Origin of the sequence: Garicola koreensis, assembly GCF_014195445.1 — a bacterium.
Lineage (GTDB): Bacteria > Actinomycetota > Actinomycetes > Actinomycetales > Micrococcaceae > Nesterenkonia > Nesterenkonia koreensis.
Window position 1 is genome coordinate 1 of record NZ_JACIBT010000006.1, and the last position, 56,060, is coordinate 56,060.

Annotated in this window: 56 protein-coding genes (1 of these 56 running past the window's edge); 38 read left to right on the forward strand and 18 right to left on the reverse strand. The window is 66.4% G+C overall.

The window, feature by feature from the left end; translation table 11 throughout:
- From FHX47_RS08035 to FHX47_RS08045, 3 genes are all read left to right on the forward strand, one after another.
- Positions 1-381: hypothetical protein (locus FHX47_RS08035; RefSeq protein WP_183358483.1), on the forward strand; the 381-nt coding region annotated here is incomplete at its 5' end.
- Between the two features lie 60 nt (positions 382-441).
- Positions 442-1,101 (forward strand): FMN-binding negative transcriptional regulator, encoded by a 660-nt coding sequence (locus FHX47_RS08040; protein ID WP_183358414.1) that lies wholly within the window; start codon positions 442-444, stop codon positions 1,099-1,101.
- Positions 1,102-1,106: 5 nt separating this feature from the next.
- Complete coding sequence (locus FHX47_RS08045) at positions 1,107-2,555, forward strand: amidohydrolase (RefSeq protein WP_343064344.1); 1,449 nt, start codon at positions 1,107-1,109, stop codon at positions 2,553-2,555.
- On the opposite strand, the gene FHX47_RS08050 is transcribed toward FHX47_RS08045, so the two are convergent.
- From FHX47_RS08050 to FHX47_RS08070, 5 genes are all read right to left on the reverse strand, one after another.
- Positions 2,536-5,379, reverse strand: a complete 2,844-nt coding sequence (locus FHX47_RS08050) for a penicillin acylase family protein (protein WP_183358416.1) — start codon at positions 5,377-5,379, stop codon at positions 2,536-2,538. The genes FHX47_RS08045 and FHX47_RS08050 overlap by 20 nt on opposite strands.
- A gap of 119 nt (positions 5,380-5,498) precedes the next feature.
- Positions 5,499-6,821, reverse strand: coding sequence for a Na+/H+ antiporter family protein (locus FHX47_RS08055; protein WP_183358417.1), 1,323 nt, complete (start codon positions 6,819-6,821; stop codon positions 5,499-5,501).
- A 7-nt stretch (positions 6,822-6,828) separates the two neighbouring features.
- Complete coding sequence (hutH, locus tag FHX47_RS08060; protein ID WP_183358418.1) at positions 6,829-8,412, reverse strand: histidine ammonia-lyase; 1,584 nt, start codon at positions 8,410-8,412, stop codon at positions 6,829-6,831.
- A 72-nt stretch (positions 8,413-8,484) separates the two neighbouring features.
- On the reverse strand, positions 8,485-9,675 hold the full coding sequence (gene hutI, locus FHX47_RS08065; protein ID WP_183358420.1) for an imidazolonepropionase: 1,191 nt from the start codon (positions 9,673-9,675) through the stop codon (positions 8,485-8,487).
- Positions 9,676-9,716: 41 nt separating this feature from the next.
- Positions 9,717-11,408 carry a urocanate hydratase gene (locus tag FHX47_RS08070; RefSeq protein WP_183358422.1) on the reverse strand — a complete coding sequence of 564 codons (1,692 nt, stop codon included), beginning with the start codon at positions 11,406-11,408 and terminating at the stop codon, positions 9,717-9,719.
- Positions 11,409-11,605: 197 nt separating this feature from the next.
- Here FHX47_RS08070 and hutG point away from each other — a divergent pair, with 197 nt between their 5' ends.
- The 3 genes from hutG to FHX47_RS08085 all read left to right on the forward strand — a co-directional run bounded on the left by hutG (position 11,606) and on the right by FHX47_RS08085 (position 14,463).
- Complete coding sequence (gene hutG, locus FHX47_RS08075) at positions 11,606-12,655, forward strand: formimidoylglutamase (protein ID WP_183358424.1); 1,050 nt, start codon at positions 11,606-11,608, stop codon at positions 12,653-12,655.
- 12 nt (positions 12,656-12,667) lie between these two features.
- On the forward strand, positions 12,668-13,321 hold the full coding sequence (locus FHX47_RS08080; protein WP_183358426.1) for an IclR family transcriptional regulator: 654 nt from the start codon (positions 12,668-12,670) through the stop codon (positions 13,319-13,321).
- Between the two features lie 110 nt (positions 13,322-13,431).
- Positions 13,432-14,463 carry a siderophore-interacting protein gene (locus FHX47_RS08085; protein ID WP_183358428.1) on the forward strand — a complete coding sequence of 344 codons (1,032 nt, stop codon included), beginning with the start codon at positions 13,432-13,434 and terminating at the stop codon, positions 14,461-14,463.
- Positions 14,464-14,544: 81 nt separating this feature from the next.
- On the opposite strand, the gene FHX47_RS08090 is transcribed toward FHX47_RS08085, so the two are convergent.
- Together FHX47_RS08090 and FHX47_RS08095 are read right to left on the reverse strand one after the other, a co-directional pair.
- Entirely contained in the window at positions 14,545-14,952 is a 408-nt protein-coding gene (locus FHX47_RS08090; protein WP_183358430.1) for a type II toxin-antitoxin system VapC family toxin, read from the reverse strand.
- A gap of 3 nt (positions 14,953-14,955) precedes the next feature.
- Positions 14,956-15,234: a type II toxin-antitoxin system Phd/YefM family antitoxin gene (locus FHX47_RS08095; RefSeq protein ID WP_183358432.1), complete on the reverse strand. Its 279-nt coding sequence runs from the start codon at positions 15,232-15,234 to the stop codon at positions 14,956-14,958.
- Between the two features lie 114 nt (positions 15,235-15,348).
- On the opposite strand from FHX47_RS08095, the gene rlmN reads away from it, so the two are divergent.
- Together rlmN and FHX47_RS08105 are read left to right on the forward strand one after the other, a co-directional pair.
- Entirely contained in the window at positions 15,349-16,758 is a 1,410-nt protein-coding gene (gene rlmN / locus FHX47_RS08100) for a 23S rRNA (adenine(2503)-C(2))-methyltransferase RlmN (RefSeq protein ID WP_183358434.1), read from the forward strand.
- Positions 16,759-16,980: 222 nt separating this feature from the next.
- The gene (locus tag FHX47_RS08105) at positions 16,981-18,153 is read left to right on the forward strand and encodes a pyridoxal phosphate-dependent aminotransferase (RefSeq protein ID WP_183358436.1); all 1,173 of its coding nucleotides are present in this window, start codon (positions 16,981-16,983) and stop codon (positions 18,151-18,153) included.
- Between the two features lie 37 nt (positions 18,154-18,190).
- Here the strand turns inward: FHX47_RS08105 and FHX47_RS08110 are convergent, their stop codons facing one another.
- Both FHX47_RS08110 and FHX47_RS08115 read right to left on the reverse strand, forming a co-directional pair.
- The gene (locus FHX47_RS08110; RefSeq protein ID WP_183358438.1) at positions 18,191-18,736 is read right to left on the reverse strand and encodes a hypothetical protein; all 546 of its coding nucleotides are present in this window, start codon (positions 18,734-18,736) and stop codon (positions 18,191-18,193) included.
- A gap of 82 nt (positions 18,737-18,818) precedes the next feature.
- On the reverse strand, positions 18,819-19,046 hold the full coding sequence (locus tag FHX47_RS08115; RefSeq protein ID WP_183358440.1) for a helix-turn-helix transcriptional regulator: 228 nt from the start codon (positions 19,044-19,046) through the stop codon (positions 18,819-18,821).
- A gap of 164 nt (positions 19,047-19,210) precedes the next feature.
- On the opposite strand from FHX47_RS08115, the gene FHX47_RS08120 reads away from it, so the two are divergent.
- From FHX47_RS08120 to FHX47_RS08130, 3 genes are all read left to right on the forward strand, one after another.
- A complete protein-coding gene (locus tag FHX47_RS08120) occupies positions 19,211-20,011 on the forward strand; it encodes a SurA N-terminal domain-containing protein (protein ID WP_183358441.1) in 801 nt (266 codons plus the stop codon).
- 64 nt (positions 20,012-20,075) lie between these two features.
- The gene (locus tag FHX47_RS08125; RefSeq protein ID WP_183358442.1) at positions 20,076-20,540 is read left to right on the forward strand and encodes an SRPBCC family protein; all 465 of its coding nucleotides are present in this window, start codon (positions 20,076-20,078) and stop codon (positions 20,538-20,540) included.
- 10 nt (positions 20,541-20,550) lie between these two features.
- On the forward strand, positions 20,551-21,270 hold the full coding sequence (locus FHX47_RS08130; protein ID WP_183358443.1) for a Pr6Pr family membrane protein: 720 nt from the start codon (positions 20,551-20,553) through the stop codon (positions 21,268-21,270).
- Here the strand turns inward: FHX47_RS08130 and purB are convergent.
- A complete protein-coding gene (purB, locus tag FHX47_RS08135) occupies positions 21,260-22,690 on the reverse strand; it encodes an adenylosuccinate lyase (protein ID WP_246328116.1) in 1,431 nt (476 codons plus the stop codon). The two genes, FHX47_RS08130 and purB, sit on opposite strands and share 11 nt — an antisense overlap.
- A 171-nt stretch (positions 22,691-22,861) precedes the next feature.
- Between purB and FHX47_RS08140 the strand changes: the two genes are divergently transcribed.
- Positions 22,862-23,341: a hypothetical protein gene (locus tag FHX47_RS08140; protein ID WP_183358445.1), complete on the forward strand. Its 480-nt coding sequence runs from the start codon at positions 22,862-22,864 to the stop codon at positions 23,339-23,341.
- An 18-nt stretch (positions 23,342-23,359) separates the two neighbouring features.
- On the forward strand, positions 23,360-24,853 hold the full coding sequence (locus FHX47_RS08145) for a hypothetical protein (protein ID WP_183358446.1): 1,494 nt from the start codon (positions 23,360-23,362) through the stop codon (positions 24,851-24,853).
- A gap of 5 nt (positions 24,854-24,858) precedes the next feature.
- Here the strand turns inward: FHX47_RS08145 and FHX47_RS08150 are convergent, their stop codons facing one another.
- Entirely contained in the window at positions 24,859-25,251 is a 393-nt protein-coding gene (locus tag FHX47_RS08150) for a phage holin family protein (RefSeq protein WP_343064345.1), read from the reverse strand.
- A gap of 48 nt (positions 25,252-25,299) precedes the next feature.
- Here FHX47_RS08150 and FHX47_RS08155 point away from each other — a divergent pair, with 48 nt between their 5' ends.
- The 4 genes from FHX47_RS08155 to FHX47_RS08170 are packed head-to-tail and all read left to right on the forward strand — an operon-like array spanning position 25,300 to position 30,085.
- Positions 25,300-26,400: a histidinol-phosphate transaminase gene (locus FHX47_RS08155; protein ID WP_183358448.1), complete on the forward strand. Its 1,101-nt coding sequence runs from the start codon at positions 25,300-25,302 to the stop codon at positions 26,398-26,400.
- Positions 26,401-26,423: 23 nt separating this feature from the next.
- Positions 26,424-27,533, forward strand: a complete 1,110-nt coding sequence (locus tag FHX47_RS08160; RefSeq protein ID WP_183358449.1) for a thiamine pyrophosphate-dependent enzyme — start codon at positions 26,424-26,426, stop codon at positions 27,531-27,533.
- A gap of 44 nt (positions 27,534-27,577) precedes the next feature.
- Positions 27,578-28,558, forward strand: coding sequence for an alpha-ketoacid dehydrogenase subunit beta (locus FHX47_RS08165; RefSeq protein ID WP_183358480.1), 981 nt, complete (start codon positions 27,578-27,580; stop codon positions 28,556-28,558).
- 12 nt (positions 28,559-28,570) lie between these two features.
- Positions 28,571-30,085, forward strand: coding sequence for a dihydrolipoamide acetyltransferase family protein (locus FHX47_RS08170; protein ID WP_183358450.1), 1,515 nt, complete (start codon positions 28,571-28,573; stop codon positions 30,083-30,085).
- 32 nt (positions 30,086-30,117) lie between these two features.
- On the opposite strand, the gene FHX47_RS08175 is transcribed toward FHX47_RS08170, so the two are convergent.
- A complete protein-coding gene (locus FHX47_RS08175; RefSeq protein ID WP_183358451.1) occupies positions 30,118-30,840 on the reverse strand; it encodes a hypothetical protein in 723 nt (240 codons plus the stop codon).
- Positions 30,841-31,273: 433 nt separating this feature from the next.
- Between FHX47_RS08175 and FHX47_RS08180 the strand changes: the two genes are divergently transcribed.
- From FHX47_RS08180 to FHX47_RS10975, 4 genes are all read left to right on the forward strand, one after another.
- Entirely contained in the window at positions 31,274-32,119 is an 846-nt protein-coding gene (locus tag FHX47_RS08180; protein ID WP_183358452.1) for an HpcH/HpaI aldolase/citrate lyase family protein, read from the forward strand.
- A 50-nt stretch (positions 32,120-32,169) separates the two neighbouring features.
- On the forward strand, positions 32,170-33,273 hold the full coding sequence (locus FHX47_RS08185) for an enoyl-CoA hydratase/isomerase family protein (RefSeq protein ID WP_183358453.1): 1,104 nt from the start codon (positions 32,170-32,172) through the stop codon (positions 33,271-33,273).
- A gap of 8 nt (positions 33,274-33,281) precedes the next feature.
- On the forward strand, positions 33,282-33,851 hold the full coding sequence (locus FHX47_RS08190) for a DUF1648 domain-containing protein (RefSeq protein WP_183358454.1): 570 nt from the start codon (positions 33,282-33,284) through the stop codon (positions 33,849-33,851).
- A 92-nt stretch (positions 33,852-33,943) separates the two neighbouring features.
- Positions 33,944-34,690 (forward strand): winged helix-turn-helix transcriptional regulator, encoded by a 747-nt coding sequence (locus FHX47_RS10975; protein ID WP_281376223.1) that lies wholly within the window; start codon positions 33,944-33,946, stop codon positions 34,688-34,690.
- Position 34,691: 1 nt separating this feature from the next.
- On the opposite strand, the gene FHX47_RS08200 is transcribed toward FHX47_RS10975, so the two are convergent.
- Both FHX47_RS08200 and FHX47_RS08205 read right to left on the reverse strand, forming a co-directional pair.
- Positions 34,692-34,961 (reverse strand): hypothetical protein, encoded by a 270-nt coding sequence (locus FHX47_RS08200; RefSeq protein ID WP_183358455.1) that lies wholly within the window; start codon positions 34,959-34,961, stop codon positions 34,692-34,694.
- Between the two features lie 1,049 nt (positions 34,962-36,010).
- Positions 36,011-37,015, reverse strand: coding sequence for an aldo/keto reductase family protein (locus FHX47_RS08205; protein WP_183358456.1), 1,005 nt, complete (start codon positions 37,013-37,015; stop codon positions 36,011-36,013).
- A 141-nt stretch (positions 37,016-37,156) separates the two neighbouring features.
- Between FHX47_RS08205 and FHX47_RS08210 the strand changes: the two genes are divergently transcribed.
- The 5 genes from FHX47_RS08210 to FHX47_RS08230 all read left to right on the forward strand — a co-directional run bounded on the left by FHX47_RS08210 (position 37,157) and on the right by FHX47_RS08230 (position 42,620).
- Positions 37,157-38,092, forward strand: coding sequence for a DUF4031 domain-containing protein (locus FHX47_RS08210; RefSeq protein ID WP_183358457.1), 936 nt, complete (start codon positions 37,157-37,159; stop codon positions 38,090-38,092).
- Between the two features lie 505 nt (positions 38,093-38,597).
- Positions 38,598-40,250, forward strand: coding sequence for a thiamine pyrophosphate-dependent enzyme (locus tag FHX47_RS08215; protein ID WP_183358458.1), 1,653 nt, complete (start codon positions 38,598-38,600; stop codon positions 40,248-40,250).
- A 34-nt stretch (positions 40,251-40,284) separates the two neighbouring features.
- Positions 40,285-41,313, forward strand: coding sequence for an NAD(P)H-quinone oxidoreductase (locus FHX47_RS08220; protein WP_183358459.1), 1,029 nt, complete (start codon positions 40,285-40,287; stop codon positions 41,311-41,313).
- Between the two features lie 58 nt (positions 41,314-41,371).
- Positions 41,372-41,929, forward strand: coding sequence for a thioesterase family protein (locus FHX47_RS08225; RefSeq protein ID WP_183358460.1), 558 nt, complete (start codon positions 41,372-41,374; stop codon positions 41,927-41,929).
- A gap of 58 nt (positions 41,930-41,987) precedes the next feature.
- Positions 41,988-42,620, forward strand: coding sequence for a 2'-5' RNA ligase family protein (locus tag FHX47_RS08230; protein ID WP_183358461.1), 633 nt, complete (start codon positions 41,988-41,990; stop codon positions 42,618-42,620).
- 36 nt (positions 42,621-42,656) lie between these two features.
- Here the strand turns inward: FHX47_RS08230 and FHX47_RS08235 are convergent, their stop codons facing one another.
- From FHX47_RS08235 to FHX47_RS08245, 3 genes are read right to left on the reverse strand one after another with little or no spacing between them, the layout of a single operon-like run.
- Positions 42,657-43,352, reverse strand: a complete 696-nt coding sequence (locus FHX47_RS08235) for a GntR family transcriptional regulator (RefSeq protein WP_246328117.1) — start codon at positions 43,350-43,352, stop codon at positions 42,657-42,659.
- Positions 43,353-43,374: 22 nt separating this feature from the next.
- Positions 43,375-44,154, reverse strand: a complete 780-nt coding sequence (locus FHX47_RS08240) for a maleate cis-trans isomerase family protein (RefSeq protein ID WP_183358462.1) — start codon at positions 44,152-44,154, stop codon at positions 43,375-43,377.
- Between the two features lie 31 nt (positions 44,155-44,185).
- On the reverse strand, positions 44,186-45,064 hold the full coding sequence (locus FHX47_RS08245) for a maleate cis-trans isomerase family protein (protein ID WP_183358463.1): 879 nt from the start codon (positions 45,062-45,064) through the stop codon (positions 44,186-44,188).
- Positions 45,065-45,145: 81 nt separating this feature from the next.
- On the opposite strand from FHX47_RS08245, the gene FHX47_RS08250 reads away from it, so the two are divergent.
- The 12 genes from FHX47_RS08250 to FHX47_RS08305 all read left to right on the forward strand — a co-directional run bounded on the left by FHX47_RS08250 (position 45,146) and on the right by FHX47_RS08305 (position 56,024).
- Positions 45,146-46,135 (forward strand): D-2-hydroxyacid dehydrogenase, encoded by a 990-nt coding sequence (locus FHX47_RS08250; RefSeq protein ID WP_183358464.1) that lies wholly within the window; start codon positions 45,146-45,148, stop codon positions 46,133-46,135.
- A gap of 83 nt (positions 46,136-46,218) precedes the next feature.
- Positions 46,219-47,643 (forward strand): amidase, encoded by a 1,425-nt coding sequence (locus tag FHX47_RS08255; RefSeq protein WP_183358465.1) that lies wholly within the window; start codon positions 46,219-46,221, stop codon positions 47,641-47,643.
- A 3-nt stretch (positions 47,644-47,646) separates the two neighbouring features.
- Positions 47,647-48,168 (forward strand): DUF3830 family protein, encoded by a 522-nt coding sequence (locus tag FHX47_RS08260; protein ID WP_183358466.1) that lies wholly within the window; start codon positions 47,647-47,649, stop codon positions 48,166-48,168.
- Positions 48,169-48,541: 373 nt separating this feature from the next.
- Positions 48,542-48,778: a 50S ribosomal protein L28 gene (gene rpmB / locus FHX47_RS08265; protein WP_183358467.1), complete on the forward strand. Its 237-nt coding sequence runs from the start codon at positions 48,542-48,544 to the stop codon at positions 48,776-48,778.
- Positions 48,778-48,945, forward strand: coding sequence for a 50S ribosomal protein L33 (rpmG, locus tag FHX47_RS08270; protein WP_183358468.1), 168 nt, complete (start codon positions 48,778-48,780; stop codon positions 48,943-48,945). Before rpmB ends, rpmG begins: the two co-directional genes overlap by 1 nt.
- A 2-nt stretch (positions 48,946-48,947) precedes the next feature.
- Positions 48,948-49,253 (forward strand): 30S ribosomal protein S14, encoded by a 306-nt coding sequence (gene rpsN / locus FHX47_RS08275; RefSeq protein WP_183358469.1) that lies wholly within the window; start codon positions 48,948-48,950, stop codon positions 49,251-49,253.
- A gap of 121 nt (positions 49,254-49,374) precedes the next feature.
- Complete coding sequence (locus FHX47_RS08280; RefSeq protein WP_183358470.1) at positions 49,375-50,319, forward strand: 3-hydroxyacyl-CoA dehydrogenase NAD-binding domain-containing protein; 945 nt, start codon at positions 49,375-49,377, stop codon at positions 50,317-50,319.
- 257 nt (positions 50,320-50,576) lie between these two features.
- Positions 50,577-50,861: an HU family DNA-binding protein gene (locus FHX47_RS08285; RefSeq protein ID WP_183358471.1), complete on the forward strand. Its 285-nt coding sequence runs from the start codon at positions 50,577-50,579 to the stop codon at positions 50,859-50,861.
- Positions 50,862-50,979: 118 nt separating this feature from the next.
- On the forward strand, positions 50,980-51,192 hold the full coding sequence (locus FHX47_RS08290; protein WP_183358472.1) for a hypothetical protein: 213 nt from the start codon (positions 50,980-50,982) through the stop codon (positions 51,190-51,192).
- The gene (locus tag FHX47_RS08295; protein ID WP_343064346.1) at positions 51,173-53,323 is read left to right on the forward strand and encodes a bifunctional copper resistance protein CopD/cytochrome c oxidase assembly protein; all 2,151 of its coding nucleotides are present in this window, start codon (positions 51,173-51,175) and stop codon (positions 53,321-53,323) included. The genes FHX47_RS08290 and FHX47_RS08295 overlap by 20 nt, the downstream gene beginning before the upstream one ends.
- Before the next feature lie 82 nt (positions 53,324-53,405).
- Positions 53,406-55,355, forward strand: coding sequence for an NHL domain-containing thioredoxin family protein (locus FHX47_RS08300; RefSeq protein ID WP_183358474.1), 1,950 nt, complete (start codon positions 53,406-53,408; stop codon positions 55,353-55,355).
- A gap of 192 nt (positions 55,356-55,547) precedes the next feature.
- A complete protein-coding gene (locus tag FHX47_RS08305) occupies positions 55,548-56,024 on the forward strand; it encodes a flavodoxin domain-containing protein (RefSeq protein WP_183358475.1) in 477 nt (158 codons plus the stop codon).
- Here the strand turns inward: FHX47_RS08305 and FHX47_RS08310 are convergent.
- Positions 56,009-56,060, reverse strand: the 3' portion of a protein-coding gene (locus tag FHX47_RS08310) for an MMPL family transporter (protein ID WP_183358476.1). The gene runs 2,153 nt beyond the window's last position; the window shows 52 of its 2,205 coding nt (coding positions 2,154-2,205); its start codon lies off the right edge, out of view — the gene reads right to left on this strand; its stop codon occupies positions 56,009-56,011. The two genes, FHX47_RS08305 and FHX47_RS08310, sit on opposite strands and share 16 nt — an antisense overlap.

The following is a 56,060-nucleotide window of genomic DNA, read 5'->3' on the forward strand; positions in this document are numbered from 1 at the left end:
ACCACCTTTGACCTGTCGCTGCACCCGAAGGCGGATAAGAAGACCGCCAAGGCGGCGAAGCTCATCGGGCAGCTGGCCGCACGTACAGGCAAGCACGACGACGACGCCTTCGCCGGGAAGCTGGCCAGCGGTGAGTTCATTCAGCACTCCAGCGCCCGTGTCCGTGTGATCGGCACGGCGTCGTCAGAGCTGTTCGCCGCGGCCGCCCCGCTGCCGGAGATCGCTCTGTTGGATGATCCGGTGACCGCATCCGGCCGGGTGGAGCTGCGCTACTGGCTGAAGGAGCAGGCGGTGTCCATGACCCTGCACCGCTTCGGCACCCCCGCCTCCTCCTTCCACAAGTTGGCGGATAGGTTGAAGCAGCCGCAGACCCAGCAGTGAGACCCAGCAGTGAGACCCAGCCGTGAGACCCAGACGTGAGGCAGGGTGTAGAAAAGAGGCATGCGCGATAACCCCAGCTTCGCCCTGGAAGACCCGGAGTCGGTCAAACAGCTCATCAGGGACAATCCCTGGGCACGGTTCATCACCTATGTGCCCGGGGAGGGGCTGATCGGAAGCCACTACCCGGTGCTGGTGGATGAGCAGGACGAGGGCATCGTTCTGCTCTCCCACCTGGGTCGGCCGGACGAGGAGAAGCACCAGTTGGGCGCCCACCCCATGATGGTGATCGTCGAAGGTCCCCACGGCTACATCTCCCCGGGCTGGTATGAAGAACAGCCCAACGTGCCCACCTGGAACTTCACCGTGGCGCATCTGCACGGCACCCCGGAGATCCTCACCGAGGCGGAGAACCTGCAGGTCCTGGACCGGCTGGTGGAGCACTTCGAGGCCCCGATGCCGCAGCCGCAGCTGCTGCACGCCACCGCTGAGAGTTCGCAGTACGCCCACCATATGGTCACCGGCACGGCGGGGTTTCGCCTGCGGGTCCAGCGGTTCGAAGCCAAGGAGAAGATGAGCCAGAACAAGTCGGTGGCCACCGTGCGCAGCGTCATCAGCCACCTGCGTGAGCCCGGCGTCTACTCCAACCCCGCTGTGGCCGACCGCATGGAGACCGTCAACGCGGCCGCGCTGGCCCAAGAAGGCGGAGAACAGTGCTGCTGAGGAATGTGCGCCCTCCGGGGTCCCGCCAGCTTCAGGACCTGCTGGTCAGCGGCGGCGGGGTGGCCGCGATCCGACCGGCCGGGCAGCTCAGCGGCGCTGAAGCGCAGGAGAGCTGCGACGCCGAAGGCCGCACGGTGCTGCCGGGGCTCTGGGATCATCACGTGCACTTCACCCAATGGGTCATCCAGCAGCAGCGGCTGGACCTCTCCGGCGCCGATTCCGCTGACGAGACCCTGCGGCTGGTCGCTTCCGCCGCCGCGCAGCTCAGTGCCAGCCAGCGACTGACCGGATTCGGGTTCCGCGACGGGCTCTGGCACCAGCCGCCCACCCTTGCCGCCTTGGACGCAGCCACCGGTGAGGTTCCGACTGTGCTGGTCAGCGCCGATCTGCACTGCATGTGGATCAACTCGGCTGCCCAGCGGCAGTTCGGCGCTGCGACCGATGCCACCGGCCTGCTGCGTGAGACCGAATCCTTCGCCGTGCTGCAGCGGCTGGACGCCGCTGCCGAGCTCACCACTGCCGACTACCGGCGCGCTGCCGATGTGGCCGCTGCCAGGGGTGTGGTCGGCGTCGTCGATTTTGAGAACGATGACAACACCGCCCTGTGGCCCCAGCGGGTGGCAGCCGGGGTGGACGCGCTGCGCGTCGAGGTGTCGACGTGGCCCGACACGCTTGAGCGCGTCATCGACCGCGGCCTGAAGACCGGGGATGGGCTCGATTCCCAGGGGCTGATCACCATGGGGCCGCTGAAGGTGATCGTCGACGGTTCGCTGAACACCCGCACCGCCTGGTGCTGGGACCCCTACCCGGGGCTGGCCGCCGATCATCCCCACCGCTGCGGGGTGGAGGCAGTGCCCATCGAAGAGCTCACCCGGCTGCTGCAGCGGGCGAACGGTGCCGGCATCGGTGCCGCCGTGCATGCCATCGGCGACCGTGCCAACACCGAGGTGATCGACACCTTCGCCGCCCTGGGAATGACCGGCCGGGTGGAGCACGCCCAGCTGCTGCGCGTCGAGGACGTGGCGCGATTTGCCCCACTGGGACTCGAAGCCTCGGTCCAGCCGGAGCACGCCATGGATGATCGCGACGTCGCCGACGCCTACTGGCCCGGTCGCACTGACCGGGCGTTCGCGCTGCGCTCGCTGCACGAATCCGGTGCGAGGCTGCGCCTCGGCTCCGATGCGCCGGTCTCGGCACTGGACCCCTGGGCGCAGATCGCCGCGGCGGTGACCCGCAGCCGTGACGGCCGGGCGCCCTGGCACCCGGAGCAGAGCATCGACGTCGCCACGGCCCTCAGGGCCAGCACCCGGGCCGGGCTGGACCTGCGCGAGGGGGGCCCGGCTGACCTGATCCTGGTCGATGCCGACCCGCTGACCGCCACCGGCGAGCAGCTGCGCAGCATGGAGGTCGCGGCCACCATGCTGGCCGGCCGGTTCACCCACTGGAAGCTGTAGAGCCGGGTGTGAGCGTCAGGGTGTCCTGTGCCGCCTGCTCCACGGCCTCCGGTGAGTAGGCCCACGGGTACTGGTCCCCCCTCGTCCACCCCTCAGCCTGGTCGGTGTAGTGCGGGTGGAATGCGTGACCGCTCTGACCGGTGAGATTCTGCCAGGTGGAGTCGTCCCAGTTACCGACGTCGATCACCATGCGCATGGACGGCACCGTGGTCGTCTCGTATCCCTCGTCCATCTCCCATCCGGTCGCGTTCACCACACCGGAGCCTCCGCCCGTCTCGTAGGGTCCCCGGTTGAAGAGTGCTTCGATGGGTGCGATGCCACTCTCGCCGAAGGAGCCATGCGTCAGTGACAGTTCATGCAGCTGGCCCCAGTTCCATTCCTCGGGGTCCTCGCCCTGCAGATCGGCCAGTTCCGCGTGGGCCTGCTGTGCCGCCGTCTGCAGCAGGCTCTCGCGGGAGCCGCCCCACCATGGGCTGTCCTCATCGTCGAGCTGATTGGCGAGGAATATGGCCAGTCGCGACTGGTCATCGTGGCTGATCTCCGCGTCCTGGGTGCTCGTCATCGCGGCGGTCACCTGATTCCACAGGACGTTGGCATAGGCCGCGGCCGCAGAGTCGGCGTCGTTCTGTCCGTCCCAGTCCTCCACCAGATCCAGCGCCTGCTGCACGTCCTCGTCTTCGACGGTGATCTCCTGGTAGGCACTGCGCAGGGAGGCGGCGGCGGGGAACTCATTGTCCATGTGGATCGCTGCCATGTCCTGCGCCGTCACGTCTGCCGCATCGATCCTCGACTCCAGCAGCTCGACGATGCGAGCGCCGCGATGACCGTAGTCCCAGTCTCGGCTGAGGAAGTATGGGTAGTCGTCGTTGACGATCGCGTTGTTGGCTGTGGCGATGTAGCCCGAATCCGGGTTGTAGATGACCGGCTGCTCCTCGAATGGGATGAAGCCCTGCCAGTCATAGGCACTGTCCCAACCGGGCTGCGGCAGCCACCCGTCGCCCTCGCCGCGGATCGGCAGACGGCCGGGCGCCTGGTAGCCGATGTTGCCCTCGGTGTCCGCGTAGATGAGGTTCTGTGCCGGCACGTCGAACTGGGAGGCCGCCCGGCGGAACTCTGAGAAGTCCTCCGCCAGGTTGAGCGAGAAGATCGCCTGCGCGGTTGACCCCGCATCCAGCGCCGTCCACCGCAGGCTCAGCGCGTAGTCCTCATCAGGGAGGGCGGAGGCATCCGCTGCCTCCTCGGCTGCCTCGTCCACGCCGCCTATGGCACCGCCTCTGCGTGTGGTGGCGATCGAGGTGAACTCTGGGGTGAGACCGGAGACGATCGGACCGTGGACCGTGGAACGTACTTGGAGGTCGACGTCGTCTCCTCCGGCGACGCGGATGGTCTCCTGGCGGGTTTCGAAGGGGACCGTCTCACCATTGCGCTGATAGCCGTCCTCGGTGAGGCGTTCGACGTAGAGGTCGGCGACGTCGGTGGTGAGATTCGTGAAGCCCCACGCAATCTGCTGGTTGTGACCGATGACGATTCCGGGGAGTCCGGAGAAGCTGTATCCGGCGACGGCGAACGGGCATTCCTCCGTCACCTCTGCGCACCTGAGCTGCATCTGCGACCACACTGAGGGCAGGGCGGCCCCCAGGTGCGGGTCATTGGCGAGCAGCGGGTCGCCGGTCTCGGTGTGCTCGCCGGAGATCACCCACGAATTGGATCCGATTCCCTCCCCGGCGCCGCCGACCAAGGCATCCACTCGGGTGAGGAGATCCGAAAGGGCGGCGGAGTCGAAGTCCAGGGAGTCGAAATCCGGGGCACCGACAGCGTGTGATGCAGAGGAGGGCTCGGCCGCAGCCGGGTCCGTGTCTGCCGGGTCTGTGTCTGCTGAGACCGCCTCGGCTGCTTCTGCATCGGCGGGGTCGGCGTCGTCGGCGGGGCCCTCCGTGCTGGCGCGGCCCTCGGTGCTGGCTGGGCCCTCCGTGCTGGCGGGGCCCTCGGCGGTGGCGGGTGCGGGGATGTCCGACTGCGCAAGCGTCGAGGCGTCCGGGTCCTCGGCCATGATGACGGGATGCTCGTCGAAGGGGTAGGCCGGGTACAGCTCGGTGAGGCGCTCCGGCTCGAGGTTCGGTTCCAGCAGTGCTCGGGAGGTCTCGTCCTCGATATTGGTGCGCAGATCCCATGCCATCGCCTTGAGCCAGGCGACGGAATCGGTGGGCGTCCAGGGCTCTGGTTCGTAGCCTGGGTTCTGCAGGCCCAGCACGGTGTACTCGAACGCGAGCGCGCCGCCCTGGCGCTCGTCGAGGTAGGCGTTCACCCCGTCGGCGTAGGCCTCGTAGTAGCTGAGCACATCCTCGGGCAGCGCGTCGACCTCCTCCTGGGCGACACGGTGCCAGCCCAGGGTGCGCAGAAACGAGTCGGTTTCGACCTGCGCTTCGCCGAAGAGTTCGGAGAGTCGGCCGCTGGTCATATGCCGGCGGAAATCCATCTCCCAGAAGCGGTCCTGGGCGTGGACGAAGCCCTGAGCGCGGAAGAGGTCCTCGCCGGTCTCGGCCGTGAGAGTCGGGATGCCGTGGCTGTCTCGGTGGACGGTCACCTCGCTCTGCAGGCCCGGGACATCGATTGACCCGTCAGTCTGCGGGAAGGCCCGTACGACGGACCAGGTCAGGAATGCGGTGGCGATGAGTATCAGGACGAGGCCGCCGGCAAGTGTGCTCAGCAGGATTCTGCGACCGCGACGCGGACGCCTGCCTCTGGCACCGGTGTGAGCGCTGTTCGGCCCACCGGTCGCCGCATCCTGTGCCGTGCCGTGCTGTGACCTGCCGTGCTGTGCCATCCCCTGGGCCTCCACTAGGTGTACGTTCGCGCAACCGGCGCCGCTCGACGATGATGATCATGTGATCTACGCCACGGTAACTTTTAGCATTGGCACTCTACCAGCTGGTAGGGAGCTGATCACAGCACCAGTGCGGCGACCACCCCTCCGATGAACAGCGGGATGTTGTAGTGCATGAACGTCGGCACGCAGGTGTCCCAGATGTGGTTGTGCTGCTTATCCGCATTGAGACCCGAGGTGGGCCCCAGGGTGCTGTCGGAGGCCGGTGAGCCGGCATCGCCGATCGCCCCGGAGGCACCGATCAGCGCTGCGGTGGCCAGCGGGCTGAAGCCGATCGCACCGGCCATCGGCACGAAGATGGCCGCCAGCACCGGCACCGTGCCGAAGGAGGTGCCGATGCCCATCGTCACCAGCAGACCCACAGACATCATGACCACCGCCGCCAGCAGACGCGAGTCGCCGAACCAGCCGGTGGTGGTCTCCACCAGGGAGTCGACGGCACCGGTCTCAGTGAGCACAGCGGCGTAGCCGGAGGCGATGAGCATGATGAAGGCGATGGTGCCCACCATGGCCACACCGCGGTCGAGGATCGGCTCGCCCTCCTTCCACTGCTCCGCGCGCAGCAGGAAGATCACCACGATGCCCGCCAAGGCCGCGATGACCAGAGAGCCGTAGATGATCTGCAGCACCAGGGTCACCGCCAAGCCCAGGAGCACGACGACGTCGCGGCGGCCCCACGCCAGGTCCGGGTCGTCCTCAGCGACCTGACCGGCAGCGGCCAGATCGCTGGTGACCTGCGCGTACTGCCGGTCCCTGCGGTAGGTGAACAGCACCGCCACCACCAGGCCCACGAGCATGCCGGCCACCGGGATCGCCATCGCCAGCGGAACCTGGCCCACAGTCAGGTCCATGCCGTTGGCCGTCATCTCATCGGCGACGATGCCCTGGAAGATCAGGCCGAAGCCCAGCGGCACAATCAGGTACGGCGCCTTGAGCCCGAAGGTCAGTGCGGTGGCCACACCGCGCCGGTCGATCTTCATCTTGTCGAAGACCGCCAGCAGCGGCGGAATCAGGATCGGAATGAAGGCGATGTGGACCGGCACCAGGTTCTGTGAGAAGCAGGCCAGTCCCGCGATGGCGAAGAGCACGAAGGCCCGCCGGCCGCGCAGCAGCGGCAGCATGCGGCGGATCAGCTTCTTGGTCAGCCCCGATCTGGCGACCATGACCGCCAGGGTGCCCAGCAGAATATAGCTCAGCGCGGTCTCGCCCTGACCGCCCAGCCCGCCGATCAGGGTGGTGAAGGTCTCCTCGAGGGAGAGCCCGGCGGTGAGTCCGCCCACCACCGCAGCCAGCAGCAGCGCAATGATGACATGGACCCGGGCCAGACTCAGGGCAACCAGCACCAGCACCGAGACGACGACGGGGTTCAGCATCTCAAACATCTGTGGCTCAGCTCCGCTCAACGTTGTCTGAAGGGATAGTGGTGTGCACAGGGACAGTGTGGCCGATCTCTGCCACGCTCTGGGCAGCCGCGACGACGTCGCCGTGACGCACCAGCTCCACCACCTCGGCCAGTTCGGGGGAGAGGAACCGGTCCTCGCCCGGCCCCGGCACCCGGCTGCCCAGCACCTTGACCACCGCTGCGGTGGCCGGAGCCGGCGGCTCGTCACGCAGCTGTGTCGCTCGTGCGGCAGCGTAGAGCTCTACGGCCAGCACGCTGCTGAGGCTGCTGAGGGAGCGGCGCAGTTTGCGTGCTGCGCCCCAGCCCATTGACACGTGGTCCTCCTGCATCGCCGAGGTGGGGATGGAGTCCACGCTGGCCGGAGCGGCCAGGCGTTTGCTCTCCGAGACCATGCCCGCCTGGGTGTAGTGCGCAATCATTAGGCCCGAATCCACCCCGGGATCATCGGCGAGGAACGGCGGCAGGCCTTGGCTGCGGTGGGCATCCATCATTCGGTCGGTGCGCCGCTCGGCGATGGAGGCGACGTCGGCGGCCACGATCGCCAGAAAATCCAGGGCGTGGGCCAGCGGAGCGCCGTGGAAGTTGCCGTTGGAGGAGACCATGCCAGAATCCAGCACCACCGGGTTGTCGATCGCGGCGCGAAGCTCCCGAGATGCGACCTGGTGGGCGTACTCCAGGGCGTCGCGGGCGGCACCGTTGACCTGGGGTGCACACCGCAGCGAGTAGGCGTCCTGAACCAGGTGTTCGGAATCCCGGTGCGAGGCCACGATCGGCGAGCCGCGCAGCGCGGCGAGCATATTCGCAGCACTGAGCGTCTGGCCCGGATGGGGTCGCAGCGGTTCGAACAGCTCGGGCACAAAGACTTGGTCGGTGCCGTGCAGGGCCTCTACGCTCATGGCCGCCGAGAGGTCTGCGGTGCTCAGCAGATTCTCCAGATCGGCCACCGCCAGCAGCAACATCCCCAGCATGCCGTCGGTGCCGTTGGTCAGGGCCAGCCCCTCCTTCTCAGCCAGCTCCACCGGGGTAATTCCGGCATCGCGCAGCGCCTCGGCGGCCGGGACTGGCTTGCCTGCGGCGTCGAGGACTTCCCCTTCGCCCATCAGGACCAGGGCGCAGGCGGCCAGCGGCGCCAGATCCCCGGAGCAGCCCAGGGAACCGTGCTCATGAACCACCGGGGTGATGGACGCGTTGAGGATCTCCACGTAGGTGCTCAGCACCACCGGGCGCACTCCGGCCCGGCCGGTGGCCATGGTCCTGGCGCGCAGCAGCATCATCGCCCGCACCACCTCACGCTCCACCGGCTCACCCATCCCGGCGGCGTGCGAACGGATCAGGGACTTCTGCAGCTGGGCGCGCAGGGAGTCGGGGATATGGCGTTGGGCCAGCGCGCCGAACCCGGTGGAGACCCCGTAGACCGGCCGCTGCGCCTCGGCGAGCTCTTCCACCGATTCACGGAAGCGGCCCACCTGCTGCAGAATGTCCTCGGTGAGGACCACAGGCGCGTCATCACGGGCGACGGCGACCACATCGGCCAGGCTCAGCCGATCAGGGTCCAGGTTGATAGGGGTCATGCGGTTCCTTTCGAATGTGGGGTCAGAAGTGTTGGATCTTCAGAAGTGTGGCAGCTTCAGCCGCCGCAGGGGCTACACGGCGCGCTGGCCTTCGCGCCACACGGCGTGGGTCAGCGGCATGCCGGGCCGGTAGGCCAGGTGGATGGCCGCCGGAGCGTTCAGCAGGTGCAGGTCGGCCCGCTTGCCGACCTCGATGGAGCCTACTGAGTCGTGGGCGCGCAGTGCGACGGCTCCGCCCATAGTGGCCGCGCGAAGCGCCTCGGCGAGGCTGAGGTGCATCTGCAGCACGGCGGTGCCCACATTGAAGTTCATCGAGGAGGTGTAGCTGGTGCCGGGGTTGCAGTTCGACGCCAGGGCGATCTCCACCCCCGCGTCGAGCAGCCTGCGTCCCGGGGCCAGCGGCTGCCGGGTGGAGAGGTCGCAGGCGGGCAGGCAGGTGGCCACCGTGCCGGGAGACCCGGTGGCGGCGGCGGAGTCCCAGCCTGACCAGGTGTCGGCCAGCAGCTCGACGTCGCGGTCACTGAGGTGGTTGACGTGGTCCACGCTCGCCGCACCCAGCTCAACGGCCAGCCGCACCCCGGGGCCCTGGCCCAGCTGATTGCCGTGCACCCGCAGCCCCAGGCCAGCCTCGGCGCAGGCCTGCAGCACGGTGCGCGACTGCTCCTCGCTGAACGCCCCGCTCTCGCAGAACACATCGGCCCACTGCACATAGGGAAGCGCCGCCTGCAGCATCGGCCCGGTCACGGTCTGCACATATTCATCGGCGTCGACCCCCGGGGGAACCAGGTGGGCTCCCAGGAACGTGACGACGTCGACCTCGTCTGCGGCAAGGCGGGCGTGGCGGGCCTCCTCCTCGACGTCGAGCCCGTAGCCGGTCTTGGTCTCTAAGAACGTCGTGCCTCCGGCCACGGCCTCTGCCACTCGGGTGCGGAGCAGGTCGCGCAGCCGTTGGTCACTGGCGTCGCGGGTGGCCTCAGTGGTGACGCTGATGCCGCCGGCGGCGTAGGACTGCCCAGCCATCCGGGCCTCGAACTCGGCGCTGCGGTCACCGGCGAAGACCAGGTGGGTGTGGGAGTCCACCCAGCCGGGCAGCATGGCCCGGGCCCCGGCGTCGACGCGCTCATCGGCCGCAGGGGCCTCGGAGGCGGCGCCGACCCAGGCGATCTGCTCGCCGTCGATGACCACAGCGGCATCGGTCAGCACCCGCTGTTCGGGGTCGACGGTGGTCAGCTCGGCAATATTGGTGATCAGCGTGCTGGTCACGGTCTCAGCTCCTGCGATGGTCGGGTCAGTGGTGAGGAAGTTTAGGCCTTCGGGTTCATCGGAATGCGGACATGGCGTTCGGCGGCCACCGAGCTGGCCTTCGGGTAGCCGGCGTCGACGTGACGGATGATTCCCATGGCGGGGTCGTTGGTCAGCAGCGCCTCCAGTTTGGCCGCAGCCAGTTCGGTGCCGTCGGCCACACCGACTTGGCCGGCGTGGATGGATCGGCCCATGCCGACCCCGCCGCCGTGGTGGATCGAGACCCAGGTGGCCCCGGAGCTGGCCGCGGTCAGCGCGTTGAGCAGCGGCCAGTCGGCCACGGCGTCGGATCCGTCCAGCATGGATTCGGTCTCCCGGTAGGGGGAGGCCACCGAGCCGGAGTCCAAGTGGTCACGGCCGATCACGATGGGTGCTTTGACCTTGCCTTCGGCGACCAGCCGGTTGAACAGCAGTCCGGCCTGGTGGCGCTCGCCGTAGCCCAGCCAGCAGATGCGGGCGGGCAGTCCTTCGAACTCGACGTGCTCGGCGGCGGCATCGAGCCAGGTGTGCAGGTGGGTGTTGTCGGGGAACAGCTCTTTGATCGCCTCATCGGTGACCCGGATGTCCTTAGGGTCCCCGGAGAGGGCCACCCAGCGGAAGGGGCCGAGACCCTCGCAGAACAGCGGGCGGATATAGGCCGGCACGAACCCGGGAAACTCGAAGGCCCGTGAGTAGCCGGCCGTACGGGCCTCATCACGGATGGAGTTGCCGTAGTCGAAGACTTCGGCGCCGGCGTCCTGGAACTCGACCATCGCCTGCACCTGGGCGGCCATGGACTCCTGGGCCTTCTTGGTGAACCCTTCCGGGTCGGCCTTGGACTCCGCTTCCCACTCATCGACGGTGTACTCGGTGGGCAGATAGGAGAGCGGGTCATGGGCTGAGGTCTGGTCGGTGACGATGTCGACCTCGATCTCGCCGGCCCGGTGGCGCTGCAGCAGCTCGGCGAAGGCCTCCGCGGCGTTGCCGACGTAGCCCACTGAGACCGCGCGCTTGTCACGCTTGGCGTCCATGACCTTCTCGACGGCGGTGTCGAGGTCGGTTTCGACGTCGTCGAGGTAGCGTTTGGACTGCCGGCGGCGCAGCCGATCTTCGGAGACATCGACGATGAGCACCGCACCACCGTTGAGCGTGACCGACAGCGGCTGGGCCCCGCCCATGCCGCCGCAGCCTCCGGTCAGAGTCAAGGTCCCGGCCAATGTCGACCCGAATCGCTTCTGAGCCACCGCGGCGAAGGTCTCAAAGGTGCCCTGCAGGATGCCCTGGGTGGCGATGTAGATCCAGGAGCCGGCGGTCATCTGCCCGTACATCATCAGGCCCTCGTCCTCCAGCTTGCGGAAGTGCTTCCAATCGGCCCAGTCGCCGACCAGATTGGAGTTGGCCAGCAGCACCCGGGGCGCCCACCGGTTGGTCCGCACCACGCCCACCGGCTTGCCGGACTGCACCAGCAGGGTCTCGTCAGCCTCGAGGTCCTGCAGGGTGTCGACGATCGCGTCGTAGGCCTCCCAGCTGCGGGCCGCCCGGCCGGTGCCGCCGTAGACGACCAGGTCCTCGGGTCGCTCGGCGACCTCGGGGTCCAAGTTGTTCATCAGCATCCGCAGCGGAGCCTCGGTCTGCCAGGACTTGGCACTCAGCTCAGATCCTCGGGCTGCCCGGATGGTGCGTGAAGGGTCGTGCTGGGTGAATGACTGAGCCATGGGAACGCCTTTCGTTCGTGCTGGAGCAGCGGAGTGGGACAAACAGAGCAGAGTAAGCTGAAGTTTCATTGGATGGTGTGTGACTTTTATCCATTGAAACTGTGATCTGCGGCATGTGCAAGTTTCTGCAGGTGATACATTCAGGTCCCAGACCCCGAGAGTCCGCCGATATGTCCACAATGATCAGGAGTTTTGCGATGACTGCCCAGCCGACGTCGACCCTGTGGACCGGCCGCCACGACGGCGAGGGGGCCCAGCACGCCCGCTGGCACGAAGTGGTGGTATCTGCCCATCAGCAGCAGATCGAAGACGCTCGCGCCGCCGACGGTGATGAGGCCGGCGGTGAGCAGGTGAGCCTGCTGGGCTTCAGCACTGATGAGGGGGTCCGCCGCAACGGCGGCCGAGTGGGGGCGGCGAAAGGGCCGGCCGCCCTGCGCCGAGCTCTGGCGCCGCTGGCGCTGCACGGGCCGCTGGCCTCCAGTGAGGTGCGGATCACCGACTACGGCGACGTCGTCACCGAGGGGGAGGACCTTGAAGCCGGCCAGACTGCCGCGGCCGAGACCACCGCTGCAGCGCTGGATGCCGCCGGCTCGCAGCTGAGCGTCGTCCTGGGCGGTGGCCATGAGACGGCCTGGTCCTCCTACCGCGGGCTGATGAGCTCGCAGCACATGCAGACCGGCGAGGGCGTGCGTCCACCGCGCTGGGGCGTGCTGAACGTGGACGCCCACTTCGACCTGCGCAGCGAGTCCCGGCCCACCTCCGGCACCCCGTTTCTGCAGATGGCTGAGGCTGAGCGGGCTGCCGGCCGTGAACCGCTGAACTACGCTGTTCTCGGGCTCGCCGAACCCTCCAACACCGGGGCACTGTTCGCCCAGGCGCGCAGCCTGGGCGTCCGGTGGATGACCGACGCCGAGTGCGCCGAAGCCGGAGCAGCTGGGGTTCGCCGATTTGTCGAGGGGTTCTGCGCCGACCTGGAGCTGCTCTACCTCACGATTGACTTGGATGTGCTGCCGGCTGATGTCGCCCCCGGCGTCTCAGCCCCGGCTTCAATGGGTGTCGCCACCCCATTGGTCGCAGCAGCGGTGCGGGCCGCCGCGGCCACCGGAAAGCTGCGCCTGCTCGACGTCGTCGAACTCAATCCTTCCCTTGACCAGGACGGGCGCACGGCCAAGACAGCGGCCCGGCTGATCGACGAGGCGGTCCGTACACTGTTCCACGAGCGAGCACAGTTCCACGGTCGGGCCTGAAAGGAACCACGCATGGCAGAGCCTTCATCCACCCGCACGGTGCAGCGGGCGCTGCGGCTGCTGGCCTCGGTCTGCGATGAGGGCAGCGCGAGCCTTGTCGACTCCGCCCGTGCTGCCGACCTGCCGGCCAGTACGGCGCTGCGGCTGATGCGGACCTTGGAGTCGGAGGACTTCCTCACCCGCGCAGCCGACAACAGCTACCAGCCCGGCCCCCGGCTCATCCAGATCGGAGCGAAGGCCTTCTCCCGAGAGGCGCTGGTTCCGCTGAGCCGAAAACCGATGGAGGGCGTCGTGGAGACGACCGGCGAGTCGGTCTATCTGAGCGTGCCCGGAGGCAACGAGCAGACGATCTACATCAGCATCGTGGAGGGCACCTTCTCGGTGCGCCACACCAACTGGGTGGGCAGAACCGTTCCCCTGCAAGGCTCAGCGGCCGGCGTGGTGCTGCGCGGCGAGACCCCGCAGGTCGGCTACGTGGTCCTGGAGAACACCGTGGAGAGTGACGTGACAGCCATCAGCGCCCCGATCGGCGCCGGCGGCCGGGTGGTAGCGGCGATGAGCACCCTGGTGCCCACCTACCGGTTGGACGAGCAGAAGCGCATACGGTGCGGCCGGGCTCTGGTGGCGGCAGCGGATGCGGTCTCGGAGGCCCTAGGCGGCAGCTGAGCGCGGATCAGTCGTCCTGCGGCGCTGACGGGTCTGAATCCCCCCGGACTCAGAGGCAATAGGTCTGCCTCAGTGCACCGTGGCCCATTAGGGTATCGTGGTGTTCCCTAATGAGTGTCCGTAGCCAACAAACCCCGCCGCGCCCGGCGACCCGCGCCTACCGGACCCAGGTGGTGGCCATCGCGCAGCTGTCCCCCCATTTTCTGCGGGTGACCCTCACCGCCGATGACCTCGAGCACTTCGGGCCTGCAGGCACCGCGCTCACCGCTGAGCAGGCAGCGGCATCGCCGCCGGCCTGGGATCAGCGGATCAAACTCTTCCTGCCCCGGGCTGACGGGGGATATCCCGACGTCGGGCTCTTCGCCGACCCGCCGGCCACCACCGCGCAGTGGTACGGCGCCTGGCGGGCGCTCGACGCCGCCCAGCGCAACCCCATCCGCACCTACACCGTGCGCAGCATCCGCACCCCTATGCGGCAGATCGATATCGACTTCGTCACCCATGTGGAGCCCGACGGCAGCTCCGGTCCCGCCTCGGCGTGGGCGCTGGCCGCTGAACCCGGGGACGAGTTGGTGATCATCGGCCCGGACCGCCGCTCCGCCGAACCCGGCGGGGGCATCGACTTCACCCCCGGAACCGCCCGGGACCTGCTGCTGGTCGGTGACGAGACGGCAGCGCCTGCGATTTGCGCGATCCTCGAAGCGCTGCCTGAGAGCTACACCGGCGAGGCTTATGTGGAGATTCCCACCGCCGCGGACGCCCTCGAGGTCGCATCGGCCTCCAGTGTGGAAGTCCACTGGCTGCCGCGCGAAGATGCCGAAGCCGGTGCGGGGCTCTCTGCGGCGGTTCAGGACTGGGGGGCCCGGAGGAAGAAGATCTTCAGCGCCCGCCGTCTCGCCTGGGAGCCCGGGACAGAACCAGTCGGCGCGCTCACCGGTTCCGGGCAGCAGCTTCCTGACATCGACGACGACGCGGTGCTGTGGGAGACCTCCACGCCCGAAGGGTTCGGCGAGTATGCGTGGTTGGCCGGGGAATCTGCGGTGATCACCGGCCTGCGGCGTCATCTGGTGAAAGAGGTGGGGCTGAGCCGCAAGCAGGTCAGCTTTATGGGCTACTGGCGAAGAGGCCGGGCCAGCGCCTGAGTCTTCAGGTCCGAGAACGTTCAGTTTCTCCACCTGGATGCCCTCGGTGATCGGGTCCGCTCATACCAACCCGTTTGGGTCTTACGAACACACTTGCTCGACCGGATCAGTCACGAGCAGCCCGAGGTGCTCGGCGGCGGCCTTCATCGATTGGTCGTGGGTCGCCACGGTGACCTCTTCGCCGATCAGCAGCGCTGTCGCCAGATGCAGCGCGTCCAGGGTCTTGACGTGCCGCTCGATGGCTTCGGCGACCGTGTGGGTCTCACGGCTGATCTCCAGCATGCCGACCCGGTCCAACAGCGGCGCCCCATCTGCCAGCGAACGGCTGTCGCGTCGCAGGACGCGGACCACCTCGGTGCGCAGCAGGCGGGAGGACACGAAGGTCGCCCCCGCCGATTGCATCCAGGAGTGAAGGCGTTCGCGCTCGGGGACGTCCAGGATTGTGCGCAGCGCCACCGAGGAGTCGAGGTAGACCAGCGAAGCACCCATGCGTCAGTGGTCTCCGCGCATCTGGTCGAGCAGCACATCCGCCTCGTCGCCGGTGTACGCCGGTCCGCCCGGGTGACTGGGCCACGGCGCCGGTTCCGACCTCGGCGGGGTGTAGCGCCCCTCTCGCTCCAGCCGCGCCAGTGCCGTCTCCTGGTCCCGGACTGCACTGACCCGCCAGCGGGGCTTGCCCCGCTCGGTCACCACGAGGTCGTCGGTGTCGGTGACCTGGGCGAGCACCGCCGCGGTGCGCTGGTTAAGCTCGCGCTTGCTGATCGTCTGCATGTCTCAAATGTACTACGTGTGCCTGACGTTAGAGAGGTGCAAGACGCTGCGCAAATGTGGCTGCGCAAAATGTGTATGGGCCAGACTCGAGGTGGACGTGGGAGACTGGTGAGGATGACTTCCGAAACACAGCCCACACCGGCTGCCGGCGCCGAGCCCGGCAGCCGCCAGGTCAAGCCCCGCGCCGAGGGATGGACCCAGGCCCGCGACGCTGAGGGCCGCCCCAAGCTGCAGTTCTCCCAGCCCAAACGGACCAAACTGCCGCCCACCCACTTGGCGGACCTGACGCTGGATGAACGCATTGCACGGGCCGAGGAGCTGGGGATCGCCGGCTTCAGGGCCAAGCAGCTCTCGGTGCACTACTTCCAGCACTACACCTCCGATCCGGATCAGATGACCGACCTGCCGGCGCAGACCCGTGAGCAGCTGGTGGAGGAGTTCATGCCGCCGCTGCTGACTGAGGTCCGCCGGCTGCGCACCGACGACGGTGCCACCATCAAGTTCCTGTGGCGGCTCTTCGACGGCGCCCTGGTCGAATCGGTGCTGATGCGCTACCGCAACCGCATCACCCTGTGCATCTCCTCCCAGTGCGGCTGCGGGATGAACTGCCCCTTCTGCGCCACCGGTCAGAACGGGCTCACCCGCAATATGTCCACCGCTGAGATCGTCGACCAGATCGTGCAGGCCAACCGGGTCATCGCCGCCGGCGAGCTCGACTCCCCGACTGCCGCTGAACTGGCTGACGAGACTGATCACGCGGGACTCGGCGAAGAGGCGGACGACGACGCCGAGACCTCAGCCGCGCAGGGGTCCGACTCGCAGATCAGCCCGGTGAAGCAGGGGCAGACGGCGCGGCAGGGTCAGTCCGCACGGCAGGAGCACTCCGAGCGGCAGGGTGCGTCGTCGGGCTCCGTCGCCGGGCGGCAGCGGGTCAGCAACATCGTCTTCATGGGCATGGGCGAGCCGCTGGCCAATTACAAGCGCGTGATGAACGCGGTGCGGCGCATGGTCAACCCAGCACCGGAGGGACTGGGCATGAGCGCTCGCGGCATCACCCTCTCGACCGTCGGACTGGTGCCGGCGATCAAGAAGCTGGCCGATGAGAACCTGCCCATCACCTTCGCCCTGAGCCTGCACGCACCCGACGACGAGCTGCGCGATGAGATGATTCCGGTCAACTCCCGGTGGAAGGCCGATGAGGCCATCGATGCCGCCCGCTACTACTACGAGACGACCGGGCGGCGGGTGAGCATCGAGTACGCGCTGATCAAAGACATGAACGACCATCCCTGGCGCGCCGACCTGCTGGCGCAGAAGCTCAACGCCCGCGGCCGCGGGTGGGTCCACGTCAACCCGATCCCGCTGAACCCGACGCCGGACTCAGTGTGGACCTCCTCCGAGCCGGATGTGATGCAGGAGTTCATCGACCGCCTCAACGACGCCGGGGTGCCCACCACGCTGCGCGATACCCGCGGCAAGGAGATCGACGGCGCCTGCGGCCAGCTCGCCGCTGCCGAGGACTAGCTGCGGAGGACTATCCGCGGACGGCTGCAGCCGCGGACGGCGACACCGCGCCGGTTGATGGATTTTTGGCGGAATGGCGCGAGAACGGCGCTCAGAGCGACAAGAATCCAGCAATGGATGCGTTGGCAGTGCTGGCAGTGTGGTCAATGGTGGAGCGAGCGCGAACGTCCGTGCGGCGGCGCCGGTATCCGCCAGCCCCGGGCCGGCAGTTAGGCTGGCACTATGCAGGCCTCGCAGCGTTCACAGGTTCCCGGGTTCGAAGTGATGTCCATCCTGGCGCGCATCGCCGAGCTGCGCACCGCTGGCGAGGACATCATCTCCCTGACCGCCGGCGAACCGGGCTCCGGTGCCCCGCCGGAGGTCAATGCCGCCGCCGCGCGCCTGCACGAGCAGAACACGGTGCTGAACTACTCGCCCGCGCTGGGGATCATGCCGCTGCGCGAAGCTATCGCTGAGCACTATCGCCGCTGGTACGACGTCGAGGTTCCAGCCGAGCGCGTCGCGGTGACCACCGGCTCATCCGGGGCCTTCGTGCTGAACTTCCTCGCCGCCTTCGACGCCGGCGAGCGGGTGGCTCTGGCCCGCCCCGGATACCCGGCCTACCGCAACATTCTGGCCAGCCTGGGCGCAGAGGTGGTGGATCTGGACTGCGGCCCCGAGGTCCGCTTCCAGCCCACACCCGAACAGCTCGACGCCGAAGTGGCGGCCAACGGTCCGATCAGTGGCCTGATGCTGGCCTCACCGGCCAATCCCACCGGAACCATGGTCGGCCGCGACCAGCTCGCCGCGCTCACCGACTGGTGCCAGCAGAACAGCGTCCAGCTGATCAGCGACGAGATCTATCACGGCATCACCTTCGAACAGCCCGGGGTCAGCGCCCTGGAAGTCAGCAGCGAGGCCGCTGTGGTCTCCTCGTTCTCCAAGTACTGGGGGATGCCCGGCTGGCGGCTGGGGTGGACGGTGCTGCCGCAGCACCTGGTGGACCCGGTCTCCCGGCTGGCCGGAAACGTTGCCCTGTGCCCGCCGCACGGCTCGCAGCTGGCCGCCGTGGAGGCCTTCAGTGCGGACTCAATGGCGTTCGCCGAAGCCCAGCTCGACGACTACGCAGCAGCGCGGACGTTGGTGCTCGATGCACTGGAGGAGATCGGCTGGGACCAGGTCGCCCCGGCCGACGGTGCCTTCTACGTCTACGCCCGCATAGGCAGCCACTTAGAAGAGCACGACGACGCCGCCAGCTACTGCACCGCTCTGCTGGAGCGGGCCGGGGTGGCGGTGGTCCCCGGCACCGACTTTGATCCCGTCAACGGTCAGGAATGGGTCCGACTGAGTCTGGCACCGGGTTCTGCCGCCGTGGCGGAGGGACTGGATCGCATACGGCGCTTTCACGCCCAGTAGGGGGAGAGCGTCAGGAGGTGGGCCGGCGTCGTGCGGCTCATTCTTCATCGTGATCGGGCTCATTCTGCTGTTTGCGGCGACGCATCACTACCCAGAGTGCAGCCAGATAACCCATCGCAGCTCCGATTCCTGTCCCGATGGCCGCACCACTGCCCGCAGAGCTGAGGCGGTCCGACCACGTCTGTGAAAGCTCAAACTCCAGCAGGCCGGAACCGGTGAACGTGGTGACCATCATCGCCCCGGAGATCAGCAGCAGAATCGTCAGCGTGGCTACCCCCGACAGGGTCGAGGCTCGTGAGCCGCCGCGGGCCAGAATGGCAAAGGCGTCCACGCCACGCTTCTCAGCATAGGTCAGTGTGACCATTGCCGGCATCACGCCCAGAGCCAACAGGACGAAAGGCACCAGGAGGTGTCCGAAGAGGGCGAAGACCAGTGCAATCAGATATGTCAGGTACATGCCGATGAACATGCCGTATGTGCCGCCCTCAGTGAAGGTGGCACGCTCCCGCTCGTCGGCGAGGTCGACCTCCGCGCCGAGCATCCGTTCCTCGACGCTCGCCCTCACATGTCTACGTGGTGCCATGCTGCTCTCCTTCCAGTGACCCCATCAGGATCACTTCTCAGCTGCTGTGTCATGCCGGGTCTCCTTGATCGGCTTGATCGGCTCACTGCTTCGGCTCCTGATCGCCGAAGAGCTCTTCCACGGTGGTCGCCAGTGTGCGGGCGAGCCGCAGGGCCAGAAACACTGAGGGTGCGTAGTCGCCCTGCTCGATGGCGACGACGGTCTGCCGGCTCACGCCCACCGTCTGAGCCAGCTCCGCCTGAGTCAGGCGGCGGGCCTTTCGCAGAGCGCGAACCGGGTGCGGCGTCGTCGTGGAGGTGCGTGGAACCATGCCTTAATGACAACCCAACTTGACACCAAATGTCAAGAGAGTTTGTCATATACGATGTGTTCGCCCGGGTCACCATAAATGCTGGTACTCAGCTGAAACGGCTGTTGTGGTCCAGGTGCTACCGTGCCGAGTCGACCCCGTAGAAGGAGGTGTTGGGCATGCAGATGGCCACACAGAAGAAACTCGCCACATCCGTGGCGGCCGCCGCACTGCTGTTCGGGCTGGCAGCCTGCGGCGAGGGCGACGCCGAGGGCGCCGAAGGTGAGGCCGCGACCGGACAGGCTGCCGAAGAGCAGTCCCAGGGGGGCGGCAGCTCCGACGCGCCGTCTCAGCAGCAGATGCCCGAGCCTGACCTGGGCGATGTGCCCGACGTCGTCGCCGAGGTCAACGATGCCGACATCAGCGGTGAGGAGTACAGCTCCGCCTATGAGACGCAGTTCTCGCAGATGGCGATGCAGTCGCAGATGAGCGGCGAGGAGGTCGATGAGGAGGCGCTGCAGGAGCAGACTCTGAACAACCTGATCGGCTACGAGCTGCTGACCCAGGAGGCCGAAGCTAACGGCTATGAAGCCAGCGAGGAGGACGTCGACGCCGAGTTGGAGTCAGTCGCCGAATCCAACGGCATGGAGTCCGTGGATGAATTCTTGAGCATGGCTGAGGAGCAGGACGTCAGCGAGGACGAGCTGCGTGCCGATGTTAAGCAGCAGGTGCTGATCAACCAGGTCGTGGACTCCCTGGACGTGGAGGAGCCCTCTGAGGAGGAGATCAAGCAGACCTACGAGGACTTCGCTGATCAGCAGTCATCCCAGGGCCAGGGGCAGGACGGTGAAGAGACCGAGACCCCGGACCTGGAGGAGCTGCGCCCCCAAATTGAGGAGCAGCTGACCACCCAGAAGGAGAACGAGGCCGTTCAGGCCCACATTGAGCAGCTGCGCGAGGACGCCGAGGTCGAAGTCCACGTGTAGCGACGCACCGGGCCACCACGCCCCAGTGCGGCACTGCTGTGTCCTGGCCTGAGACACTTGGGTCATGACTGAGCGCACACATCAAGAGTCGATCACCGTACAGGCCTCGCCGGAGGCCGTCTACGACCTGGTCTCCGATGTGACCCGCACTGGGGAGTGGAGTCCTGTCTGCACCAGCTGCTGGTGGCATGAGGAGGGCGGCGCACGCGTCGGTGCCCGGTTCACCGGCCGCAACGAGCGTAACGGCCGGGTCTGGGAGACTGTCAGCGAGGTCGTCGCCGCCGAGCGTGGTCGGGAGTTCGCCTGGATCGTCGGCAACGGCTACGTCCGCTGGGGCTACACCATGAGGCCGGTCGAGGCGGGCACCGAACTCACCGAGTCCTGGGAGTTCCTGCTGGCTGGCATCGAGATGTTCCACCAGAAGTTCGGTGAGGACGCCGGTGCCCAGATCCGGGAGCGCACTGAGGCGGCCTATGAAGGGATACCCGCTACGCTGGCCGCCATCAGGCGGATCGCCGAGCGCGCCTAGGAGCGTTGCTATGGCTTCGGTGGGCTGTGTGGTCGGGTGGACTGGACCCCGGCAGTGGCAGCACTCGGCGGCAGCCCGCGCAGTGCATGCCGTCATCGCGCTGCTGGCCGCAAGTGGGATCGCGACGTCGCTGTATATCGGGTGGACCAATGATTCCCAGCTGCCTGCCGGAGTGGCCTACAGCGGGGGCTTCACCGCCGGGTGGGAGCACATGCTCAATCAACCGGTGTACTTCACATTTCTGTCGGGACTGCTGGTCCTGGTGACCTCGGTGATGCTCACCCTGCGGACTCAGCGCCGCTCGGCGGTGTTCCATGCGGTGCGGCTCGCCGGTGTGGTGCAGATGATCATCACCGGTCTGGTGTTCAACGTTCTGCTGCGCGATGACGCTGTGCTGATCGGCGTCCGGCAGTTCAACGATGCGGTGCTGCACCAGGCGATGCCGATGCTGGTGCCGCTGGTGTGGCTGCTCTTCGGGCCGTTCGGCCGCATCACCGGGCGGGTGCTGGTCGGGTCCGTGACGATTCCCCTGGCCTGGCTGGCCGCGACCCTGATCCGCGGCCCAGGTCTGGACTGGTACCCGTACGTCATCTTGGATGTGCCGGGCATCGGCTACTCCGGCGTCGGTGTCTACGTCGTGGCCATCGTGGCGGCCTACCTGGCCCTGGCCTGCGGCTTCTGGGGGCTGGACCGGCTCTTCAGCCGCAGCCGACGCCGCATCAGCGGCTGAACCGCTTCGCGAGGTCGGCTGCCAGACCGGTGTACCGGGCGGGGGTGAGGTTCTTCAGCCGCGCCTCGGCCGCCGGGGAGAGGCCCAGCCCGGAGACGAACTCAGCCAGTTTTTCGGCGTCGACCCGGCGTCCACGGGTCAGCTCCTTGAGCCGCTCGTAGGGGTCCTGCATGCCGGCCACGCCGGCGATCGCCTCGGCGCGCATCACGGTCTGGATGGCCTCACCGAGCACCTCCCAGTTGGCCTCCAGATCAGCGGCGATGACCTCGGACGCCACATCTAGCTGCTTCAGACCCTTGGTGACGTTGCTCAGCGCCAGCACCGAATGCCCCAGGGCGGTGCCGATATTGCGCTGCCCGGAGGAGTCGGTGAGGTCACGCTGCCAACGAGACTCCACCAGGGTGGCCCCCAGAGAGTCCAGCAGGGCATTGGAGATCTCCAGGTTCGCCTCGGCGTTCTCGAACCGAATGGGGTTGACCTTATGGGGCATCGTCGATGAGCCGGTCGCCCCCGCCACGGGAATCTGCCGGAAGAACCCGATGCTGATGTAGCTCCAGATATCGACGCACAAGCCGTGCAGAATCCGATTGAAGCGCGCGACGTCGGCGTAGAGCTCGGCCTGGTAGTCATGGGATTCGATCTGGGTGGTCAGCGGGTTGAAGGTCAGACCCAGCTTCTCCACGAAGGACTGCGCGATCTGCGGCCAGTCCGCCTCCGGTGCGGCGGCCAAGTGCGCGGCGTAGGTGCCGGTGGCGCCGTTGAGCTTGCCCAGGTACTCCTGCTGCTCGATGCGGCGCAGCTGCCGACCCAGCCGGTGGACGAAGACGGCGATCTCTTTGCCCAGCGTGGTGGGGGTGGCCGGCTGCCCATGTGTGCGCGAGAGCATCGGCACCTCCGCTGCCTCGTCCACCAGCGACGACAGGCTGGAGACCATGGTGCGCGCCGCCGGCAGCCACACCTGCTCGACGGCGTCGCGAATGCCGACTGCGTAGGAAAGGTTATTGATGTCCTCACTGGTGCAGGCAAAATGCACCAGAGGCTTCAGCTCAGCAAGGCCCAGGCCCTCCAGCCGGTCCGTGATGAAGTACTCCACTGCTTTGACGTCGTGGACGGTCGTGGCTTCGATCGCGCCCAGCTCGGCAATCTCCTCCGAGCCGAAGGAGGCGGGGACGGCGCGCAGCGCGCGGACCTGCTCATCGGTGAGCTCCGGCAGGCCCACCAGCACCTGGTTGCTGCACAGGTGGATGAACCACTCAACCTCCACGTGGATACGGTTGCGGTTCAGCGCGGCGTCGGAGAGATGATCCACCAGCGGCGCCGTCGCAGAGCGGTACCGGCCGTCCAGAGCCCCCAGGGCGATTGCCGGTTCAACGTCGGCCAGGCGGACTCGGTCCTGTTCGGCAGTCAGTGCAGAGGTCATGGGCCTCATTCTGCCACGTCTGATCGCGTGGAGTTTTCCCCACAGCCGGTGTCCCAAGCGGGCACGCCGAGTACTCCTCACCCCGCACAGCGGAGGCTGCCCGGAAGCACCTTGGCTCCATAGTCTCAGCCGTGTCGGGCTGCTGCGCACGCAGAGACAGGAGGGACCAGGATGTTCATCGCCACCGCCGCCGCGGAGCTGGACCGCACTGCTGCTGCCTACCGTGCGGCCGGACATGTGCTGCGCGGCATCCCCGACCGGGCAGAGCAGTACCTCGCCCAGCTGCAGGCCGCCCAGCAGGTGAACTGGAACTCCGAGGCCGGTTCCGCTTTTCGCCAGGCGTTGGAAGGCCTCCGGGGGCCGGGCGCCATGCTTCAGGACGAGGCGTTCCACCTGGCGGCAGCGGCGGAGACGATCGCGGCAGATCTGAGCAGCTACGCGGAGACGGCCCGCCAGCTGGGCACCATGGTCTCGCTGCTCTCCGCAGTGGACATCACTGCAGTGGCCCAGGACGTGGGGGCGGCACGACTGGAGGGAATGCGCATCGCTGCCGCAGAGGCCGCCACCGACGCCGGCAGGCTGGTGGGGTATGTGCAGGACAACGGTGGGGTCCCGCCCCTGCTGCGCGACGTCGTCGCCCGCCTGTGGTGAGAGAGGATCAGCTCCACGATGCTCAAATCGGCAATACCTGCACCGGTGATCATTGGCCCAGGCACCCCCATCTCCGAGCAGGCGTGGGATTCGAGCCTGCACCCCACCTCAGGATTCTCGGTGCGCACCGCAGGCGGTCCCACCAACATCAATCTCTTCTGGGACTCGCTGTTAGAAGCAGCAGAGCGCGTGGAGGCCGCCGCTGCCGTGTTCACCGAGATTCGCCAGGACCTTGTCACCGTTGCCGGTGAGCTGGGCTCCACGCCCGGGCACCTGCATTGGCGCAGCCTGGGCTTCCAAACCCAGTTCGGCACGATGCTGACCAGGACGGCGGGCACAGAGGTGCTGTTGGACCAGGCCAGCACAGGAGCAGAAGCCGCACACCAGGCATATCGTGACGTCGAGACCACTGTGCAGAGTTGGTTCACGCTGCTGCTGCGGGTCTCCGACTACGGGCTGGTGGTTGAACACCTGCTCACCCCCGATGGTGACAAGAGCCTGGTCTATGACTGGCTGGTCACCACCGGCGTCGTCACCGGCGGCCTGGCACTGGACACCCCAGCGGCATCTGCCCTGGTCTCCGCCCTGACAGCGGCGGAGGAGCACGCTGACCTCTCCGCAGAGCTGCTGGAGGGCCATGAGCAGGTGCTCGACCCCATCCCCGCCAACGAGTTCTTCCACGTCGGCGACGGCACTTTGGGAAACCACCTGCAGAACATGGCTGAGGTGAGCGATCATGGCGATATAGCCGTCTCCAGCATAGAGAAGCAGAGCGGAGAGACCAGCTACGTTCTCTACCTCCCCGGGGTGGACATCGATGGGCTGAACACTGATCACGGTCGCAGCCCCATGAGCCTCGCCGATGCGTTCGGCAACGATTCTCAGCACATGAGCGCCGCAGTGGAAGACGCGCTGCAGACCGCTGGAGTCCCCGAGGGTGCCACCGTACTGCCCATCGGGCACAGCATGGGCGGCGGCCACGTTCTCAACTTGGTCAACAACACCTCATGGACCGAAAAGTACACGGTTCCCGCCGCAGCGACGATCGGATCACCGGGACAGAACAAGCGGGTCGAAACTGATGTGAAGCTCACCCACTTCGAAGACGAACGGGACCCGATTCCCCACGCGCTGGGGCAGCGGCACCAAGAGTCCGCGGATCGGCTCAGCGTCATCTACGACCACCAGAATCCGCAGAGCGAGGTGGGCTCCGTGGCTGGCAGCGCCCACAGCCTGCAGCACAATACAGATGCCATCTCGACTTTGGAGGACCACGCCTCTGACGCGCTCAGCGCAGAGGAGACTGCCCACTTGGACGTGCTGCGCGGACACCTGGCCGGAAACGTGCGGACCATGATGTTCACCACCCGGTGGCAGTCTCGGGACGGTGCAGTTGGAAAGTCCTCCGGCAACGCGGCGAACCCTGCAGACCGCGCCGCGGGGTCTCGCGATCTGCCGTCTCAGCGCACCGGCGGCAGGCGTCGCGGCTCGCCGTCGGCACCGGCCGACTGAGGTATTCAGTCTCGGGTCACCGGAGAGATGAGAAAACGATTGAGAACAGCAGAGACGATGGAGACCACGACCGCGCCGAGAATCGCGTCGAAGAAGAAATTTTCCACGATCAGAGTGACCGGTGTCCACGACGTCAGCCAGCCGGTGAGCAGCAGCATCAGCGCGTTGATGACGACGGCGAAGAGCCCCAGGGTCAAGCACGTGATCGGCAGCGAGAGGATGTTCACAATCGGTTTGATGGTCACATTGACGATGCCGAAGACCGCTCCGACGAACAGGTAGGCCAGCAACACCGCCCCCGGGTCGTCGCTCCACCCCTCCATGCGGATTCCGGGCACCAGCAGCGCGGCTGCTCCCAGTGCCAGTGCGTTGAGAACGATTGCCAGTAGGATTCTCACACAGACCATCGTCTCACGGGTTGAGGCCCGATTCCCAGTGAGGTTTCTATGACACGTTCGTTCATCACCCCCACCCCGCGGGAAGCCGTCGGCGCCCTGCCGTCCTACGCTGCGGGGAAACCGCCTGTGCCCGCTGAGGGGCTGACCCCCTATAAACTCTCCTCCAATGAGAGCGCGCTGGGCCCGGTCCCCGCCGCCGCGGAGGCCGCGGCAGGTGTGATGACTATGCACCGCTATCCCAACCCCGGCGCCGAAGAGCTGCGCACAGCCCTGGCCGCTCACCTCGATGTTCCCTTCGAGGACATCGTCACCGGCACCGGCAGCCTCGGCGCCCTGTCACAGATCATTGCCGCCTTCGCCGGCACCGATTCCCGCGGCACAGCAGACGAGGTCATCTTCGCCTGGCGATCCTTCGAGGCATACCCCATCGTGGTGCGTACCGCTGGGGCCAAAGACATCATGGTCCCGGTCACTGAGGATGGTCGCCACGACCTGGCGGGAATGGTCGCCTCGGTGACCGAGCGGACCAAAGTCATCCTGCTGTGCACCCCGAACAACCCGACCGGCCCGGCACTGACCCACACGGAGGTGGAGCAGTTCATCGGCAGGATTCCCGACCACGTGGTCGTCGTCATCGATGAGGCATATCACGAGTTTGTGCGCAGCGATGATCCGGTGGATTCCCTGGCGCTGTACCGCCGCTATCCCAACGTGGCAGTGCTGCGAACCTTCTCCAAGGCCCATGGGCTGGCCGCCCTGCGGGTCGGCTACAGCATTGCCCAGCAGTCCATCACCGAGCATCTGCGCAAAACGGCAGTGCCGTTCGGGGTCAGCACCGTAGGTGAAGTGGCAGCAATTGCCTCACTGCAGCACCACGATCAGGTCGATGAGCGAGTGGGCGCCATTGTGGAAGAGCGACAACGAGTTGTCGCAGCCCTGTCAGAAGCCGGGTGGCAGATTCCCCAAGCACAGGGAAACTTCGTCTGGCTGGCGCTGGGGGAGAACGCCCAGGACTTTGCCCATGCCGCCGGGGTGGAGGCACTTGCCGTGCGGGCCTTTTCCGGAGAGGGCGTACGGGTGACGATCAGTGAGCCCGAAGCCAACGACCGTTTCCTGCAGTTGTGCAGAACCTACAGTGGGAGCCGTTGAACGAGGCTGAGACAATGGGCACCATGGAAGACGTGGTACAGCTCTTGGCCGAAGATGGCACGCTGCGAAATCACGAGGTCTACAGCACATATCTGGAGGACCTCGACGACGCCGCACTGCGGGACCTGTATCGGCACATGGCACTGGAGCGACGCTTCGACGCCGAGGCCACCAGCCTGCAGCGTCAGGGTCAGCTGGCGCTCTGGGCCCCGGCCCTGGGGCAGGAGGCTGCCCAGACCGGCACCATTGCCGCGCTGAAGCCCACCGACCGGGTCTTTCCGACCTACCGCGAGCACGCCATGGCGCTGTATCGCGGGATCAGCCCCGAGGAGCTGATCGGCACCTTCCGGGCGGCGCGGCACTCCGGCTGGGACCCGGAGGACTACCACTTCAATACATACTCAGTCGTGCTGGCCGCTCAGACTCTGCACGCGGCCGGGTGGGCGATGGGTATTGCCCAAGATCTGCGGACCGGATCGCTGCCGCCGCAGAAGGCTGAGGACGAGCTGGTCCTCGCCTGCTTCGGCGACGGTGCCTCCAGTCAGGGTGATATCCACGAGTCGATGGTCTTCGCCAGTTCCTATCAGCTGCCGATGCTCTACTTCATCCAGAACAACCACTGGGCCATCTCAGTGCCCAGCTCCACACAGTCGAGGTTCCCGCTGGCAAACCGTGCCTCGGGGTACGGGTTCGAGGGTGTGCGTGTGGACGGCAACGATGTGCTGGCCAGCTACGCCGTCGCCCGGCACTCTGCGCAGCAGATCCGCAGCGGAGAGGGCCCAAAGCTGATCGAATCGGTCACCTACCGCATGGGTGCCCACACCACCGCCGATGATCCCACCAAGTACCGCACCTCGGAGGAGATCGACGCCTGGACCGCTAAGGACCCGGTCGCACGGTACAAGACCTGGCTGCAGAACGAGGGCAAGGCTGATGAGGCCTACTTCGACACGGTGGATCAGGAAGCCACTGAGCTTGCCGCAGACCTGCGCCACACCGTCCACACGATGGAAGGGATCGACATCGATCGGGTCTTCGACACCGTCTACGCTGAACCGCACCGCCAGGTGGAGACCGAAAAAGCCTGGCTGAAGGACTACGAGGCCGGCTTCGCCGAGGAGGAGGGCCAGTGAGCACTGCGGCTGAGACCAGCACGACGACGCCGACCACCCGGGCCATGCCCCTGGCCAAAGCGATCAATGCCGCCCTGCGCGAGGAGCTGAATGCTGATGAGAGGACGCTGCTCATCGGTGAGGACATCGGTGCGCTCGGCGGGGTATTTCGCGTCACCGACGGGCTGCAGGCCGACTTCGGCCCACACCGGGTGATCGACTCCCCGCTGGCGGAGTCCGGGATTATCGGTTCCAGCATCGGCCTGGCCATGCGCGGCTACCGGCCTGTCGCCGAGATCCAGTTCGACGGATTCGTCTTCCCCTCCTTCAACCAGATCACCAGCCAGTTGGCGAAGATCCATAACCGCACTGATGGTGCCGTCTCGGTGCCGGTGACCATCCGCATGCCCTACGGCGGGCGGATCGGCTCCATCGAGCACCACTCCGAGTCCCCGGAGGCGCTCTTCGCCCATACGGCCGGGCTGAGACTCATCACCCCTTCCAACCCGCACGACGCGTACTGGATGATGCGCCAAGCAATCGTCAGCGAAGATCCTGTGATCGTCCTTGAGCCGAAGCGTCGCTACTGGCTCAAAGGGGAGGTGGACACCTCCACTCCGGCGCCGGACGCCTTCACCGCCCAGGTGCTGCGCGAAGGAACAGACGCCACGCTGGCTACCTACGGTCCATTGGTGTCGGTGGCGCTGGCCGCAGCTGAGGTGGCCGCCGGGCAGGGCCGCAGCGTCGAAGTCATCGACGTGCGCTCCATCAGCCCACTGGACGATGAGACCATCGCCCGCTCCGCGGCTAAGACCCAGCGCCTGGTGGTCGCCCACGAAGCCCCGACCTTCGGCGGGTTCGGCGCGGAGATCGCCGCACGCGTGAGCGAACGCGCCTATCACCGGCTGCTGGCCCCGGTGCTGCGGGTGGGCGGATTCCACATGCCGTATCCGCCCTCGTCGCAGGAGCACCGCTACCTGCCGGACATCGACCGTATGCTCGAGGCACTCGACCGCAGCTTCGCCTATCCGAGTCCGCGCGCTTAAGGAGGCCCGACCATGAGCCAAATCTTCAAGCTTCCCGACGTCGGCGAGGGACTGACCGAGGCCGAAATCGTCTCCTGGCGGGTGGCTGTGGGCGACACCGTTGAAGTAAACGACATCATCTGCGAGATCGAAACCGCCAAATCATTGGTCGAGCTGCCGGTGCCCTACGCCGGGACCGTCGACGAACTGGTAGCAGCGGAGGGCCAGACGATCGAGGTCGGGCAGCCGCTGATCCGGATCGCCGGTGCCGATCAGCCTGCCGGTGCCGATCAGCCGGCCGACGACGCAGCCGCGCCGGCGGCAGAAGAGGCACCAGCGCAGACTGAAACTGCACAGACTGAATCAGCCCAGAAGGAAGCCGCGGAGACGGAGCCGACTGAGACGGAGTCGGCCGAGACGGAGCCGGCGAAGCAGCAGTCGCAGTCCAGCGCAGCGGAGAACTCCGAGGAGAATCAGGCGCTGGTCGGCTCCGGCCCCAAAGCAGACTCCGCGAAGCACCGGCGGCGGCTGCGCTCTACTGCCCCGGACCTGGTCGACGTCTCAGATCTGGGCATCGAAGACCATGGGCGGCCGCAGCCTGAGCGTTCGGGCGCAGGCGCAGCAGAGTCTATTGCCCAAGCATCCCCGCCGGTGCGGGCATTGGCCAAGCGACTCGGCGTCGCCGCCGGGGAGCTGGTCGGGTCCGGGCGCGGCGGTCAGGTCACCCGCGACGACGTCGAACGCCGGGCCCGTGAGAAACAGGCACAGCGGGAGGCCGGCAAGAGTCCAGACAGCGGTCCGCCGGCCCCCGAGAGCCGAGCAGCCCAGCCCCAGGAGGCGGGCCTGCTGCGTTCGGGCCCGCGTGAGGAGAACGTCGAGGTCCGTGGAGTCCGCAAGGCGACGGCGCTGAACGTCGCAGACTCTGCCTCCACCGTTCCGCACGTCTCGGTCTTCAAAGAGATCGACGTCACCGCCACGATGACGCTGCGGCAGGTGCTGAAGAATGACCCCGCCTACCAGGACCTGAGCGTGTCGCCGATGCTCTTCGCCGCCAAGGCGATCATGTGGGCGGCCCGCCGCCATCCGCAGGTCAACGCCTCCTGGCACGAGACCCACTACACGCTGCACAACTACGTGAACCTCGGTGTCGCGGCCGCTACCCCCCGCGGGCTGGTGGTGCCGGTGATCCATGATGCCCAGATCTACAACACCCTGGGGCTGGCAGCAGCGCTGACGCAGCTGACTGCTGATGCCAGGGATGGGCGAACCACTGCTGCCGAGATGCAGGGCGGAACAGTGTCCATCACCAATGTGGGCAGCCTCGGCCTGGACACGGGAACACCGATTCTGCCGCCGGGTCAGGCCGCGATCGTCGCCCTGGGCGCGGTGCGGAAGAAACCCTGGGTCGTGCAGGGCCACGTCGTGCCCCGCGATGTGATGGTGGTGGGTGGATCCTTTGACCACCGACTGATCGACGGGGACCTGGCGGGAGCATTCATCAGTGATGTCGCCGCCGTGCTGGAACAGCCGGGGCTGCTGATCGACTGATCAGTTCGCCCCAGAAGGAGACCGCCGATCGGTCAGTCGCGCTGAATCTCGGTGATCTGCAGCGGCTCGTCGTCGCCCAGTCCCCAATGTTCGCTCAGGGTGGAGTCCTCCAGGCGTATTTCGGCGCTGTCGGCGCCGGTGGCGATGCGTGCGGTGGTTTCGATCTGCTTGGCCACCCGCCACGTTTCACAGCCGTCACGGGCGACCGGTTCCCCCTCCAGTGTGACCGTGACCTGGTCGCCCTCCAGCTCGACTGATGCAACGGAGACGCCGTCTGAGATGGCCAGGGGGTTGCCGAATGCGGGTTCGCCGTGGGTGACAGAGTCCAGGGAGAGAAGGTACTCCAGGGCCGCCTGGCCCGGATCATCAGTGACCACCGGCACCGTCTGGACCACCGAGATCGTATCCTGGCACCCGAACGTCGCCGTGCGGGCAACCTCGGTCTGGTGCGGAGGTGGGCCGCTCTGCTGGCCAGCGACGTTGCCGCCCTGGTCCTCGATGATGGAGCCGTCCTCACCGATGGGAGCGAGCTGATTGTGTCCGGCGGGGCTGACCATGCCGATGGGCAGGCGCACGGTGTCGTCGCTGGCGTACTCCGGCTCCGGGATGGGGTTCTGCGGCGCCTGTTCCTGCCCGGCGGCTTCGGCAGCGGATTCGTCGTCCCCCGAGTCGGCCGGGGAGCAGGCTGCGCTCAGCAGCGCGAGGCCGAGGACCAACGTGCCCAGTCGGCGTCGTGTCGGGGGGCAGGAGCGCATGGGTTCAGAATAGGAGGCCAGCAGGTCCCGGCGCTAATCGCCGGTGCCCAGAGGGGACATCCCGGCAGCACTGCGTGGCTTCGTCGGGGAAGGAGCGGCCGGTGGAAGGCGGCCGAATGGCCAGCCTTCCACCGACTCTGAGAAGGGGCCGATGGGTGCTGCACGGAGGGGTGGGATGAAAGTGCACCCGGCCACAATGCTTCTCTCTTGCAGAGGCCCAACAGAGGGAACGGAATCTCTGCTGACTTCTCTGCGGAACCAGGGAACATCCATACGGGTGTCGGTCCGGTTCTGCTGTTCAGATCCGAACGGAACGGGATGTTTCAAATCTGAACAACACTGCCCATAATGTCCTCCAGGTTTCTGTGTGTCAAGGCCGAACCCTTCTCCTGACGAGCCCTCAGAGGGCAGGGGCCTCAGGTAGGCTGGCGCTATGCCTTTCCGCAATCGTCGAGCTGCCGCTCTTCCAGCCAAACTCTCGCGTTCCTGGCTGCTGATCAATGCGGCCAAAGCAGAAGATTTCGGACCCAGTCTGGCCAGTGAGGCCGACTCGGTGATCTTCGACCTGGAGGCATCGGTGCCGGAGGATCAGAAGGAGTCGGCCCGCGAGTCAGTGATGAGCGCACTCAACGGTGGCATGACCGCGTGGGTGAGGATCAGCCCTACCCACAGTCCGCACTGGGAGGACGACGTCGCCGCACTGGCCGCTGCTGACGGGCTTCGGGGGGTGATGCTCGCTGAGACTGAGCGAGCAGACCAGGTCACCTACACGGCGATGCGGCTGCGGGCAGGTACCCCAGTGATGGCGCTCATCGAATCAGCCTTAGGTGTGGAGAACGCCACGCAGATCGCCCTGGCCCCGGGCACGTTCCGGCTTGCCTTCGGCACCAATGACTTCCGCAAGGACGTAGGAGTCTCCGCCCATCCTATGGCGCTGGCCTATGCGCGCTCGCGGCTGGTGATCGCCTCGCGCGTGGGGGGCTTGGCCGGTGCCATCGACGGACCGACCGAGGCCAATGCCGATGCCGAAGCCATCGCCCAGGCCTGCCAAGTGACCGCCGACATGGGCATGACCGGCAAACTTTCGCTGAATCGCGAGCAGGTCGAACTGGTCAATCAGGGGCTCAGTCCCTCAGAGGATGAGCTCAGCTGGGCCCGTGAACTGATCGAGGCGCACGAGCGTGGAGCCTCCATCGGGGACGGCTCCTATCTGCCGCGTCTGGCGCGGGCACAGAAGATCGCATCGCTGGCCGACTCCTATGGATTGTGGAACGCCTAGCGGCGGCCAGGTAGCCTCGATCCCATTGTTGCTGATCAGGAAGGTTCAATATGGGTAGGGAAACGTACACCGGCGACGTCGCATTCGAAGTGCGCGGGCATCTGGGGATCATTACGCTGAACCGGCCCAAAGCACTGAACTCGCTGACGCAGCTGATGGTGGAGTCCATCAGGATCCAGCTGCAGGATTGGGCCGACGACGACGAGGTCGCCCAGGTCCTGATCCGCGGAGCCGGTGACCGCGGACTCTGCGCCGGCGGCGATGTGGCCGGGATCTACTGGGAAATGGTGGAGTATCAGGATCGCGACGGGGGTCCGCTGCTGCCTGATGGCGAGCCGGCCTTCGGCGTCGAGTTCCCGGCCGAGCAGTTCTTCGCCGAGGAGTATGCGATGAACCTGACGATCGCCGAATATCCGAAGCCCTACATCGCGCTGATGGACGGAGTGGTGCTCGGTGGAGGCATCGGCGTCTCTGGTCACGGTTCCCACCGCGTGGTGACAGAGCGCAGTCGGATCGGCATGCCGGAGACCACCATCGGACTCTCGCCCGACGTCGGCGGCACCTACCTGCTGGGGCGTGCACCTGGGGAGCTGGGGGTCCACGCGGGGATCACCGGTATTCACCTCTCTGCCGCGGACGGGATCCACCTCGGGCTGGCAGACACCTACGTCGCCTCGGAGTCGCTGGAGGACCTCACCCAAGCTCTGACCACCCAACCGGTGGACGAGGTGCTGCCCGAGTTCGCCCAGACGTGCGGCCCCTCCGCACTGGCCGAGGCCGACTGGGTGGATCAGGCCTACTCGCACAAAAACTTCACCGATGTCCTCGCCGCACTCGATGAGCTGGCTGAGAGCATCCCAGAGGCCGGTGAGACGGCGACGCTGCTGCGCAGCAAGTCACCCACTATGGTCAAAGTCGCCTTCGACGCTATTCATCGGGCCCGTCACCTGAGCGTGGAGGAGGCTCTGGCCCAGGAGTTCGGCGTGACCATGCACGCTCTGCGCTCCCACGACTTCCGTGAGGGCATCCGCGCTCAGCTCATCGACAAGGACCGCAGCCCGCAGTGGAGGCCGGCGACTCTGCAGGAGGTGGACGAGGACCTGGTGGCCCACTACTTCGCTGACGTTCCCGGCAGAGCGCTGACCCTGCGCTGAGGGTCCTCATGACGGACGACGGCGTCGCCTACAGCTATCAGGAGGCCATGCGCCGCGGGGTCCCGCTGCAGGAGCCGGACGGCACACTCATCTACCCCACCACCCGCAGCCGGCCAAAGCCGACCTTCACCCTGGACCCGCTGGACCGAGCCCTGATGGCGATCAGCGTCGCGGTGCCAGTGATGCTCACTGTCTTCGTCGCAGCCCAGATTCCCATGATGGACCAGCAGGTGCCGGTCCACTTCAGCTGGGACGGTACGGTCAACCGCTACGGATCCCCGTGGGAGGGGTTCTGGACAGCAGCGGGGGTGACCGTAATGATCATCGGCATCGCCGTACTGGCCAAATACCCGCGTGTCTTCAATAACCCGGTGGAGCTCAACAGCAGCAATGTCCAGCAGCAGTACAAGAACGCTGTGCAGATGCTGACCTGGCTGAACCTGGCTATGGCCATCATGGCTGTCGGCATGATGGGGCTCTGGTTCGAACCGCTGTGGTTCCCGCTGGTGTGGGTCGGTCTGGCGCTGATGGGGGTATCAATGGTGTTCTTCATCCGTCGTCTGTTCATGCTGCGCTGAGCCGACTGCCGCTAGGCTGTATATGATCTGGACATCCGCTGGGCCGCTGAGGGCCTGGGTGGAAGACACACCCGTCGAGCGCAGGAGTTTGCATGGATGATGACGCTTTCGCGTCGGTGACTCTGCGCATCTCGTCGCCGGTGCTGATCTTGGCCGGGCCTTCGCCCGCCATCAACGAGCTCACGCAACGGCTGCGCAGCTTGGACGTGAAAGTTCTCCAGGCACCCAGTGCCATGGCGGCCCAGCAGTTGGTGGAGGAGGAGAACCCTCACCTGCTGGTGTGCGATGCACGGTTGGCCCGTCGCATCCCCGACCTCGACGCGGCCCTGGAGAGCATCCGCAATGCCCACGAGGAGACCGCCGTGCTGGCCTGGTTCGACGCCGACGCGCCTGATGAGGAAGTCCTGGGGTTCTGCCGTCCGATCGACGATCATATGGCTGGCAGCATCGCCGTGGACGAATCACTGCGTCGTCTGCACTTCCTCAGCGGAAGGCTCCCCGAGCGCAGGGAGGGTCAGCGGCTGGTGGTCGGGGACCTGGAACTGGACACCAACACCCGTACTGTGACGCGTGCGGGGGTGGATATCGATCTCTCCGACACAGAGTTCCGGCTGCTGCGCCTGCTGATGCGACATGCTCGTACGGTGCTGCCAAAGTCTCAGATTCTGCAGGAGGTGTGGGAGTACGACTTCGCCGGACAGGCGAACATCGTTGAGCTCTACATCAGCTATGTGCGCAAAAAGATCGACGCCGGCCAGCCACGCATGATCCATACGGTGCGCGGTGCCGGTTACGTGCTGCGGCCCGCCGTGGCGTCGAAACGTTCAGAGCCGAACTGACCTAGGGTCCTGAGCTGCGCTGCGGCTGTCGGCGGGACAGTGCCAGGGCCGTGATGCCCAAAACGATCGCAGAAGCAGCAAGCGAACCGGACCACGCCACCTGCTCCGGGCCCGTCTGGGCTAATAAGCCCTCGTCATCTTCGGGCTCGTCCTCATCAGTGCCGTCACCAGCGCGGTCATCGGTGCCATCGGAAGCATCAGCGGTGGGCTCCGGGACGATGTTCAGCGACCCAGGATGGGGCATGCCGGGCACGGGCAGGTGGGGGAACATGGATGGGGACGGTTCTACGGAAGAGTCCCCCGGTGCGCCGGGAGGTGGCGGCATGACCTCCGGGGCCTCGCCCGAACCCTCGTCAGGGTTCTGGGGGTCAGGGGCCGGCTCGTCCGTTGCCGACGTGGTAGTGGGGGCGGGCGTCGGAGTTGCAGAAGGTGGCGGTGTGGTCGCCGATTCTGAGGCATCCGGAGAGGTGCTCGGATCTGACGCGGGGTCTTCAGCGTCGCCATCGCCGTTCTCCGGGCCCTGCTCGGCCCCGTTGGTCGGATCTGGGGTGGGCTGCCCGTTGTCACTACCACCAACGGTGATAGTGACTTCCTGCACTCCGACGAGATCACCATCTCTGGGGTGGGTGGCTTGAACGGTTAGGACGACCTGCGGGTTGTGTTGGATGTTCTGGGCTGCTACGAATGTGAGCGCATTATTGTCGAGTGAAATACGAGTTGCATAATCAGACTGGCGAGAACCCTCACTCAGAGTCAGCACAGCGTCACTGGGCGTGACGGCGCAGTCGACCGTCAATGTGCCACCGGGAGACACCATTGACGTGGTTTCGCAGGTAATTTCGGGCCGCTGGATGTTTTCTTCATCGTCACTTGAGTCTTCGCCGTTGCTCTCGCTGTCTTGCCCATTATCTTGCCCATTCGTAGGCTCGGATGGCTCCGGTTCAGGTGAGCCTGTGGGGGGTGGAGTCGGGTCGGGATCTCCAGTGGAACCCCCAGTGGGGTCCCCGGTCTGCGTGGGATCGCCGGTCGGCGTTGGTGAGGGAGTCGGCGTGGGCGACCCAGTGCTCGATTCGTCGTCGTTGATTTCGTCGTCGCCCTCTTCCTCGCCCGACTCCTCGAGGGTGGTCTGGGTTGCCGGGTCGGTGGGCTCGCCAGTGGGCGTTTCGGTGGCCGAGTGGGCTGCGGGGGCAGCGCTCAGCGCCAGCCCGACCACGAGGGCCAGGGCAGCCCACGTTGCTATGGTCCGCTCACCCGTTCCTGAAACCACGCAGATATTCTAGGGCATGGCAACTCTGAACCACTGCAACGCGGCGGCGCGGCTCAGGTCAGACGAGTCGAGGGAGACTTGGTCAGCTGCGGATCGTTCTGCGCCAAGTGGCCGATGATGGAGTCGATGGCCTGCCGAGCCTCCTGGTCCAGAGTGACCCCGGCGGCAGCGACGTTGGATGCGATCTGCTCCGGACGGGAGGCCCCGACCAGAGCTGAGGCGACGTTTTCGTTCTGCAGCACCCAGGCGATGGCCAGCTGGGCCAAGGTCAGATCATGATCGTCCGCGATGGGTTTCAGCTGCTGGACCGCGGCCAGGATCTCATCGGTGAGGTACTTTTCAATGGTCCGCGCGCCCCCTGCCTCATCGGTGGCTCGGGAGCCCTCTGGGAAGGCCTCACCCGGCAGATACTTGCCGGTCAGCACGCCCTGGGCGATGGGCGACCAGACAATCTGGCTGATGCCCAGCTCTTCAGAGGCGGGGATGACCTCGGGCTCGATGATGCGCCAGAGCATGTTGTACTGCGGCTGATTGGAGATCAGCTGAATCCCCAGGTCCTTGGCCAGAGCATGGCCGGCGCGCAGCTGCTCGGCGTTCCACTCGGAGACACCGATGTAGAGCGCCTTGCCGGAGCGCACCACGTCGGCGAACGCCTGCATGGTCTCTTCCAGCGGGGTCTCAAAGTCGTAGCGGTGCGCCTGGTAGAGATCCACATACTCGGTGCCCAGCCGCTTCAACGAGCCGTTGATGGACTCCATAATGTGCTTGCGGCTCAGCCCTGTGTCGTTGGGGCCCTTGGGGCCGGTGGGCATGTAAACCTTGGTGAAGATCTCCAGGGATTCGCGGCGCTGCCCCTCCAGCGCGTCGCCGAGAACCTGCTCGGCCACCGTGTTGGCGTAGACATCGGCGGTGTCGAAGGTGGTGATGCCAGCATCCAGTGCGGCGTGGACGCACTTGGTGGCGACGTCGTTCTCAACCTGTGAACCGTGCGTCAGCCAGTTCCCGTAGGTGATCTCTGAAACCTTCAGGCCGCTGTTTCCCAAGTATCGAAAATCCATGGGGCCACACTACCGCGACCGGCGGTGAGCTGACCAAGAGACATAGACTGGGCCCATGCTGACCCTGGTGAGTCCCGCGCCGTCATTGTTGCTGGTCGACGCCGCGCCCCAGCTGCGTCGAGGGGAGACGTGGGCCCACAGGTGAGCCTCTACATTGATCCCCCGGTATGGCCGGCGCACGGCACCGTCTTCTCCCACCTGGTCTCCGACGCCTCGTTGGAGGAGCTGCACACCTTCGCCCAGCAGGCCGGCATCAGCGGCCGCGCCTTCGACCGCGACCACTACGACGTCCCGGAGCACCGCTACCGGGACCTGGTTCAGCGCGGAGCCGCCCCGATCAGCGGCGGGCAGCTGGCGCGCATTCTGGCCGCATCCGGGATGCGGGTCACCACTCGGGAACGCCCGGAGAAGGTCCGGAAGAACCTGTTCGCCGCCTGGCAACGGTTGGGCGCCGCTGCCCCGGCAGCCGAGACGGCCGGTTGGGCTGAGACCGGGCAGCGCCTGCTGGACCGATGGGAGGAACCCCACCGCAGCTACCACGCACCCCACCACCTGGCGGCCGTGCTGCGCGGGGTGGGCATCGTCGAGCGAGCCGGGGAGCTGCCCGCCGACCTGCGGCTCTCGGTGCGCCTGGCAGGCTGGTACCACGACGCTGTCTACGCCGGAGAGGCCGGCCGGGACGAGGAGGCATCAGCCCAGCTGGCCCAACAGGATCTCGACGCGGTGATTCCGGGACACATGGTCGAGGAGGTGGGGCGGCTGATCCGCCTCACTGCCTCGCATCTGCCGGAGAACGACGACGCCGCAGGAGCTGCCCTGGTGGACGCGGACCTGGAGATCCTCGGCCGTGACCCTGCGGTGTACCGTCGCTATGTGGCCCAGGTGCGCGCCGACTACAGCCACGTCAGCGACGCCGATTTCGCCCATGGTCGGGCCCAGGTGCTGCAGCGGCTGCTCAGCGTTCCCAGCCTGTTCCACACCCGGACCGGCTATGCCCGCTGGGAGGCCGCCGCACGCCGGAACGTAGAAGGTGAGCTGGTGCAGCTGCAGAGCGGGGAGAGGCCTTGGCGGCCGTGATGAGCTCCCAAGTGCTCCTGGAACCTAAGTGCCGCGCTCGCCCTCGCTGGTCAATGCTCGTCCGGCCCGAAGAGGAATGACTTCACCTTTGACCGCCGCGGTGATCTGGCCAGCAGTTATCCTGCTGATCTTCGGTCCGTTGGCGGTCCGGCAGTTCACGAGCCTCAGCCGGTAGGCATACTTAGGCCATGCCAGCTTATTGGGGTCCTATGCACGCATCCGTGGGACTTTGCGTGTCGCCTCGTGTGTCCACTATGTGGACAGCTGCTTGCTCCGCAGAGTGGAACCGCCGGACCTGCTAGGTTGGTCGGCGGTAGGAAACCCAAGAGCGACAGCCTTACCAGACCAACCTGATGCGTAGGGTCGACTCTGCTCAAAGGCGAGCCGGGCGAGCACCTGCGGGCGGTACTCGACTGTACTGCCCAGCGCGTCCCAGACTGAGGTCTGCCGAAAGAGTGGTCCACGGATGGGGCCTGCCCCGAGCAAAAGCAACTGAGGAGCGTTCATGACCGAGCCAGCCGCGCAGCCGAAGAAGTCTGCTGGGCACATCATCGTCGACACGTTGGTCTCCCACGGGGTCAAGCGAGTGTATTCGGTGCCGGGGGAGTCCTACTTGGACGTGCTGGATGGTCTGCACGGCTCATCGATTGAGAATGTGGTGTGCCGCCATGAGGGTGGGGCGACCTATATGGCTGAGGCGGACGGCAAGCTGAACTCTGTCCCTGGTGTGGCGATGGTGACGCGTGGGCCCGGGGCTGCCAATGCCCACGTCGGGCTGCACACCGCGTGGCAGGACTCCACTCCGATGGTGCTGTTCGTGGGGCTCATTCCCTTCGAGCACCGAGGCCGTGAGGCGTTCCAAGAGTTCGATCCGCAGGCATGGTTCGGCACCGGTGCCAAGCGTGTCATGGTTCTCGACCACCCGGAGCGTGCCTCGGAATTCGTGGCGGAGGCCATGTTCGCTGCGAATGCGGGCCGCCCGGGCCCAGTGGTGGTGGGGCTGCCGGAGGACATCATCACCATGGAGATCGAGGATGAGGTGCATCCGCGGATCCCGGTGGCCGGCGGCGGTATGACGGTGACGGACTGGAAGGCCCTGCACGCGGCGCTGCGGGAATCTGAGAAGCCGCTGTTCATCACCGGCGGCAATGATTGGTCCCACCAGGCGGCGGCGCAGCTGACCACATGGTTGGAGGAGCACCATATTGCTGCTGCCGCGGAATGGCGCACTCAGGGCACGGTGCCCTTCGATTCGCCCTCCTATGTGGGGCCGATCGGATACGGGCGGCCCAAACCCACCCATGATCTGCTGGAGGAGACCGACCTGATCGTCTTCGTGGGCACCGTCCCCGGCGACGTCGTCACCGATGGGTTTACGATTCGCCAGAACTGGGAGCGGAATAACTTCATCGTCACCATCGATCCCTCCCTGCGCGGTCGGTCCGGGCCGGTCACCCACCAGATTGTGGCCAAGCCGGATGTGTTTGTGCGCGACCTGATTCGGATTGAGCTTGAGGCAAAGGACTCCTGGAAGATGTGGACGCGGAAGATGCGTGCCCAGCAGGAGGAGTTCGCGGCCCTGCCGCCGTTGGAGCCGCTGGATGGCCCGGCCACGATGGACTCGATGATGGCCCATCTGGTGACCTCGCTGCCGCACGATTCAATGGTGACCTTCGGCGCCGGTGAGCACACCAACTGGGTGCACCGCTATTTCCCGACTCAGTCCTACGCGTCGATGATCTCAGCACGCAACGGTTCCATGGGCTACTCGGTGCCCTCTGCGGTCGCCGCCTCTTTGAAGTACCCCGAACGCCGTGTCGTCACCATCGCCGGTGACGGTGAGTTCCTGATGAACGGCCAGGAGCTGGCCACGGCCGTGCAGTACGGTGCGACCCCGCTGGTGATTGTGATGGACAACCAGGAGTACGGCACCATCCGCACCCACCAGGAGCGCGACTATCCGGACCGGGTCTCCGGGACACAGCTGAAGAACCCCGACTTCGCCGTGATGGCCCAGGCCTTCGGCGGTTTCGGTGTGCAGGTGACTGAGGACGAAGAGATCCCAGCCGCGCTTCAGGCGGCGCTGAAGGCCATCGATGAGGATGGCACCTTCGCCCTGATCCACCTGGTGGTCCAGCAGCGTGAGAAGGCCTACTGACAGCTGAGACTCACCACTGTGCCACCATGGGGGCATGAACGAGGCGAACTCCACCATGAACGTCATCAACTTCGTGACCCCCGCTGGGCAGCAGAAGCCGTCGAAGGAGGAGCCCGCCGACCTCGTCGTCGCGGAGGCATCTCGGCCTGTGCCTGAACCGCACCAGGTGCTGATCCGGGTGGCCGCCGCAGGCATCAACGCCGCCGACATGCATCAGCGTGCAGGCAACTACCCGCCCCCGCCGGGAGCCTCCGAGGTCCCCGGCCTGGAAGTATCGGGCACTGTGGAGGAGATCGGCTCGGCCGCCGGTGCCTGGGATGTGGGAACCCCGGTGTGTGCGCTGCTGGCCGGCGGGGGATACTCCGAATACGTCGCCGTCGATGCCCGCCACGCACTGCCGGTGCCCGGGCCCGTGTCCTTGATCGAGGCCGGCGGACTGGTTGAAGTGGCCGCGACGTGCTGGGCCAACCTCTACATGCAGGCCGAAACGCGCCCCGGCGACTGGGTGCTGGTCCACGGGGGAACCGGCGGCATCGGCCAATTCGCGATTCAGCTGCTCAAGGCCACCGGGGCGCTGCCCGTGGTCACCGTCGGATCTGATGAGAAGGCTGCACTGGCCTCTCAGCTGGGGGCGCACAGTGTGATCAACTACCGTCGGGAAGACTTCGTCGAACGCGTCAAGGAGATCACAGACGGTCACGGTGTCGACGTCATCCTGGACGTCGTTGGCGCCGCCTACCTGGAACAGAACGTCAAAGCGCTGGCTCAGGGCGGCCGAATGGTGACCATCGGCACGCAGGGCGGAGCCAAAGGCACCCTGCCGTTCATGCACCTGATGGCTAAGCGCGCCTGGGTGACGGGCACCTTTTTGCGATCACGCACTGCCGATGAGAAGGCTGAGGTGGTCCAGCAGGTCCACCAGTACGTGTGGCCGCTGATCGAGGACGGCAGGATTGAGGTGGCTGTGGAACGCGCATTCGGTTTCCACCAGGCCGAGGCCGCCTATGCATTCTTCAGCTCTGCCGAGCGAACCGGAAAAATCGTCCTGACCCCCGGAAGCTGATCCTCATCCGCTGAGGTGCAGTTTTCGTGTTACCCGCCAGTCACTTAGCATGAGGGTCATGCATGTCATCTTCCGCACCCTGCTGATTCTGCTCAAGGCCCGACGCCGTTCGCGTGTTTCGCTCTGGGAATCTACCGACATCACCCTGCGCGCCCTGCCCACCGACGTGGACATCCTGCTGCACATCAACAACGGGCAGTACTTCTCCCTGTTCGACTTGGCCCGCTACGACCTGATGGCCCGGTCCGGGTTCTGGAACGCCACCCGCAAGGCGGGCTGGCACCCTGTGGTGCAGGCCGAACAGATCACCTTCCGCAAGTCGGTGAACTTCTGGACCAAGTTCCAGATCCACACCAAACTCATCGGGGTCGACGACCGGTGCTTCTACATTGAGCATCGCGTCGTGGTGGACGGTGAGATCTATGTTCGCGCCCACGTGGCCGGCCGATTCATCGGCCCCAACGGTCCAGTGAGCAACGACGAAATACTGGGACTGGCCGCCGACATCGGACACCCGGCCCCGGCAGACTTTCAGGTCAGCGAGGAGCTGCAGCGCTGGCGAGCGGAGTCCGCCCTGCCCTCGACGCGCAGGGCTGCGCCGAACGCCGGGTTCTGACACCACCAGTGACGGGCAGGGGAATGGTCCGCACCCGCGCGGCGCTGCATCAGAGACTATGAGACTCTTCGCCGCACTGATGCTTCCCGCTACTGCCGCCGAGCACCTGCAGATGGCCGTGCGCTCGGTCGACGCCACGGCACCACACCCCACTGCCGGGCGAGGTCGGCCGCTGCTGCGGTGGGTGCCGTACGAGCAGCGCCACATCACCTTGGCCTTCTACGGTGAGGTCCCGGCCGGGGCCGTCGATGAGCTTATCGCTGAGCTCGCCGCAGCCGTGGCCGAGGTCCCGCCCTTCCCCCTCAGAATCCGCGGCGCAGGTGTCTTCACCCGGCGCACCCTCTGGGCAGGGGTCCAGTACGCACCCGGTGAGCAGGCGAGCGCCGGGGCACCCCATCTCAGTCCGCTGCTGGAGCTGATGAGGATCAGCGAAACCATCGGGTCCGGCTACGCGCGCAGCCCAGAAGCGGTGTCCCAGCGGGATCGGCGCAGGGCCCACGTGACCCTGGCCCGGGCCCGCAGCCGCGGAGACGGCGAAGAGCAGCTGCGCACCCGCGCCGAGGCGCTCGCCGTCTACGAGGGGCCCACCTGGACGGTCACCGAGGCCCACCTCGTACTCTCAGAGCTGGGCCAGGGCAAGAGCGGCACACCGCTCTACACCACTCAGGCCGAGCTTCCGCTGGCCGGGTGAGAGTGCCCGGCGAGAACTGGGGGCGCCTACGGGCGCCTACGCGGTGGCCCGCTCGGCCGTGTCGCTGCTGACCAGCCGGTCCAGCGCCTCCTGCATATGGGTCTCAACGGCTTCCACCAGAGCCTCGGCGTCTCCGGCGGCGATCGCCTCACCGATTCGGCGGTGCTCGGCCACCTGCTCCTCAGGAACCTGATAGGTGCCCTGCAGCGCGGTCAGACACATGCGGGTCTCCACCATCAGTGTCCGGTGCATCCGCTGCAGCCGTGGGCTGTGGCTGCCGGCGACCAGGGCAGTGTGGAACTCCAGATCGGTGTCGGAGAGGGCTTCTAGGTCCCCGGCCTCCGCGGCGGTCTGCATCTTGGCATAGATGGTGCGCAGCCGGTTGACGGCCCCCTGGTCCTGCCTGCTGATGATCAGGCGACCGGCCGCAGCCTCAATCGCGATGCGCGCCGCGTACAGGTCTCGGATGCCCGCTTCGTCCAGTTCCTTGACGAACAGCCCACGATTGGGCTCGGCGCGCAGCAGACCTTCCTGAACCAGACGCTGCATGGCCTCGCGAAGCGGCCCCCGGCTGACCCCGAACTGCTGGGCCAACGCGGTCTCCGACAGTTGGGTGCCCGGGGTCAGGGAGCCGTACATGATTCCCTCGCGCAGCTGCCGAGTGATGAGACCGGCGGTGGATTCGCGGTTGACGCGTCTGAACTGCCGAGCGGTGGACATCTGATTCTCCAAGTGGTGGATTGTTGACAATTGATTATAGGCGCGAAGCATCAGACGGGCTGAACAGGGCTCCCAGGCCGGGCAGCCGGGGAGAGGTGACTCCGGCGATCCGCATGCCCTCCCACACGGTGACCTGGTTGGCAGTGAGCACCGGCTTGCCCAGGGCGGCCTCCAGCTCCGCCACCCACTGCAGCGAGTGCATCGCCGTATCGGGCACCAGCACCGCCTCAGCCTCATCGAGGTCCACATCGCGGATCATCTGCAGCACGTCCTCGCGGCCCATATGCCCGACCTCTCCGGCGGTGAAGATGTCGTGACTGGTGAAGCGGACCACCTCAGTGCCGGCCGCGGTGAGGAACACCTCGAAGTGATCGGCCAGCTCTGCCGGGTAGGAGGCCGCTACCGCAACTTTGCTGATCCCCAGCGCCGCCAGGGCGCGGGCGAAGGCCAAGGACGTCGACGACGCCGGCAGGCCCGCCTCCTCGGCCAGGCGCTCGGCTTGACGGTGTGCGCCCTCCCAGCCGTAGACGAAGCTGCCGGAGGTGCAGGCCCACATCACCGAATCCAGCTGGTGCTCAGCCTGCAGCCGCTGGTAGGCCTCGCTGAGCCGGGCGTGGGAGCCGGTTTCCAGCAGCGCTGCCGCAGTGTGCTCATCCACCCCGATGGTCGAGATCACCACCGGAAGCCGTACAGATCCGGTGTCGTCGTGGTGCTTCAGGGACGACTCGTAGGTGGGGTAGTCATCTTCGGCGGCGTGGCCGGGGTAGATGATCCCCACGGTGGGGGACTGTGCTGCCGGGGAGTGTGTGGTCATCGGGATATACCTCCTTCAACGGGGTCGCGGTTCAGGCAGCCACGGCTGGTTCTGCCGGGGCGCCGCTGAGGCTGCGCAGCGCAGCCCCGGGGCCGAAGTAGTCGCGGCCGGCCTGGCGCAGCGCAGCCCAGACAGTTGCCTGATTGGCGGAGATGACGGGTTTGCCCAGGTCCTGCTCCAGCCGGTCGAGGACCTGGTAGGTGGGCAGGTTGGTGCAGGAGACCAGCAACACGTCGGCCTCGGGGGTGTCCGCCCGGCGCACCAGGTCGTAGGTGGTCTGCCACGGAACGGTCCAGATGCGGCCGCGCAGCCCCAGATTGGCGGTGTGGACCAGGTCCACGCCGGCCTCGGCGAAGAACTGGTCGAAGAGGGCGCCGACCTCGTCGTCGTAGGGGGTTGCCGCCGCCACTTTGATGCCGCCCAGGGCCTGAACGGCCTCCACCAGGGCGCCGGAGGTGGTGACCGCCGTGGGATCCTGGTGAGCCTCAGGTTCGGCATCAGGCTCACCAAAGGCGGTGTCCACCGCCAGATCCGCTGCCGCCGAGGCCTCGCGCCCCGCCGACTGCATGGCCTCGATGAGGCTGCGCTCGCCGGCCAGGCCGCGCACGAAGCTGCCGGAGGTGCACCCGTAGATATAGCCCGCCGGCCGGGTGGCCGAGATGGCGCGCACCGCATCGGCGATCAGCTCCGGCCGTGAAATCTCCAGCGCCTGCCCCACGTTGACCGCCATGGGTTCGAAGCGGGTGCGGGTGAAGAGCAGATCAAGCTGATCGAACCCGTAGTCGTCCTTGGAGAAACGGCGCAGCTCCCGGTCCAGCACCATGTCGTAGGGCACCACCGTGCCGATGGGGGTCGCCTCGTGGTCAGAGGCCTGAAGCTGAAAGTCAGAGGGAAGGTGGGTCGACGTCATAATGACCCCTTAGGGAAGTGTGCAGGAGAAGACCTGCAGGATTGTTGACAATCTGCAGATCGTCTTCATAGTCTAAACCATATGGCAAACTCTTCGCCGGTCATTCTGGTACTTCGCCCCAGCGACCCTGACGCGGACCTGCGCACCCCTCCGGGACTCGATGAGCTGCAGGACAGTGCCGAGATCCGGTTTACCACCGCCTCCGAAATCAGCGAGAACATCGCAGGAGTCGACGCGCTCTTCCTCTGGGACTTCTTCTCCGGTGCCCTGCAGGACGCCTGGCCCCACGCGGATTCGCTGAAGTGGATCCACGTCGCAGCGGCAGGGGTGGACAAGCTGCTCTTCGAGGAGCTGAACAACTCCGAGGTGGTGGTCACCAACGCCCAGGGAACCTTCGACCGGCCCATCGCCGAATGGGTGCTCGGCGCCGTGGTCGCTGAGGCCAAAGACTTTGCCGGCAACTACCGGTACAAGGACCAGAAGATCTGGCAGCACCGCGAGACCAAACAGGTGCAGGGATCGAAGGCGCTGGTCATCGGCACCGGAGCCATCGGCCGGGAGATCGCCCAGCTGCTGTCAGCCGTGGGCGTCCAGGTGCGCGGAGCCGGCCGCCGAGTGCGCGAGAACGACGAGGACTTCGGCGACGTCCTGCTCTCCTCCGAGCTGACCGAACACATCGGGTGGGCCGATGTGATCGTCAACGCCGCCCCGCTGACTCCGCAGACCACCGACATGATCAACGCCGAGGTGCTGGCGGCGGTCAAACCTGGGGCTCACTTCCTCAACATCGGCCGCGGTGAATCGGTGGATCAGCCGGCACTCATCGAAGCGCTGCGCAGCGGGCCGCTGGGCTTCGCGTCGCTGGACGTCTTCGACGAAGAGCCGCTGCCGGACGAATCTCCGCTCTGGGACATGGAGAACGTGCTGATCAGCGCGCACATGTCCGGCGACGTGCTCGGGTGGAAGCACTCGCTGGCCCAACAGTTCACCGACAACGCTCGTCGATGGCTTCGCGGCGATGAGCTGAACAACGTGGTGGACAAGGCCAAGGGCTATGTCCCACGGCACTGATATTTTCCACGGCACTGACCAGTCACGCAGGACACCTACGACGCCGGGCCAGCTCGCGCGCACAACATGTGAAGGAGGAGGGGATGACGGAAACTGCACCGACTGACCTGGCGGAGCTGAGTGCCGCTGAGCTGGTAGAAGGATATGCCGCAGGCGACTTCACGCCGGTGGAGGCCACCGAGGCCGCCCTGGCGCGGATCGAAGAGCGCGACGGCGACCTCAACGCCTTTGTGCTGGTGGACCGCGACTCCGCCATAGCCTCCGCGCAGGCCTCGGCAGCGCGCTGGAGGGCGGGGGAGACCCTGGGTGCCGGCGACGGCGTGCCCACCAACATCAAAGACATCTTCCTGACCGCCGGGTGGCCGACGCTTCGCGGCTCCAACCTTGTGGACGAGGCTGGCCCCTGGGACACCGACGCGCCGTGCGTGGGTCGGCTGCGCGAATCCGGCGCAGTGCTGCTGGGCAAGGTGACCACACCGGAGTTCGCCTGGAAGGGGACGACCGACAGCATCCGCTTCGGCGCCACCGGCAACCCCTGGGACCCCTCGACCACCGCCGGAGGATCCTCCGGCGGCTCCTCCGCCTCGGTCGGTGCCGGGATGGGTGCCTGGTCGGTGGGCACCGACGCCGGCGGATCGGTGCGTATTCCCGCCTCCTTCACCGGCACGGTGGCCCTGAAGCCCACTTACGGGCTGGTGCCGATGTATCCGGCCTCACCCTTCGGCACCCTGGCCCACGCCGGGCCGATGACCCGCACGGTCACCGACACAGCCATGCTGATGGACGTCATCGCCGGGTTCGACCCCCGGGACTGGTCGGCCCTTCCCACCCCGAACGGGTCCTTCACCCGTGGGCTTGAGGACGGCGTCGAAGGGCTGCGGATCGCCTACTCGCCGACCCTGGGCTACGGGGAGAACGACCCCGAGGTGGAGCAGCAGGTGCGCCAGGCCGTCGAGGTGCTGAAGTCCCTGGGCGCCGTCGTCGATGAAGTGGATCCCGGCTTCGCTGACCCCATCGAGCACTTCCACGTGCTGTGGTTCACCGGAGCGAATAAGGTGGTCTCGGCCTACGGGGCCGGGGCGCTGGACAAAGTCGACCCGGGGCTGCGAGCCGGGATCGAAGAGTATTCCGACGCCACAGCCATGGACTTCCTGGATGCCACGCAGACCCGGATGGACCTAGGCGTGCAGATGGGCATTTTCCACCAGGAGTACGACCTGCTGGTCACCCCGACCATGCCGATCACCGCCTTCGACCGGAACCGCCAGGCCCCGCCGGGCTGGAAATCCGATCTGTGGACCACGTGGACCCCCTACACCTACCCGTTCAACATGACCCAGCAGCCGGCCGCCTCGGTGCCGTGCGGGGTCACCGCTGAGGGACTGCCGGTGGGGCTGCAGTTCGTGGCGGCCCGCACTCAGGACCGCATGGTCCTGCAGGCCGCCCGCGCCTACGAGAAGGCCTCAGGCGAACAGTACATCCGCCCCGTGGCTGCGAAGGCAGGCTGAATCATGACCCGCTACATCACCATCACTCTGGAGAAGCGCGGCGTGAGCTGCGTGGCCAAGATGCTCGACGACGCCGCCCCACGAACCTGTGCGGCGGTGTGGGATTCGCTGCCGCAGTCCGGGCAGGTCTATCACGGCAAGTACGCGCGCAACGAGATCTACAACCTGGTGCCTGCCTTCAGCTCGGTGGAACCGGGCAAGGAAAACACCACGGTGACCCCCATCCCAGGGGACGTGTGCTACTTCACCTTCGACTCTGATGACCTGGGGAACCCCGGCTACGGGTATGAGGCTGAAGCCGATGTTCGCGCCGACGACCCGGCCGCCGCCAAGTCGATCATCGACCTGGCGGTCTTCTACGGTCGCAACAACCTGCTCATCAACGGTGATCAGGGGTGGATCCCCGGCAACGTCTTCGCCACTATCGTGGAGGGATTGGACGAGATGGCCGAAGCCTGCCAGTCCATATGGATGGACGGAGCCCGCGGTGAGACGCTGGCCTTCGCCCGCGCCCACGAAGATTGAGCCCATGAAGACTACGCCCCGGCGCTCCCGCGCTTTGCGTCGTCGTCATGGGCTAGGATACGATTGAATGTCGCAAGCCGAGCTGTGCTGTGTCCAACTGAGTTGGGCCCGGCACCGGAAAACAGCTCAAGGCGTGTGAAGCCTGGATTCCAGCGCACCACACAAAGCACCGTTATTTAAGGCACTTCGGTTGGATCTCACCCAGCCTGGTCGCCCTCGTACGTCACGGTGATGCGGGAGCAATCCCACTTTGGTGGCGGGACTCGGCTCAACGACTACGTGCAGCATGCGGCTTTTGACTTAAGCCGGGTGGGGCATGTGCTCGCGGGTACCGCCCGTAATACATCTACGTACACTTATTGGAGGAGTGATCATGGCAGCACGTTGCCAGGTGACTGGAGTGGGGCCGCAGTTCGGCAACCATATTTCCCACTCTCATCGCCGCACCAAGCGCCGGTTCGACCCGAACATCCAGAAGAAGACCTACTGGGTGCCCTCTCTGGGCCGCAAGGTGACCCTGAACCTGTCCGTCAAGGGCATCAAGACCATCGACGTGCGCGGCATCGACGCCGTCGTCGACGACCTTCTGAAGCGTGGTGAGAAGCTCTAATGGCCAGAGAGAAGGACATTCGTCCCATCATCAAGCTGAAGTCGACGGCCGGCACGGGATTCACATACGTGACCCGCAAGAACCGCCGCAACAACCCTGACCGCATCGTGCTGAAGAAGTATGACCCGGTTGTCCGCAAGCACGTCGACTTCCGAGAGGAGCGCTGATCATGGCTAAGAAGTCTAAGATCGCAAAGAACGAGAAGCGCAAGGTCATCGTTGAGCGCTACGCAGAGAAGCGCGCCCAGCTGAAGAAGACCCTTGTAGACCCCAAGGCCACCGACGAGGACCGCGAGGCGGCACGCGTCGGGCTGCAGAAGCTGCCCCGCGACGCCTCCCCGGTGCGCGTGCGCGACCGCGACTCGATCGACGGACGCCCGCGCGGCACCTTCCGGAAGTTCGGCGTCTCCCGTATTCGCTTCCGCGATATGGCCCACCGCGGCGAGCTGCCAGGAATCACCAAGTCATCCTGGTGAGCTGATTCATCTCGCTTCAGGGCGGGGCTTCCCTCCGGGGAGGCCCCGCTTTCTGCATATGCTGGGTGCGGAGACCAGCGCAGCACCACAGAGAATCGGCGATGAGGATGGGGAGCAGCAGATGCCAGAGACGAGCCGAAGCCGGCAGCCACACTCTGCCGTGCCGGATCAGGCACCGGCCGCAGCAGCAGTCATCGGTGCCGGGACGATCGGACTCTCATGGGCACGGCTGTTTGCATCCTGCGGCAGCACTGTCACGGTATTCGACCCGCGCGAAGACCTGCAGGACGCACTGGCTGCAGCAGCCAGGGACGCCGGACTGCCTGAGGAAGCTCTGAGCCGTGCGGAGTCGATAGAGGCCGCGGTCGCTGAAGCGGACTTCGTCCAGGAGAGCGGCCCAGAGGACCCCAAGGCCAAGGCCGAACTGTTTGCACAAGTGGCTCAGGCGGCACCGGCGACCGCGCTGCTCATCTCCTCATCCTCAGCGATCACCGCCACACAGATCGCCGGCGCTCTGCCCGCTGAGGCGGCCGAACGTGTACTGATCGGACACCCGTTCAACCCTCCGCACCTGATGCCGCTGGTAGAGGTGGTCCCCGGAGAACGCACAGCGCAGCAGGCAGTCTCACGAGCGCTGGACCTGTACCGGGCCTATGGGCGCGAACCCATCCTGCTGAAGCGAGAGGTCCGCGGCTTCGTGGGCAACCGGCTGCAGAATGCGGTGCTTCGCGAAGCAGCCTATTTGGTGCAGTCCGGGGTGGTGGATGCCGCAGATCTGGATACGGCAGTCAAGAACTCTCTGGGGCTTCGGTGGGCCGCCGTAGGCCCCTTGGAAGGCATGCACCTGGGAGGCGGCGATGACGGGCTGGCGGGCTTTATGAAGCACATCGGACCCTCCTTCGCTGCGATAGACCGCCACGAGCCGGATATGAGCGAGTCAGGACTGGCCCCCGTGGTGGCGCAGACTGATCAGGCCTACGGGCTGCCGCCAGCGCCGCAGACAGCGGCCCGAAGAGACCGCATCCAGCAGGAGATCCTGCGCGTGCGCAACGAACAGCGCAGCTGAAACGAACAGTGCAGCTGAGGAGCATCACTGTCACGGCGATGAATCGGTCGAACTGCCCATCGGGGATGCGCGCCTGAACCGTCCGCTGACAGGCGAAATGCCGGTGAACACGCCAGAAAACGCGGTTCTATGCCCCAGTTGGCCGTGTGGCGTGGTAAGTTGCCGTTCTGAAAGCCCAAAGACCCCTCCGATCCGCGCAATGGCGCGGATGTCCGGGGTGATGGGAACTCATAAGAACAGTCCAGGAGGACAAGCACATGGCACTGAACCGTAGCGAGCTCGTCGCCGCAGTCGCAGAGAAGTCCGGCAATTCCCAGGCCGCCGTCAACGGCGTACTGGACGCCGTCTTCGAGGCGTTCACCGAGCAGATCTCCAAGGGCGAGAAGGTTTCCATCCCCGGCTGGCTCTCCGTGGAGCGCACTGAGCGCGCCGCACGCACCGGCCGCAACCCGCAGACCGGCGAGACCATCCAGATCCCCGCCGGCTACTCCGTGAAGCTCTCCGCTGGTTCCAAGCTGAAGGCTGCAGCCAGCAAGAAGTGAATCCACTGATGAGGTGAGCACAGCTCACTGATTCAGCTTCCACAGGACGACCCCTCATGCTCAAGCACAGGAGCCGAGGGGTCGTCCTGTGTCTTCTACAGGGCGTAGAATTATTCGCATGCCACTTTCTGCGCTGCTGAGCGTTCTCGCCCAACCAGAATTGGGCGCCGACGCCCCGAGCTGGGCGCCGATCGTCTTTGCGGTCGGCGCGTTCGTCGTGGTGGTCCTGGTGCTGATCCTGGTACGTCAGAAGCTCAAACAGTATGAGATGCGCAGACAGGACCCAGACCACCCAGAAGACGCTGATGCACGTGACCCAGACCAAGACTGAGGCGCGAGTCTGGGCCGCACCGCTGCCGCTGACCGCCCTCGCGCTCTGTGCGGGACTCATCACCCTGACCGTTGCCGGGCTGCTCACCGGACTGGCCCAGGCCGGGGAGATCAGCGACCCCGGGGCCGTGACGCGCTGGGGCCTGCCGACCGCCCGGTACGTGCACCATCTGGCTGCAGCCACTGCCATCAGCTCAGCCATCCTCGCGGCCATCGCGGTTCCACCGCGCACCGGGCCGCGCCAGCGCCGCAAAGCAGACCGCAGTGCAGACCAGCACAGCGAACACCCGATCTACGCTCGCCTGCTGCAGATCGCGACGATCGCGGCCATCGTGTGGGTGGTGGCCGCCCTGGCCGTGATGGTGCTGACCTTCTCCACGCTGGCCGGACTGCCCCTCTCCGCCGATGAGAGCTTCTCCACCGGCTTCTTCGACTTCGTCACCAATATCACCACCGGCCAAGCCTGGTTGACCGTGGTGCTGATTGCTGGGGCCTTCGGCACCCTGGTCGCCGCAGTGCGCAGCCCTGCCGGCCTGGGCTTCACCGCGGTGCTGGGCCTGTGCGCCCTGGTGCCGATCGCCATGGTGGGCCACTCCTCCTCAGGTGATGACCACAACGCTGCGGTGAGCTCACTGGGGCTGCACCTGCTGGGGGTGGTCATTTGGGTTGGCGGGCTGGTGACACTGGCCCTGCTGGCGCCGCAGATTGCCCGCACGGCGTCCAGTCTGAGTGCCCGGGACCAGGGCGGGCCCGAGCTGCTGGGCACCCTGCTGCGTCGCTACTCGCTGCTGGCCGCAGTGGCACTGGCCACTGTTGTCGCCTCCGGGGTGATCAACGCCGAAGTGCGCGTGAGCTCATTCGCCCAGCTGTTCACCACCGACTACGGACTCATGCTGGTCGTCAAGATCACCGCCACCGCGGTGCTCGCCGTGGTCGGATGGATGCATCGCAGCTGGGTCATCCCCCGCCTGGCCGGATCCCACCTGGGCACTTCAATGCCGCCCGGAACGCAGCGCGGCGCAACAGCAGCACCCAGCTCTTCACGCTTCACCACCACCAGACTGCTGTGGCAGATGATCCTGGTCGAGGTCGCCATCATGTCCTCGGTGATCGGCGTCAGCGCGGTGCTGGGCCGCACGGCACCGCCGGTTCCCGATGACCTGCCCCCCGACGCCAACCCCACACGCATACTGACCGGTTACGACCTGCCGCCCGAACAGAGCCTCGGCCAGTTCTTCACCCTCTGGCGCATGGATTGGCTGTGGGTGGCGATCATCGCCTTCCTGGCGATCTGGTACCTGCGCGCCATGCTGCAGCTGCGTGCCCGCAGCATCTCCTGGCCGGTGATGCGGGCAGTCTCCTGGCTGTTCGGCCTGGCGGTCCTGTTCTGGGTCACCTCAGGCGGCGCAGCCGTCTACGGCATGGTCACCTTCTCCGGGCACATGGTCCAACACATGACACTGACCATGGTGGCCCCCATCTTTCTGGTGATCGGTTCCCCGGTGACGCTGGCCCTGCGCGCACTGCCCACCCGGCGCGACGGCACCCGCGGCGCGCGAGAGTGGATCATTTGGCTGGTGCACTCCAAGGGGTCAAAACTCATCTCCCACCCCCTGGTGGCCTCAGCCAACTTCGCCGGGTCCATCATCATCTTCTACTACACCCCGCTCTTCGGACTGGCCCTGGAATACCACCTGGGCCACCTCCTGATGACAGTGCACTTCCTGCTCACCGGCTACATCTTCGCCCTGGTGCTCATCGGCCGGGACCCGCTGCCCAGTCGTCCTCCGCACTACCTGCGCGTGCTGATCCTGCTGGCGACGATGGCCTTCCACGCATTCTTCGCCATCGCTCTGATGTCCAGCGAAGGCCTCATCCAGGCCGACTGGTTCGGAAATATGGGCCACGGCTGGTTCCCCGCCCTAGACGACCAGCATCTCGGCGGTGAACTGATGTGGGGACTCGGCGAGATTCCCGCGCTGCTTCTGGGGGTGATCGCCTGTGTCCAGTGGGCCAGTGACGACACCCGCGAAATGCGGCGGGTCGACCGTGAGGCGGACCGCACCGGCGATGCCGAGCTGGAGGAGTACAACCAGATGCTGGAACAGATGGCTGAACGCCGCCGCCGGTAACACTGCGAAACACAGGAACAACTGCCGCTGCCGCCGGGTTCTTCCAAGAGTACGACGCCGCACCACCCCCAGGGAGCCGATGATGACAGAGACCACCCGCCGCGCCGGACGAGTGCGAGCCTCCGAACTGGTCGGCCGGGGCTGGCTGAACACCGGTGGCAAACAGGTCACCCTGGAGGATCTGCGCGGCAAGATCGTCGTCCTGGACTTTTGGACCTTCTGCTGCATCAACTGCCTGCACGTCCTCGATGAGATGCGCCCCCTGGAGGAGCAGTACTCCGATGTGCTGGTCACCGTGGGGGTGCACTCACCGAAGTTTGAGCACGAGGCTGACCCGCAGGCGCTGGCGGCCGCCGTGGAGCGCTACGAGATCGAACACCCGGTGCTTGATGATCCTGAGCTGATCACCTGGCAGAACTACTCCGCCCGCGCGTGGCCCACGCTTGTGGTGGTGGACCCGGAGGGCTACATCGCCGCCTCACTGGCCGGAGAAGGCCATGTGGCCGGCCTGAGCTCCCTGGTAGAGGAACTGGTGGCCGAGCACGAGGCCAAGGGAACCCTGCACCGCGGCGACGGTCCCTATGTGGCGCCGGAGCCGGTCTCGCGCACGCTGCGCTTCCCCGGCAAGGCGGTGCCGGTGGATCGCGCGTTGGGCGACGACGCCGCAGGCCGCTTCCTCGTCGCCGACACCGGTCACCACCGGATCGTGGAGCTCGACGTCGATCTGGAGACCGTGACCCGGTCCTGGGGCTCCACAGAGAAGGGCCACGCCGACGGTCCGGCCCAGACTGCGCAGTTCAGTGAGCCGCAGGGACTGACCATCCTCCCCGAGGATGTGGCTGCCGAGGTCGGATACGACGTCGTCGTCGCTGACACAGTCAACCACATGCTGCGCGGCATCAACGCCAGCACCGGAGAGGTCAGCACCCTGGCCGGCAACGGGGTGCAGCGTCTGCTGGACGCCGAACGCACCCGCACCGAGCAGGGCGTGGGTCCGTTGGATGCCGATCCGCTGCGCGTCTCGCTGTCCTCCCCCTGGGATGTGCTGTGGAGTCGGGCCCTGGGCCAGGTGGTCGTCGCGATGGCGGGCACCCACCAAATCTTCAGCTTCGACCCCACCACTGGGCAGCTCGCCGTCTACTCCGGCACCGGACTGGAGGGCCTCACCGACGGACCCCCCGACGAGGCGTGGTTCGCCCAAACCTCAGGGCTGGCCCAGGACGCAGCCGGTGACCTGTGGCTGGCAGACTCTGAAACCTCGGCGCTGCGGGTGCTGCGCATTTCGGAGGATGCACAGAGCCCCCGTGCGGAGACGCTGATCGGGGAGGGGCTCTTCGACTTCGGGTTCCGCGATGGCGACCCCGCGCAGGCGCGGCTGCAGCACCCCTTGGGGGTGGCGGCGCTGCCGGACGGATCCGTGCTGGTCGCCGACACCTACAACGGTGCCGTCCGCCGCTACCGCGGCGAACACACCGCCGCCGACGGGTCCCTCGTCGCCGCGGAGGTCTCCACTGTGGCCCGGGGGCTGAAGGAGCCCTCGGACGTGCTGCTCGACGCCGACGGCTCCACCCTGCTGGTGGTGGAGACCAACGCCCACCAGCTGGTGCGCATCGCCGTTCCCGAGCAGTACCTCACCGTGGACGAGGGAGCAGCCCAGTCCCAGCGGCCCGTCACCGCGGTGGCACCGGGCAGCTTCGATCTGAGCATCGGGTTCTCCGCGCCCACCGGCCAGAAGCTCGACGACCGGTGGGGGGATCCGACTCAGCTGCAGGTCTCCTCGACCCCGCCTGAGCTCATCACCGCAGGCGAGGGCACATCGGTGGGTCTGCAGCGGCAGCTGCAGCTGAACCCTGAGATCGAGGGCGGAGTCCTGCACATCACCGCCCGGGCAGCCGCCTGCGACGGTGCCGAGGGCGAAGAGATCCCCATGCATGCCGCCTGCCACATGTACCAGCAGGACTGGGGCATCCCGGTCACTGTTGAGCACAGCGGAGACTCCGGACTGGTCCTGGACCTGCGCGGCGTGCACTAAATACCCTGACTGCGGCTGCCGCCTGGTGGGGCGGTCACCGACCCCACGACCAGGACCCGGCAGTCTGCGAGGAATTCTGGCCCACCCGGCAATGATTCATCTGCGGTGTCTGCGCGGGCGGTACCCTGGGACCATCACAATTCGGTAAGCTCGCAGAGTTACCTCAAGTTCCTGGCGAAAGGCGCGAGACCTATGACCACGATGGTCGTTGTGGCCAGCAAGCACGGCTCCACCGCAGAGATCGGTGAACGGATCGCCTCCACCCTCAGCGCCCGCGGCGTCAAAGCCCACGTCAAAGACGTCGATGAGGCCGGCAAATGGCTCTACGAGGCCGATAACGTGGTGGTGGGCATCCCCGTCTACATGCATAAGCTGCTGGAGGACGGGACGCTCTTCGTGGAGTCCAACCGCACGGAGCTGGCCGGCAAGCCGCTCTTCTTCTTCGCAGTGGGCGCCGCGCCCAAGCTGGAGCAGCAGTCCCTGGAGCGCATTCAGCGCTTTCCCCATCGGGAGATCACCTATTTCCGCGGAGCAGTGGACCCTGCGAAGCTCGGCTTCTTTGAAAAGCTGCAGCTCAAGCGGACCAAGTCGCCCCAGGACGCCGACCTGCGCGACTGGCCCGCGATCGAGGACTGGGCCCACGGTCTGCTCTCCTACGGCGTCACCTGAGGCTCAGCGGGGCGTTCCCGCTTCTCCCTGCGGTTC

Coding starts and splice junctions, on each gene's coding strand:
- FHX47_RS08040 (WP_183358414.1), top strand. CDS start 442: ATGCGCGATAACCCCAGCTTCGCCCTGGAAGACCCGGAGTCGGTCAAA.
- FHX47_RS08050 (WP_183358416.1), bottom strand. CDS start 5,379: ATGGCACAGCACGGCAGGTCACAGCACGGCACGGCACAGGATGCGGCG.
- FHX47_RS08055 (WP_183358417.1), bottom strand. CDS start 6,821: ATGTTTGAGATGCTGAACCCCGTCGTCGTCTCGGTGCTGGTGCTGGTT.
- hutH (WP_183358418.1), bottom strand. CDS start 8,412: ATGACCCCTATCAACCTGGACCCTGATCGGCTGAGCCTGGCCGATGTG.
- FHX47_RS08070 (WP_183358422.1), bottom strand. CDS start 11,408: ATGGCTCAGTCATTCACCCAGCACGACCCTTCACGCACCATCCGGGCA.
- hutG (WP_183358424.1), top strand. CDS start 11,606: ATGACTGCCCAGCCGACGTCGACCCTGTGGACCGGCCGCCACGACGGC.
- FHX47_RS08080 (WP_183358426.1), top strand. CDS start 12,668: ATGGCAGAGCCTTCATCCACCCGCACGGTGCAGCGGGCGCTGCGGCTG.
- FHX47_RS08085 (WP_183358428.1), top strand. CDS start 13,432: ATGAGTGTCCGTAGCCAACAAACCCCGCCGCGCCCGGCGACCCGCGCC.
- FHX47_RS08090 (WP_183358430.1), bottom strand. CDS start 14,952: ATGGGTGCTTCGCTGGTCTACCTCGACTCCTCGGTGGCGCTGCGCACA.
- FHX47_RS08095 (WP_183358432.1), bottom strand. CDS start 15,234: ATGCAGACGATCAGCAAGCGCGAGCTTAACCAGCGCACCGCGGCGGTG.
- rlmN (WP_183358434.1), top strand. CDS start 15,349: ATGACTTCCGAAACACAGCCCACACCGGCTGCCGGCGCCGAGCCCGGC.
- FHX47_RS08105 (WP_183358436.1), top strand. CDS start 16,981: ATGCAGGCCTCGCAGCGTTCACAGGTTCCCGGGTTCGAAGTGATGTCC.
- FHX47_RS08110 (WP_183358438.1), bottom strand. CDS start 18,736: ATGGCACCACGTAGACATGTGAGGGCGAGCGTCGAGGAACGGATGCTC.
- FHX47_RS08115 (WP_183358440.1), bottom strand. CDS start 19,046: ATGGTTCCACGCACCTCCACGACGACGCCGCACCCGGTTCGCGCTCTG.
- FHX47_RS08120 (WP_183358441.1), top strand. CDS start 19,211: ATGGCCACACAGAAGAAACTCGCCACATCCGTGGCGGCCGCCGCACTG.
- FHX47_RS08125 (WP_183358442.1), top strand. CDS start 20,076: ATGACTGAGCGCACACATCAAGAGTCGATCACCGTACAGGCCTCGCCG.
- FHX47_RS08130 (WP_183358443.1), top strand. CDS start 20,551: ATGGCTTCGGTGGGCTGTGTGGTCGGGTGGACTGGACCCCGGCAGTGG.
- purB (WP_246328116.1), bottom strand. CDS start 22,690: ATGACCTCTGCACTGACTGCCGAACAGGACCGAGTCCGCCTGGCCGAC.
- FHX47_RS08140 (WP_183358445.1), top strand. CDS start 22,862: ATGTTCATCGCCACCGCCGCCGCGGAGCTGGACCGCACTGCTGCTGCC.
- FHX47_RS08145 (WP_183358446.1), top strand. CDS start 23,360: ATGCTCAAATCGGCAATACCTGCACCGGTGATCATTGGCCCAGGCACC.
- FHX47_RS08155 (WP_183358448.1), top strand. CDS start 25,300: ATGACACGTTCGTTCATCACCCCCACCCCGCGGGAAGCCGTCGGCGCC.
- FHX47_RS08160 (WP_183358449.1), top strand. CDS start 26,424: ATGGAAGACGTGGTACAGCTCTTGGCCGAAGATGGCACGCTGCGAAAT.
- FHX47_RS08165 (WP_183358480.1), top strand. CDS start 27,578: ATGCCCCTGGCCAAAGCGATCAATGCCGCCCTGCGCGAGGAGCTGAAT.
- FHX47_RS08170 (WP_183358450.1), top strand. CDS start 28,571: ATGAGCCAAATCTTCAAGCTTCCCGACGTCGGCGAGGGACTGACCGAG.
- FHX47_RS08175 (WP_183358451.1), bottom strand. CDS start 30,840: ATGCGCTCCTGCCCCCCGACACGACGCCGACTGGGCACGTTGGTCCTC.
- FHX47_RS08180 (WP_183358452.1), top strand. CDS start 31,274: ATGCCTTTCCGCAATCGTCGAGCTGCCGCTCTTCCAGCCAAACTCTCG.
- FHX47_RS08185 (WP_183358453.1), top strand. CDS start 32,170: ATGGGTAGGGAAACGTACACCGGCGACGTCGCATTCGAAGTGCGCGGG.
- FHX47_RS08190 (WP_183358454.1), top strand. CDS start 33,282: ATGACGGACGACGGCGTCGCCTACAGCTATCAGGAGGCCATGCGCCGC.
- FHX47_RS10975 (WP_281376223.1), top strand. CDS start 33,944: ATGGATGATGACGCTTTCGCGTCGGTGACTCTGCGCATCTCGTCGCCG.
- FHX47_RS08200 (WP_183358455.1), bottom strand. CDS start 34,961: ATGTTCCCCCACCTGCCCGTGCCCGGCATGCCCCATCCTGGGTCGCTG.
- FHX47_RS08205 (WP_183358456.1), bottom strand. CDS start 37,015: ATGGATTTTCGATACTTGGGAAACAGCGGCCTGAAGGTTTCAGAGATC.
- FHX47_RS08215 (WP_183358458.1), top strand. CDS start 38,598: ATGACCGAGCCAGCCGCGCAGCCGAAGAAGTCTGCTGGGCACATCATC.
- FHX47_RS08220 (WP_183358459.1), top strand. CDS start 40,285: ATGAACGAGGCGAACTCCACCATGAACGTCATCAACTTCGTGACCCCC.
- FHX47_RS08225 (WP_183358460.1), top strand. CDS start 41,372: ATGCATGTCATCTTCCGCACCCTGCTGATTCTGCTCAAGGCCCGACGC.
- FHX47_RS08230 (WP_183358461.1), top strand. CDS start 41,988: ATGAGACTCTTCGCCGCACTGATGCTTCCCGCTACTGCCGCCGAGCAC.
- FHX47_RS08240 (WP_183358462.1), bottom strand. CDS start 44,154: ATGACCACACACTCCCCGGCAGCACAGTCCCCCACCGTGGGGATCATC.
- FHX47_RS08245 (WP_183358463.1), bottom strand. CDS start 45,064: ATGACGTCGACCCACCTTCCCTCTGACTTTCAGCTTCAGGCCTCTGAC.
- FHX47_RS08250 (WP_183358464.1), top strand. CDS start 45,146: ATGGCAAACTCTTCGCCGGTCATTCTGGTACTTCGCCCCAGCGACCCT.
- FHX47_RS08255 (WP_183358465.1), top strand. CDS start 46,219: ATGACGGAAACTGCACCGACTGACCTGGCGGAGCTGAGTGCCGCTGAG.
- FHX47_RS08260 (WP_183358466.1), top strand. CDS start 47,647: ATGACCCGCTACATCACCATCACTCTGGAGAAGCGCGGCGTGAGCTGC.
- rpmB (WP_183358467.1), top strand. CDS start 48,542: ATGGCAGCACGTTGCCAGGTGACTGGAGTGGGGCCGCAGTTCGGCAAC.
- rpmG (WP_183358468.1), top strand. CDS start 48,778: ATGGCCAGAGAGAAGGACATTCGTCCCATCATCAAGCTGAAGTCGACG.
- rpsN (WP_183358469.1), top strand. CDS start 48,948: ATGGCTAAGAAGTCTAAGATCGCAAAGAACGAGAAGCGCAAGGTCATC.
- FHX47_RS08280 (WP_183358470.1), top strand. CDS start 49,375: ATGCCAGAGACGAGCCGAAGCCGGCAGCCACACTCTGCCGTGCCGGAT.
- FHX47_RS08285 (WP_183358471.1), top strand. CDS start 50,577: ATGGCACTGAACCGTAGCGAGCTCGTCGCCGCAGTCGCAGAGAAGTCC.
- FHX47_RS08290 (WP_183358472.1), top strand. CDS start 50,980: ATGCCACTTTCTGCGCTGCTGAGCGTTCTCGCCCAACCAGAATTGGGC.
- FHX47_RS08300 (WP_183358474.1), top strand. CDS start 53,406: ATGACAGAGACCACCCGCCGCGCCGGACGAGTGCGAGCCTCCGAACTG.
- FHX47_RS08305 (WP_183358475.1), top strand. CDS start 55,548: ATGACCACGATGGTCGTTGTGGCCAGCAAGCACGGCTCCACCGCAGAG.